A 57,671-nucleotide genomic window follows, 5' to 3' on the forward strand; every position below is an offset into this window, starting at 1 on the left:
CTGTACGATGACAACATGCGTGGCGTGGACTGGAAAAAAATGCGCGACAAATATGCGCCTCTGGTCGAACGCGTGACTGACCGCAATGAGTTGAATGATGTGCTGGCGCAAATGGTCAGCGAAGTCGGCGCACTGCATTCGCAATTCCGTCCCGGCGATATCCGCAAAGCCGCTGCCGAAGGCGCACCGGCAACGCTGGGCGCCGTGTTAGCCCGCAGCAAAGATGGCTATAAGATAGAACATATCTATCGCAGCGAACCGGAGTTACCAACAGAGCGCAGCCCGCTGGCGCAACCCGATGTCAACGTCAAAGAAGGCGATGTCATTCTGAGCGTCAACGGCAAGCTGGTCATGGAAGCGCGTGACATTGCCGATCTGCTGCTGAATCAGGCCGACAAGCAAGTCCTGCTGCAGGTAAAACGTGGAAATCAGGCGCCGCACGATGTCATCGTCACACCAGTCAGCATGACGAAACATGCGAATCTGCGTTACAGCGACTGGGAACAAAGCCGCAGCGCGCGGGTGAACGAGGCATCGAAAGGTAAGATAGGTTACCTGCATCTGCGCGCCATGGGTGCGCAGGACATCAATGCATTTGCACGCGAGTTTTACGCCAATGTCGATCGCGATGGTCTGATCATCGACGTGCGCCGCAATCGCGGCGGCAATATCGACAGCTGGATCATAGAAAAATTATTGCGTAAAACCTGGGCATTCTGGTCGCGTGGCAATAACCGCCCTTACACCAATATGCAACAGACTTTCCGTGGTCATCTGGTGGTGCTGGTCGATGAGCTGACTTATTCTGACGGCGAGACTTTCGCAGCAGGCGTGAAGGCATTGAAACTCGGCCCACTGGTTGGCAAACGCACGGCTGGTGCCGGTGTCTGGCTGTCCGATGGCAACAGCCTGGCGGATAACGGCATGATACGCGCCGCAGAAAATGCCCAGTTCAGCATGGATGGGCAATGGCTGGTTGAAGGCGTCGGCGTCACGCCGGATGTCGAAGTCGACAACATGCCGCATGCAACCTTCAACGGACAAGATCAGCAACTCGAAAAAGCCTTGCAGATACTGACCGACAAACTGCGCGAACAGCCCGTCAGCAAACTGGTGCCGCAAGCGATTCCGCCGCTGAAATAAACCCGCTGCCATTCAAAGCATCAAGCCCGGTCAGGTTAACGACCGGGCTTTTTTTTGAGGTTGCAGAGGTCGCAATATCAGACCAGAAAGTGTTGCGTTAACCGATTGAACCCACCGAAACTTTTTTTAAAATATCGACATCCATGCGCAGTTGACGGTTTTGAGCTTCCAATTCTCGGATACGTATTTGATCCGCTGTGAGTGGTTTGCCTATTCCTGGTTTCCGTTTTTATTAGACCACTACAGTTATAGCCATGATGACTCCTGAATTATTGGTTAAATTAAACGTTACATTAATTTCGACAACCGACCCATTCTTCGGTAATTTTGTTGAACCGTGGTGCAATACCTTGAGCACTCATACGCTCTATTTTGGTATTAATTGTGTGATAAGCCAGCTCAGCTTTATTACTAATTCTTGTCAGAATATTTGCAGGCCTCCCTATATGTTGCGGCGACAAATCAACCTGTTGCCACTGTCCGTTACGCAACCGGAATTCGGCATACGGCAGTTTCGGTTTTCCTATTTTTCTCCATGCGTCACACATGTAAAAAGTAGTCACGACAAACCATTCTTTGGTCCCTGTATCCTGATCAAACAAGATGGGAATCAAGCCAATCTCTGATTGCCAGATTGGCGGATTACCGTCGCGAAGCGGTCTGATGATGACCATGCTGTTAAACTTGGCATCCCATCCTCCTGGCCCGCCAATTTCACCAAGTGCTTCCGTTTTAAACTTACGGTCAACCGCGATAAGCTCTCCGCTCGCCAGTTGTACTTCCTCCGTAAACCGGAGATAGTGATCACTCATAAAGTAGCAGGCTATCACGCTACCTAAGCCGACGATGGTAATCAATGGCAACCATGGCTTTAGTACGTTCATGACTTTCCTTTTCTAGCAAGCGTAGCGTACGTACTCCTTAGGGTGCGTCATACGCGCCACTCTCAACAATCAAACTGCACTCACCTGTTCATTCGCTTCTCAGCCTAAAATCTGGCTACGGCGCACATGATGATTGCGCATCTTATGCGGGGCGGCTTACTGCCAGCCGACGAACATCAACCTTACCTGATTTGGTGCGTATGACGCATCCTACACTGACTGCATTTTTCTTTTAAATTAGCATTTTAAGGGGAGTATGTGGCAAAAAATGCCTTTATCTCCTTAGAAATAAAGGGCTTTAAAATATACTCCCGGGAGTATATTTTGTGCTCCAGCAGCCATTTTTGCGCATTACTGGCATGACAGGCATAAAAAAACGGAACCTGTGTCGCGGCTCCGCCTTTGGGAATACGATGTTGGGAAGCGTCAAATCAGCGCCGGTCGGCCGCATTCCCCACCACTTCTTTGTACGCATGCCAGGTCGCATGGCCGATCACAGGCATGGCTATAATGAAACCCAGGCTCCAGGTCATGAAGCCGAGCACCACAAAGCTGACGATGATCAGCGCCCAGACGATGGTTGCCGGTACATTGATGAACAGCGCAACACAGCTGATGATCATTGAGGTGATGGCATCGCTGTCGCGGTCCAGCATCATGGGAATCGAGACCCAGCTGATCGCGAAAACGATACTCGCAAAGATAAAACCGATGCAGGCATAGACCAGAATAAATTCCAGATTATTCAGTGAAAATAACTGCGTCAGAAAGCCATGCATAGTGGGCATGCCCTTGTTATAGAACAGCGCAAAAATCACCAGCGAAGCGCGCGCCCAGACCATCAGTATCACTGCCAGCACGAGTGCCAGCACGCCAATATTGCTCCAGCGGCCGCGCATGGAAAACACACTGCCGAGCAAACCGGAACGCACGTTTTCTATACGACGGCTGATGTCATACAAACCCAGCGCCAGCAAGGGCCCGATCAGTAAAAAGCCGCAACTGAGTGCGGACACATATTGCGGCGCATGACTGAGCACGAGATTGAGTATCAGCCCCATTGCGGCGAAACAGATACCGTAAAAAATACTGGCGCTGCCGGATTCGCGAAAATCGTCCCAGCCCAGCCGCAGCCAGGTGAAAGGGCGAAACATGCCTATGCGGCGGATAGGTGGAAAGGGTGATGCGGTATCGATGATGGTGGTAATGTCGGGTGGCGCGCTGTCACCACCTCGTCCCTGAGTCTGGTCTGCCATGCTGTCTCCATCGTTTTTGTAGTGGATTGTCCATCTTGATCTGAATCAATACATTCATACTATGACAACAAAACAGCCATTGGCAATGACCGCTGACGCGAAAACGGTAAGGACTTTAGGTGCAGTGCGGCATAAGTACCGCGTCAGCAATGCGGAAGATGCGGCATTGATGGATACTCCCCCATGTATTGATAAAAACAGCCCTGATGTCCTTATAAACAAAGGGCTTTAAAATATACTGGTGGGAGTATATTTGAGACCAAAAATCGATCCAGCAGCATCAGTGACGCGGCAGTTGCTGCAAAAATGCCGACAAATGACGTATCAGCTCAGGTGAAATCGGCAGCGTGGGATCAAAATACGAGGCCATTTGTTTCTTTGCATCGGCCTGCACCATTTTCAAGACATGATTCATGCCGCTGATGATGTGGAGTTCTGCGTCTGGTTTTGCGGCTTTCAATGCTTCTGCCTGGCTGCGATCCACCTGAATATCGGTATCGCCCTGCAAAATCAGCACTGGCATCGTGAGTTTGCGGATTTCCTGTACCGGCGTAAAGCGGAACTGGGAAATCAGGTAGGGCTGCACACTTTCACGATACAAAAACTGCAGTGCAGGCGGCACGCTGGCGGTAGTTTTCCCTGCCTGCAAAGCTTGCAAAATATCTTCATTCGGCTTCACCAGATCGGGTGGTAATTTTCCATACAATTGCTGACGCAACACGTCCGCTAAATTGCTGCCAGCGCCCGCAACCGATACCAGCGCGCTGACTGGCACTTGCTGCGCAGCGAGCATCGCAATCAGCGAACCTTCGCTATGTCCCAACACCACGACATCAGAAAAACGCGTATCGGCTTTCAGCATCTTCAGCCACGCGGCGGCATCGTCAACATAGGTTTCAAAGCGTATCGCCGATTCCGTCGTTGCCACGGCAGCGCTGTCACCCACGCCCCGTTTATCAAAACGCACCGACGCGTAGCCCTGATTGGCCAAGCCTTCTGCCAGCATTTTCAGACTATTGTTATTGCCGGGTAATCCTGCACTGTTGCCATTGCGATTCGTCGGGCCAGAGCCAGCGATGATCAGCACGACCGGCACTTTTTCTTTGCCCTCTGGCTGCAATAAGCTGCCCTGTATTTCGCCATTCGCCGTTGCCAGTGAAATGCCACGTTCTGTGCTGGCGGCCTGCGCTGGCGGCGCGCAGAACACGGCAATCGATACCGTCAGCACGCTACACATCTGCCACATTTTTTTCATAGGGTTTCCTCAGTTTGACGAACACTCATGCAGGTATCAGCACATCAGGCATGCAACAATCGCCCACCGGAAAAAGACCAGTTTTCCCAGCTGGTTTCTTTAAATACCAGCATCACATTTTCCGGATTAAAGCCCTGCGCCTGCAGCTTTTGCATCAGGTCTGCGAGTAAGGCTTTTTTTACTTTGACGCTGCGTCCGGCCGACCACAGAATTTCGATCAGAATGAAATTGTCATCACGATCTGTCGCTGCATCCGGATAGCGCGCATGAAAGCGAAAATCTTCGGCATCGAGTTCCAGCACGCGCTGGAATACATCGTCCTGCGGTACTCCCGTTGCGACCAGCGCCGCATGGATACTATCGAGTACCGTGTCTTTAAATGCAGCAGTTTTAGGACGGCGTACCGTCAATGTCACCAAGGGCATGGAGATTCCTTTCAATCACAGACAGCTTAAATCAGACAAGGGAGCAATGAATGCCATCATGAAAAGACAATAGTACAACATCAGCGAAACCACCCCAGATGAATGGGCCGGTATTCACCCGCTGAAAGCAGCAATTGTGGATACTCCCCCCTATTTTATAAAAAACACCTCTGATGTCCTTATAAACAAAGGGGCTTTAAACATACCAGGGGGAGTATATTGAAGGCAAAAAAATGGCATGGGCAGAATCAGTGACAGGACAGTTGCTGTAAAAATGCCAGCAAGTGCAGTATCAGCCCGTGTGAAACCGGCAACGTCGGATCGGAATACGATGCCATTTGTTTTTCGTTTCGCAAGAAACTGTCTGTCTTTTTCAGGATGGGCATAAGATTGAATCCTGCTATTCTGTCTGCGCGATCTTGCCTTTCATACTCAAATATTTTCTCAGGAATGTGCTTGACTTAGAGCGCGCTCCAACTTCTAGACTGCCTGCCATGACCACTCCCATGACGATACAACAAGCCGCTGCTGCCACTGGGCTCAGCGTGCATACCCTGCGCTATTACGAACGGATCGGTTTGCTCGATCCGGTCGCGCGGCGCAGTAATGCACATCGCCAGTTCCGTGAAGAAGATATCCGGTGGATAGACTTTTTGCTGAAACTACGGCGCACTGGCTTGCCGGTACGCGACATGCTGCGCTATGCAGAATGGCGCAGGGAAGGCAATACGCCAGAGAGTGTGTCTGCACGCAAGGCCTTGCTGGAACAGCATACCCAAAGCGTGGAACAGACGATCGCAGCCTTGCAGGACAACCTGACGGTACTGCAACTGAAAATTGCCATGTATAGCGATATGCAGGCGAACTTCGGGGCTGAGATCGATTTACCATCCATTCACCCCAAGGACAGCCTTCATGACCACCAGCCATCCGCACCACAAACAGACTCAGGCACCAGTCGCCACAGAAACCGCATCGCTTAAAACCCGCCAGCTCGGCAGTAATGGCCCGCTGGTTTCTGCCATGGGGCTGGGTTGTATGGGAATGAGCGATTTCTATGCCAACCGCGACGATGCCGAATCCATCGCCACCATTCATCGTGCACTGGAAATCGGCATCACCTTGCTCGACACTGCCGATATGTACGGCCCTTACACCAATGAAGAACTGATAGGAAAAGCGATACAAGGAAAGCGCCAGCAATGCTTTATCGCGACCAAATTCGGTATCGTGCGCGATCCATCCAATCCGCATCTGCGCGGCGTCAATGGTACGCCGGCGTATATCCGTAACGCAGTCGAAGGCAGCCTGCGTCGTCTCGGCACGGATACCATCGACCTGTATTACCAGCACCGGATTGATCCGCATACACCGATAGAAGAAACGGTAGGCGCACTGGCCGATCTGGTCAAGGCAGGCAAGATTCGTTATATCGGATTATCGGAACCATCCGTTGCCACCATAGAGCGCGCTCACCGAGTTCATCCGATCACCGCAATACAAAGCGAATATTCCTTGTGGACGCGCGATCCGGAACAGGGTGTACTCGCTGCATGTCGCCGCCTTGGTATTGGCTTTGTGCCGTATAGCCCGCTGGGACGCGGCTTTCTGACAGGTGCGCTGATCAGTCCGGACCAATTTTCTGAAGATGATTACCGGCGTTCGAGCCCACGTTTTCAAGGAGAAAATTTTAATAAAAACCTGCAACTCGTAAAGAAAGTGGAACAACTTGCCACACACTATGGCTGCACCGCCTCGCAGCTCGCGCTCGCCTGGGTATTAGCACAAGACCCACATATCATTCCAATTCCCGGAACCAAACGGCGGTCTTATCTGGAACAAAACTGGGAGGCGCTGAACGTTTCACTGTCTGCCGCCGATGTGCAGGCTCTGAATCAGATTTTTCCGCCGGAAGCCGTCGCCGGAGAACGCTATCCGGCAGCAACGATGAAAATGCTGAACGGCTGACCTTGTTGACCTGTTGACCTGTTGACCCGTACCAGATGCAGGCAATCTCTGCATTGCCAGCAAATGTTAAGCGGCAGCGAGCAGCCATAAAAAAAACCGCGCCCTGAAGCGCGGCTTTTTTCATACAGTACCGTTCCCTTGACAACGGGGGATGCTCTTATTTCTTGCGTTGCGGCGGCAAATCCGTGCAAACGCCCTTAAACACTTCCGCTGCCATACCGATAGATTCGCCCAGTGTCGGATGTGGATGGATGGTTTTGCCGATATCCACCGCATCTGCGCCCATTTCAATTGCCAGCGCGATCTCACCTATCATGTCACCGGCATGCGTACCGACGATACCGCCGCCGACGATGCGTTTGGTGTCTGCATCAAACAGCAATTTGGTGAAACCTTCGTCGCGGCCATTCGCCACAGCACGACCAGAAGCCATCCACGGGAACAAGCCTTTTTCGACTTTGATGCCTTTGGCTTTGGCGTCGTCTTCAGTCACACCGACCCATGCGACTTCAGGATCAGTGTAAGCCACCGATGGAATTACCTGTGCATCGAAGTAAGCTTTTTCACCAGCAGCAGCTTCGGCAGCCACATGTGCTTCATGCACCGCTTTATGCGCCAGCATAGGCTGACCGACCAGGTCACCGATCGCAAAAATATGCGGTACATTGGTGCGCATCTGTTTATCGACGTTGATGAAACCACGATCAGTCACTGCAACACCCGCTTTGTCTGCCGCGATTTTCTTGCCGTTAGGACTGCGGCCAACCGCAACTAACACCAGATCGTAAATTTGCGGTGCAGGTGCGGCTTCGCCTTCGATAGCGGATGCAAACGTAACCTTGATGCCTTCCGGCAGTGCTTCAACGCCGACCGTTTTAGTTTTCAGCATGATGTTGTCGAAGCGTTTTTCATTGTGCTTCTGCCAGACTTTGACCATGTCGCGGTCTGCGCCCTGCATCAGGCCATCCATCATTTCAACCACATCGATGCGCGCACCGAGTGTCGAATACACAGTCGCCATTTCCAGACCGATAATGCCACCACCGATCACCAGCATACGTTTTGGTACCTGACGTAATTCCAGTGCGCCGGTGCTGTCAACGATGCGTGGGTCCGCTTTTTCTTTTTCTTGGACAAATGGCAGATTCACGACGGAAGAACCGGCAGCGATAATCGCCTGCTTGAACTGCACAACTTTTTTAGTACCATCTGCCGCAGTGACTTCAATGTGATAAGGGCTGAGGAATTGACCCACGCCCTGCACGATATTGACCTTACGCGCTTTCGCCATGCCAGCTAAGCCCGTCGTCATTTTTTTAATGACGCTTTCTTTGTAGCCGCGCAGCTTATCGATATCGATCGCCGGTTTCGCAAATGTCACGCCCAGCGCTTCCATGTGCGAAGTTTCATCGATCACCGCAGCGACGTGCAACAGCGCTTTTGAAGGAATACAACCAACATTCAGACACACGCCGCCGAGTGTCGAGTATTTTTCGACCAACACCGTATTCATGCCGAGATCGGCAGAGCGGAAGGCAGCGGAATAACCGCCAGGACCGGCGCCGAGTACCATCATGTCGCACTCGATATCGACCTGACCTGTGTAACCAGATGCCACAGGTGCAGGAGCAGCAAGCGCAGTTGCAGCGATTGCTGCCGGTGCAACGGCAGCGACCGCAGCAGATGCTGCAGATGTTGCACCCACAGCTTCCACCAGCAACAACAAAGAACCTTCGGCCACTTTATCGCCGACCTTGACTTTGACTTCTTTGACCACACCAGCGTGGCTGGAAGGAATCTCCATACTCGCTTTGTCTGATTCCACCGTAATCAGCGACTGATCGACCTTGATCGTATCGCCCACTTTGACCATGACTTCGATGACTTCAACTTCTTTGAAATCGCCGATGTCCGGCACTTTCACTTCGACGATGCCTGTCACCGTTGTGGCAACCGCTGGTGCAGTAACCGGGGCTGCGGCTGGTGCTGAAACCGGCGCAGCAACTGCCGGAGCAGCAGCCGCTGCAGGCGCTGCTGCCGATGTCGCACCTTCCGCCTCAATCACCAGCAAAATACTACCTTCGGCAATTTTGTCGCCCAGCTTGACTTTCAGCTCTTTGATCACGCCAGCGTGGCTGGCAGGAATTTCCATACTGGCTTTATCGGATTCAACGGTCACTAAAGACTGATCCACCTTGATCGTATCGCCGACTTTGACCAGCACTTCTATCACTTCAACTTCTTTGAAGTCACCGATATCCGGAACTTTCACTTCGATAGCACTCATAGCCTGGTCTCCGCTCACAGCAAGGTTTTACGCAGATCAGCCAACACGTCGGCCAGATAAGCAGTGAATTTTGCGGCCATCGCACCATCGATCACGCGGTGATCATAAGACAGCGACAGCGGCAGCATCAGACGTGGCTGGAATGCTTTACCGTCCCACACCGGTTTGATGCTGGATTTCGACAAGCCCAGAATCGCCACTTCAGGTGCATTGATGATAGGCGTGAACGCTGTACCGCCAATGCCGCCGAGCGAAGAAATCGTGAACGTTGCGCCTTGCATATCAGCCGGTTTCAGTTTGCCTTCGCGTGCCTGGGCAGACAATTCACCCATTTCCAGCGCGATCTGCGACAGGGTTTTCTGATCTGCATTTTTCACCACAGGCACCACCAGACCATTCGGTGTATCAGCGGCAAAACCGATGTTGTAATACTGTTTCAGAATCAGGTTTTCACCGGTGGCGTCGAGTGAAGAATTAAAGGCCGGGAATTTTTTCAGCGCAGCCACACTTGCTTTAATAACGAACGCCAGCATCGTCAGCTTGACGCCGGATTTTGCCATCGCTTCGTTCGACGATTTACGGAAATCTTCGAGGCCAGTGATGTCGGCTTCATCAAATTGCGTGACATGCGGAATCATGACCCAGTTGCGGTGCAGATTCGGGCCGGACAATTTTTTGATACGTGATAAAGGTGAAATTGTCGTAGCACCAAATTTGCTGAAATCCAGTGACGGCCAAGGCAATACATCGAGACCAACGCCGCTGCCATTTTTCGCTGGCGCGGAAACCGCAGCAACAGCGGTGCTGCCAGCCATGATGCCTTTGACGAAGTTCTGCACATCTTCCTGCGTGATGCGGCCTTTCTGACCAGACCCGGCAACGCGGCTCAGATCGACACCGAGTTCACGCGCAAATTTGCGTATCGATGGTGAGGCATGTGCTTTACCGGCAGCCGCTGTCGCCACTGGTGCGGCAGCTGTTACCGCAGGTGCCGCTGCAACCACCGGCGCGGATGCCGGTACTGGTGCTGCGGCCGCTGGCGCGGCGGGCGTCGCAGGCGCAGCAACTGGTTGAGCTGGTGCTGCTGCGGGCACATCGCCACTGGCTTCGACGATCACCAGTAAGGAGCCTTCGGCGACTTTGTCACCGACTTTGACTTTGATTTCTTTGACCACACCTGCATGGCTGGATGGGATTTCCATGCTGGCTTTGTCTGATTCGACAGTGATCAACGATTGATCGACTTTGATGGTATCGCCGACTTTGACCATCAGCTCAATGACTTCCACTTCCTTGAAATCACCGATATCCGGTACTTTGACTTCAATTGCGCTCATAAATTAGCTCCGTTTGCGTTTTTTCGTAGGGTGCGCCTGGCGCACCCTGCCTCATGCTGTTACACAGTCACCGGATTTGGTTTGTCTGCGTTGATGCCGTATTTCGCGATTGCCTGAGCCACCACGGAAGCAGACAAAGCACCTTCGTCAGCCAGCGATTTCAGCGCAGCAATCACCACGAAGTAACGATTCACCTCGAAGAATTCACGCAGTTTGGCACGTGAATCGGAGCGACCGAAACCATCCGTTCCCAGAACCTTGTAGCTGCGGTCTTTCGGAATGAAAGCACGTACCTGTTCAGCAAACGTACGCATATAGTCCGTTGATACAACGATAGGACCTGTCGTGTCTTTCAGGCATTGAGTGATGTATGGCAAACGGGCATCTTCAGTCGGATGCAACATGTTCCAGCGTTCCGCATCCTGACCATCACGTGCCAGCAAAGTGAACGAAGGTGCAGACCAAACGTCGGCAGCGATGCCCCAGTCGGATTGCAACAATTCAGCAGCAGCAATCACTTCACGCAGGATCGTGCCGGAACCCAGCAACTGCACGCGATGTTTGGTTGTTTCTGCCGATTTTTGCAACTGGTACAGACCTTTAATAATGCCCTCTTCCTGACCGGCTTTCAGGCCCGGATGGCTGTAGTTCTCATTCATCAGCGTGATGTAGTAGAACACGTCTTCCTGATTCGTCACCATACGACGCAAGCCGTCATGCATGATGACCGCAACTTCATGTGCGAAGGTCGGATCGTAAGGCACGCAGTTCGGAATCGTCGATGCCAGCACATGGCTGTGACCATCTTCATGCTGCAAACCTTCGCCGTTCAATGTCGTGCGACCGGCAGTACCGCCGAGCAGGAAGCCGCGCGCACGCATATCGCCCGCTGCCCACGCCAGATCGCCGATACGCTGCAGACCAAACATCGAGTAATACGTGTAGAACGGAATCATCACGCGGTTATTGGTCGAGTACGAAGTCGCTGCAGCAATCCAGGAGCTCATACCACCAGCTTCATTGATGCCTTCCTGCAAAATCTGACCGGCTTTATCTTCGCGGTAGTACATCACCTGATCTTTATCGACTGGTTCATACAACTGACCAACCTGACTGAAAATACCGATCTGACGGAACAAGCCTTCCATACCGAAAGTGCGTGATTCATCGACCATGATAGGCACGACGCGTGGGCCTAAACTCGCATCCCGCAATAAGGTCGTCAGAACGCGGACGTACGCAGCAGTGGTGGAAATTTCACGGCCTTCTGCGGTCGGCTCCAGCATTGCCTGGAATGCTGATAATGCTGGCACAACCAGCGCTTCGTCTGCTTTCTGACGGCGTTGTGGCAGATAGCCGCCCAGCGCTTTACGACGTGCATGCAGGTATTGCATTTCCGGCGTATCGTCGGCTGGTTTGTAGAAAGGTATGGCTGGCAGATCCGCATCGGCAATCGGCAACTGGAAGCGGTCGCGCATGGCTTTGATCGCTTCATCATCAAGCTTCTTGGTGTTGTGCGCGGTATTACGTGCCTCGCCGGATTTACCGAAACCAAAGCCTTTGATACTCTTCGCCAGAATCACCGTTGGCTTGTCTTTGCTTTCCTGCGCCACTTTATAGGCGGCGTAAATTTTGTGCGGATCATGACCACCGCGGGTCAGACGCCAGATATCGTCATCCGACATTTTGCTGACCATTTCCAGCAATTTCGGATGTTTACCAAAGAAGTGGGCACGCACGTATGCGCCATCTCTGGCTTTGTAGTTTTGATATTCACCGTCGACGGTTTCCATCATCACTTTTTGCAGGATGCCTTCTTTGTCTTTCGCCAGCAATTCATCCCAGCCACTGCCCCAGATTACTTTGACGACATTCCAGCCTGCGCCACGGAAATCGGATTCCAGTTCCTGAATGATCTTACCGTTGCCACGTACAGGGCCGTCCAGACGTTGCAAGTTACAGTTGACCACAATCACCAGATTGTTTAACTGCTCGCGGCCAGCCATACCGATCGCGCCCATGGATTCCGGTTCATCCATCTCACCGTCGCCACAGAATGCCCATACTTTCCGTTTTTCTGTATCCGCAATCCCACGCGCATGCAGATACTTGAGGAAACGCGCCTGATAAATCGCCATCAATGGCCCCAAGCCCATAGATACAGTTGGGAACTGCCAGAAATCTGGCATCAATTTCGGGTGCGGATACGAGGACAAACCTTTACCATCGACTTCACGACGGAAATGCTGCAACTGTTCTTCGGTCAGGCGACCTTCCAGAAATGCGCGGGCATAAATACCTGGTGCGGAATGTCCCTGGATGTACAACAAGTCACCGCCGTGGTCTTCGGTCGGGGCGTGCCAGAAATGGTTGAAACCTATGCCCAGCATGTTCGCCAGCGACGCAAAGCTGGATAAATGACCGCCCAGATCGCCGTCCAGACGATTGGCTTTCACCACCATCGCCATCGCGTTCCAGCGCATCATCGAGCGCAGTTTTTCTTCGATTTCCAGATTGCCCGGGCAATGTTCGCCCTGATCAGCCGGTATCGTATTCACGTAAGCGGTATTGCTGGAGAACGGGATATGCGCGCCACGGCGGCGCGCCAGATCAACCATGCGCTCCATCAGGTAATGAGCACGCTCAGGGCCTTCATTCTCAATCACGGATTCGAGCGCATCAAGCCACTCATTCGTTTCCATGACATCTGGATCATTGACGGCTTGCGCCAGAACTTGGTCTATCTGGGGTGACATAAGAGGCCTCCTGTTGGTGCGCTTTCGAGGTGAGCGCGCGTTAGCGTATCGACGAATATAAACTGAAATTTTATTTATGCAGGCATTCTAGCAGGGGTTTTTTAATTTTCCAAATAGCGATATTCAATTTTATAATGTGAAATTTTGTTTGCGGCGCAACATATTTTGTCGTCTGCTTTTTAAGGAAAGTTATTGCATAGAATCGTCAGCTCGTACACCCGGAAACGATCCGGCACACCGGATTCTCATCAGCTATCTGATCAAGGTAGTGCACAAAAATAGGAAATGAAACTTTTACAAGCATACATGGCGAAAACAAGCGCAGAAAGACAAGCTGCACGATGCGGCTTGTCTATACCTGTTTTTGAATTTATATCAGCGAGAAAGACGGCTGACAGAAGCCCGCGTCTGAGATGTCATGAGCGAACGCGATGACAGAAACACTTGCGCGGCGCGGTGGCAAAAAAACCGCGCAACTTGACGCCCTGCTATTTTTTTAAGGTTTTAGCTTTTTTGGCCTTTAAAAAAACCGGGCCCCATATCGGATGACCAATCTCATTCGGCATCAGATCAAAGTTGGGATCAAGCTTTAAGGCTCGCTCAAATTGCTGGCGACACAGTTGTGTTCTGGATGTGACGCAATAGCTGAACGCCATTGTTTTCAACGCATCGAGTTGTATTGCCTTGTTATGACCATTCCAGATCTCGGTCGCGCCACTGAGTTTTTTGATCGCGCCGTTGTAATTACCGTCGTTATATAAGGCGCTTCCCTCGTTGTAAGCCTGTACGTCAGGGCTGATCACCGGCGCCGGTGCTGCGGCTTCAGGTGCAGGAGTAGCTGCAGCAGCAGGTTTTGCCTCTTTCGACTTGACTGCCGTTTTTGGCGCCGGGGCGTTCTTAGGCGCGGTTTCGCATCCGGGCAAAAAAGTGCATGCGAGTAGCAGGCTGCAGACAGGGAAAAGGCGGAATTTATTCTTCATTTTACTCAAACTTATTTAGCAACGAACTCATGCTCAATGACGCTGGCATTATTTTTACCCGCGTCAACTTCAATCAGATAGTCGGGAAAGCCCGGATTAGTAATCCTGATTTTATGCTTACCCTTGGTCAGACTTAAATTTTTCAGCGGTGGGCTGGCACCGCTTTGCACACCGTCTACAAACACGGTGCCCCACGGTTTGACGGCAAGTTTAACATTGACTTTACTGATCGCAGGTTCCGCCAGAGCACTCTGCGCCTTCGCTTGTTCCGCCGCTTGCGTTAATTCATTCAGACGTGCTTGCGCCGCGGCGGCATGTTTGCCGTTCGGATACTGCTGCAAAAATACGCTGATCGCTTGCGGCTCTGAATGTTCGCTGCTACTTAATTTTTCCCATGCCTGCGCTTCCTGATCTGGGCCAGAGACCACATCTGAGGCAAGCGGAATCGATGCGGTGGCAGCAACAGATGACGCAACGGCCTGCTGTTGTACAACCGGCACGTTTGACGGCACTGGTTTCGCTGGCTCATTACGAGTGGTGAAATAAACACCTGCTGCCAGCAGCACCAACATAGCGCCGATAACGATCAGCCCTGCCCGGGTGGTAGATATCTGGCGGAGTGTGTGCAGTTTTTCACGCAACATTCCGGGACTCATACCGGCGTTGGCCGACTTACCAAGACGCGTGGTCGTGGTAAGTTTTTGCGATGAGGGATTGCTGGAGTCCGCGCGCCCGCTTTCACTCCCCTTGCGCTGAGAGGAGGATTTACGCGATTTACGGGAGGACGCAAGCGCGCTGATACCAAGCAAGCGCCTGAATTCATCCATCGTTTGCGGTCTGTCCTGTGGCTGTATTGCCAGCGCCTGATCGACTGCACTCAAAAATTTAGTACTGAATCCTGGATGAGGATCTTGCTGCAAAGGCACCAGCGTATCCTTTACCACACGTGCCACGGACATGACGGGCGGGGACTTGATAATCATGTAGTACATGACAGCGGCCAGCGCATAAATATCGGTCCACGGCCCCTGACGCAGATCATCGTCATCGGCATACTGCTCGACCGGCGCATAACCGGGTTTCAGAATAACGGTTAATCCTTGCGTCATGTCGCCAATGATCTGACGTGCTGAACCAAAATCCAGCAACACCGCATCACCGTTTTTTTGCACGATAATGTTATCCGGCGACACATCTCTGTGCAGTATCCTGGCATGGTATAAAGTATCCAACGCATCCAGAATCTGCCGGAAAATAAATTTGAGCCATGCTTCCGTCACGAGTTCGGGACGGGTAGCCGCAATCTCCTTGAGTGTCACGCCATCGTAGTGACGCATCACCATATAAGCCGTCTTATTTTCTTCCCAGAAGCGATAAACCTTCACCAGCGACGGATGATCGAACTGCGCCAGCAAACGTGCTTCATTGATAAAGCTCTTGAGACCGGCATCAAACGTTGGCTTATGCCGGCCAGTGTGAACGACCACGCTGCCATCCTCTGCCCTGCCGGCAAGTGCACTCGGCATATATTCCTTGATCGCGACGGTACGCTGCAAGGAATGATCAAAGGCCAGATACACGATGCCAAACCCGCCCTGACCGAGTACACCGGTAATTTCAAAATCATTCAGGCGAGTTCCTGTCGCGAGGCAATTGCCGGTTCCTGCCGGGTGCTCATCTGCGACATCGTTATCGAGTAATTTAGTTGTATTCAAGGCTTACTCAGAGGCTAAAAATTAGAAGCTAAAATCAAAGGGTAAAAATGGCAGATCATGTTTTATCACAAAGCACTGGTATCACGAACACAAATGGCAAATGCTGAAAAATTATCCCGACTGACATCGGTATTGGCGATATTTTTTTCGGCCATCGTATTCATCTGCTTCAACCATGCTTCGCTATTCCGGCTTGCCAGCCAGCTCTGCTCTATCTGGTCTTCATGCACCCATTCCCAGAAGCCATCCGTACAGATGAGGAAGGCATCGCCTTCTTGCAAAGCCACGGCATCCAATGTTACTTCCGGAACAATATCACCCTCGGCACCAACCGCGGCAAATAATATGTTGCGATGAGGATGTTGCCGCAGCGCTGCATAATCAGCATAACCTGCATCGACCATTCTTTGCGCCAGACTGTGATCTTTCGAGACCGACAGTATTTTCCCCTGACGCAGCAAATAAATTCGCGTATCCCCCAGATGTGCCCACAAGGCGCAGCGATTCACGATATCAATCAGCAGCGTTGCCATGGTCGAACTCATATTTTTTTGCACAGCGCTGGACGCTTTCTCTTGCCCAACCTGCTGTATCGCCGATTCTATATAAGAGCGCAAGGCATGGGCGCTGAACGACGCGTCTTTCCGGAACTTGGCTATGATACTCGCAGTCACCAGATTGGCGGCGGTTTCACCGCCCAGATGCCCGCCGGTTCCATCGGCCAGCACGAAACAGGCAAGGTCGTCCTCAAACGCGCTGTCAAGTACATCCTGATTCGATTGCCGGTCACCGATCGCGTTAATGTATGCAGTATCCAGATGCATGGGCATCATCACGCAATCATTCAGAGCGCAGGGGATTCGTGTCTGGCACGTTCCACTTCGCGTTCATAGGCAGCTAAAAATTCTTTGCCGAACAAGGTCTGAAATTCGTCTTTCGATTCCAGCGAAAGATCTTCAAACATTTCGACAAAATGATCCCACATGTCCGCTTTGCGGCGTGCCGGATTCATCTTATCCATCAAGGTCGGCACAGGCAGCAAGCGCGCAAATCCAGACGGTTCAAATTTTTTCTGCAGCGCATCCATCGCGGCCTTCATCCCGGCGACGACGCCCAACTGATGCGCGCGCAAATCCTGAAATGCATCTTCCATCGCTTCTGCCGGCGTCATAAATCCCGGCATCTTTTTGCGCAGCATCTGCGTCAGAACGGTCTGACTATCCGGGAAAAATTTTAAAGGATTATTTTTTCGTAATACCACCATAGTGACGTCCGCATTCACTTCACGTTTCACCAATGCCCGTTGCGAAATCAAACCCATCGTTCCTTCCACCGACGTCGCCACTAATTTGCCTAATGTTTCCATCAGTTCCGTTGTCAGCCCGGAGGAAATGTGCAGAGAAGTCAGACCCGCGCCCTGCAAAAAGGCATTTAGTAATTCATTGGAATCCGCGGCCGCCTTCGCTGATTCGGTCAGTTTTGCCGCATCTGCTACCTCGACCGCCTCAGCTACCACACCGTCCGCTGCTGGCGGCGTCGTGGTAGCCGGTGGCAGACGATGCGCCTCATCCTGTTGCACGTTTTCAGCAACAGCATCAGTGTCCGCACGCATGAGAAATCGTGGAGGTTGCGGCGTCTCTTTCCGGTCGCCTTGCGATGCCGCCGTTTTTACGAACGAAGCATTCTCTGTCGCGGCGGGTTCGGTAATCACATCTGCCCCGCCGACTGCAGTTAACGTGGTGTCGCTTTGCGCCTCACAGGAAAGAACTTCGAGCACATATAAACCGATCTGAATCTGGTCGCCGATATGAATAGCATAGTCACGCTCAGGATCAATTTCTTTACCGTTAACACTGACTGGATTCGCGAGGCTGACATTCATCAGATAATGGTGGGCGCCATCGCTCCAGACTTTGGCCTGAGTGCGGGAAACAAAATGTTTGGGATCAGGTAAAACCAGAAAATTGTCGTCGCTGCGTCCTATCGTCTGCGGTGTTTCACTAAAACTGGCCGCAACGGGGGAGATAGGAGTTTCATTGTTATATGAAACAACGGCAATTTTTATCATTTGTCATACTCCGGAATCAAAGCGGATGGGACCACGGGAAAAGGAAAGCACCGGACGAGAGTCAGGCTGGTTTTAAACCAACCTGAGATTATGGCGCATTTATGGCGCATTATTTGCATCAAGCTTAGACAACGGCGTTAAATTTTTACCACGGCTGAACACAACAATCAGCCTGCTGATAAAAATAATGATTATCAGAAGTACCATGCAGGTGACTAACCGGGCTTGGATAGAAAATCAAGGTCACCTCAACTCACTGAGCAAACCAAGCACTGACGCTCTTTTGACCTAACAAAAACAGCAACATCTGAGTCTAAATGCCATGAAGTAACGGCTTTACAACGATAAAGTAAGCAACACTATAAAAATTACACACAGTTACAAAAAAGCAATATGATCAGTGCTATAGTTATTCGCCGTTTTTGCGCAAAATATCGTTTTTTTAAAGCGAGGGTTCTATGAGTGATGCTGGGTCGGGTCAGCCGTTATTATCAGAAGTGACGGGATCTTTTCATTATCAGGAATTGATTGAGTCCAGGCTTGGGCAACCCATTGCGACTGATGTATTTAACGCTGATGCTGAACGGTTATCCTCATCACCGGGAGCCAGGCTGGCCGCAGCCCGCAATGCTTCTGGCTGGACTGTTGATCAGGTGGCGACACAACTGAAAATAACACGTCATCAGATACTGGCGATTGAGGCAGATGATTATAACGCCCTGCCAGCACCGGCAATCGTCCGCGGTTTTGTCCGCGCGTACGCCAAACTGCTGAAGCTGGACTCTGCTCCACTGCTCGAGTTAATGCCGGATGTGCATGGTAAGAAAAAGATGCCGACTGCGAAAGGAAGCAAAGCACGAGCTTCCACCGAGAGTGCTAAGCGTTCCTCTACAAATGCAGGGATGGCGCCCCCCACCACCGCACTCTTTATCTATGCCTTGTGCGTAGTAGGGCTGGTGCTGGCAGTTGTTATGTATAAATAGCCTTGCTGTATAGACTTGTTATATAGCCTTATTATCACTCAGTGACGGGCATCATCGCTTTGTCCGCTAAAGTCGATATTTCAGATACTCCCCCATAAATTATCAAAATTCACCCTAATCTCTTTGAAATCATTGGGGCTGTAAATATACTCCCCCGGAGTATATTTACAGTTAAAAACGACACAATCTGAGTTTCCGCGCTGAATATCGTTAAAACGCTGATACACAGCACAAGTCAGAACGCTGCCTCCATGCGGCATTTCAGCTATCCGGCACCCAACTTCTCGCGCAGGCATACTTTTGTATTCAGCCCCACTCTGCATAGTTATCCGGTGAGCCACCGCATAATTTATAATCGCGGCTTGATCTTCTTTTGCAAAGCCCATCATGACTGCCCAAATTATCAGCGGAACCGAACTCTCCCAACAAATCCGTGCCGATGTCACACAACGAGCTGCGGCCCTGACAGCGCAAGGAAAACAACCTGGTCTGGCAGTCATCCTGGTCGGTGAAAATCCGGCCTCGCAGGTGTATGTCCGCAACAAGGTGAAAGCATGCGAAGACTGCGGCTTTTATTCTGTGCTGGAAAAATATGCGGCCGACCTCAGCGAAGCTGATTTACTCGCTCATATCGAAAGACTGAATCAGGATCCGAAAATTAACGGTATTCTGGTGCAACTGCCTTTGCCTGCACACATCAACGCGAATAAAGTCATCGAGGCCATCGCCGCGGAAAAAGACGTCGATGGCTTCCATATCAGCAATGCCGGTTTGCTGATGACGGGTCAGCCGCTGTTCCGCCCATGCACACCGTATGGCGTGATGAAAATGCTGGAATCAATTAATTACCCGGTGCGTGGTGCGAATGCGGTCGTGGTCGGTGCGTCGAATATCGTCGGCAAGCCGCAGGCAATGTTGCTCTTGCAAGCGGGCGCCACCGTCACCATCTGCAACTCCAAGACCCGCGATCTGGCAGCACATACACGCAACGCCGACATTCTTGTTGTCGCCACTGGCAAACGCAATATCGTGACCGCAGACATGGTCAAACCAGGTGCCGTTGTGATTGACGTTGGTATGAATCGTGACGATGAAGGCAAACTCTGTGGTGATGTGGACTATGCGCCGACCAAAGAAGTCGCGGGTTATATCACACCGGTTCCGGGTGGCGTAGGTCCTATGACCATCACCATGTTACTGGTCAACACGATTGAAGCTGCCGAAAGAAACTAAGATGACCACCAGTTCTCCATTGCTCGACTTTACCGACCTGCCGCGTTTTGCCGATATCCGCGCGGAACACATCACCCCTGCCATTACCAGTCTGCTGGCGGAAAACCGGGCCGTAGTTGAACAACTGTCCGCCAGTCAGGACGAAGTGACGTGGGAAAATTTTGTTGAGCCATTGGAGAACGCCACCGAAAAACTGGGACGCGCCTGGGGCATCGTCAGTCATTTGAATGGTGTTGCCGATACACCTGAATTGCGGGCGGCCTACAATGAAAATCAACCGGCGATCACAGAATTCTGGACCGAGCTGGGACAAAATCTGGCGCTGTTCGGCAAATACAAAGCCTTGCGCGCGCAAACCGGATTTGATGCCTTGCCGGTGGCACGTAAAACCATCATACAAAACGCAATCCGTGATTTCCGTCTCGGCGGCGCCGAGTTGCCAGAAGAACTGAAACAACGCTACGCTGAGATTCAGGAAAAACACGCGATGCTGACCACGCGTTTTTCTGAAAATGTGCTTGATGCTACCAATGATTACGCCTTACTGATCAGCGACATCAACGAACTCAAGGGTGTGCCGGAAGATGTGATTCAAGCAGCCAAAGCAACGGCTGAAAAGAACGGTAAAACCGGTTATCAATTCACGCTGCATTTCCCGTCCTATTTCCCGTTATTGCAATACGCCGACAACCGTCAGATTCGCGAAACGATTTATCGTACGAATGCCACTAAGGCTTCTGAATTAGGCGCGAAACCGGAGTGGGATAACACTGCAATCATCGAGCAGCTGCTGCAGCTGCGCAAAGAAGAAGCGCAACTGCTCGGCTACCGGAATTTTGCAGAGGTTTCGCTGGTCAGCAAGATGGCCGAGTCACCAGCGCTGGTCAGCAGCTTCCTCGAAGACCTCGCCCAGCGTGCCCGTCCTTATGCCGAAAAAGACTTGCAGGAATTACGCAGCTTCGCCGCCGAACAATTAGGTATCAGCACACTGGAAGCCTGGGACGTCACTTATGCGTCCGAAAAATTGCGTGAACAGCGCTATGCATTTTCTGAGCAGGAAGTGAAACTGTATTTCCCTGAGCCACAAGTCATCAGCGGTTTATTCCGCGTAATTCAAACCTTATTCGGTGTCAGCATCCGTATCGATAAAGCGGATACCTGGCACCCGGACGTACAGTTTTATCGCATAGAAAAAGACGGACACCTGATCGGTCAGTTTTATCTCGACTTGTATGCACGTCAGGGCAAGCGTGGCGGCGCCTGGATGGACGATGCCCGTGGTCGCCGCAAAACTGCTGGCGGCATACAAACGCCGGTTGCCTATCTGGTATGCAATTTCACCGAACCTGCAACGGTTGATGGCGTACGCAAACCGGCCTACTTTACCCACGATGAAGTGATCACCCTGTTCCATGAATTCGGTCATGGTCTGCATCATCTGCTGACACAAGTTGATGATTTATCGGTCTCCGGCATTTCCGGTGTGGAGTGGGACGCGGTCGAATTACCATCGCAGTTCATGGAAAATTTCTGCTGGGAATGGGATGTGCTGCAACACATGACGGCTCATGCAGAGACCGGCGAACCTTTACCGCGCAGCCTGTACGACAAAATGATCGCGGCGAAAAATTTTCAGTCCGGCCTGCAAACTTTACGTCAGGTCGAGTTCGCGCTGTTCGATATGCGTCTGCACGACCAGTTCGATCCACACGGTACACAGTCGGTACAGGATATTCTGAATCAGGTCAGGGAACAGATTTCTGTGTTTACCGCACCGGAATTCAACCGCTTCCAGCATGCATTCAGCCATATCTTTGCGGGTGGTTATGCGGCCGGTTATTACAGTTATAAATGGGCCGAGGTATTATCTGCTGATGCCTATGCTGCGTTCGAAGAACACGGTAAAACCGAGGGCAGCAATCTGTCACGCACAGCGGGACAAAAGTTTCAGAAAGAAGTACTGGAAGTCGGTGGTTCCCGCCCTGCTCTTGATTCATTCAAAGCCTTCCGTGGCAGAGAGCCTGCCATCGATGCATTATTACGCCATAGCGGCATGTCAGCCTGAAGGAGTACAACGTGAAACGAACCACAACCGCGATCCAATTTCTGCTGTTGCCCTTGATATTGCTGGCCGCGCAAGCGCAGGCACAGCTCTACAAATCGGTGGGGCCGGATGGGAAAATCACGTATTCCGACACACCGCCACAGGCGAATCAGAAATTGCTGGAAAAAAAAGAATTGTCCGGCTCGGTGAGCACTGCGAATTTTCCTTATGAACTCGGGCAGGCTGTCTCAAAAAATCCGGTGACCATTTACACAGCAGCCAATTGCGCCCCCTGTAACGAAGGCAAAAATCTGCTGAAATCCGCCGGTGTTCCTTTTTCAGAAAAAACCGTCAAAACATCCGAAGACATTGAAAAACTGAAACAAATCAGTGGCGACACCCAGTTGCCTGTGATGCAAATCGGCAGCAAGAAATTACGTGGTTACAATGCTGACGACTGGAAAGCAGCGGTAACGTCCGCCGCTTATCCTGCCAGCAACATGCTGCCGCCAGATTATCGTTATCCGGCAGCAGAAAGTGCAGCCCCCGCTGCAGCCGCAACTACAGCCGGAGAAAAGCCCGCGCCGCAGAAAAAGCCCGCCAACGTCCCGGCCAAAAAACCTGCCTCAGAGAATGACTTCCGCTTCTGATATGACGCGTATCGATTTTCACAGTAATGTCGCTGACAAGCTTCATTACGCCTGCCGACTGATACGCAAGGCCCGCGCAGCCAACAGCAAAGTCGTGGTCTATCATCACGATCTGGCTGTTCTGCGCCACCTGGATGAAGCACTGTGGACCATCAGCGAAGCCGATTTTTTGCCGCATGTGATGGCCGACGATGCACTGGCATCAATGACGCCGATTATTCTCAGCAATACGCGTCTGGATCAAAGCCCGCATTTTGAATTGCTGGTCAATCTGAGTGCCACGGTACCAGATCATTTCTCCCTGTTTAGCCGCATGATAGAAATCGTCTCAGGCGAGCAGCAAGACACGCTGGCAGCGCGCGAACGCTATCGCTACTATCAACAACAAGGCCACACTCTCAGCCATAACGTCGCTAAATAATATGAATACCTCGATTGATGCCAGCATCCCCGTTCTCACTGAAATTATTCTCCCGGTTGCTGAAACTGTGAATGAGGCTCATGCCGGGGCTGGAACGGTCACAACTGCAACAACATCCTCATCGCCATTACCAAGCCCGCTGCCCGCCACCGCAGCCGCTGTTGCCCAGGCGGATGCCGACACAACAAATGTCAGCGTTCCGGAAGAGCAATGGCAAACACTGGAGCAAAGTTTAAAAGAAGACGTACTGAAGCACGTTCTGGCGCGCGTCGATTTTGTTCTCGAGCATAGAGTCAGGGACAATCTTGCCGATGTATTGCAGACAGCGGTTGAGGGCTTGGCAAAAGAGATTCGCGCCGGTTTGAAAAACTCACTGGAAGAACTGGTCACCAGAGCAGTCACTCAGGAAATCAACAAGGTAAAGAATTCAAAATAGTTTTTTATCTCAATGCTGCAACACCTCGTTAAGTTCTTTCTGGCGAGTTTTCTGTGGTCAGACGACAGCATTCGGCGTGCCACCTTAGCTATCCTGCCAGCAACAAATCCTATGCCAACGCATTCGGATGAAGCGCACAGTCGATCACAATGACGTGGTGCGTCGCACAAAATTAACCTCTCGCTGATGTAAAAAACCACCAGAATTAAAAAAATATTGTCGCTATCCAATAAAATTTCAAAGCATTTTTCAATCGTATTTTCTTGAGGCCGCACCAACTTTGTGCGCCTCGCCCTAAGTTATCCCTCCCCGTGCCTTGACCCGTCTGCATTTATTCCCGGTCAGAAAACATTCCCACTCTGACATCGGCACTATCGCAGCAAACCCCATCAACATGGGAAGGCTACGACATTAGATTTTGATGCACTGCAAAGAAGAGTTCACGAGATGGGCAGCGGTTGCTTATCAAGGCTTCAACATTAATAATCAGCGCTGACTTTCTATGAGTTAAAAGCTGGCAATCCCGGTTAAAAAAATGCCCGATTTTGGCGCATGGAAAAATCATTCGGATAAAAAAAAATCATGCTAAAGAGCTTTCCGAAATTTTTTTTCTGTTGTACCTTTTGTATATTCAGTTTCCTGAATAGGTTGGCATTACAGTTTTGTAGCCCTACTTTTTAATCCTCAAGGGAGTATGTTCATGTCGTTAAAAACTAAAATGATTCCACTGGCTGGCGCGATCGCTTTCGCATTTGCTGGTTCTGCGGCAGCTCAGGAAGTCGTTATTAAAATTGGTCACGTCGGCCCTGTTTCCGGCGCTATTGCCCACTTAGGTAAAGACAACGAAAACGGCGCCAAAATGGCGATCGAAGAGTTGAATGCAAAAGGCGTGATGATAGGCGGCAAAAAAGCAAAATTCGAATTGCTGGCTGAAGATGACGGCGGCGATCCTAAACAAGGCACGACTGTTGCACAAAAACTGGTTGATGCAAAAGTCAACGGCGTTATCGGCCATCTGAATTCAGGAACAACAATCCCAGCATCCAAAATCTACAACGATGCAGGTATTCCACAAATTTCCCCATCTGCAACAGCAGTTCCATACACTAACCAAGGCTTCAAAGGTGCATTCCGCGTTGTGGCTAACGATGGTCAGTTAGGTGGTACTTTGGGTCGTTATGCTGTACAGATCAGCAAAGCGAAAAAAATTGCAGTGATTGACGATAAAACAGCCTACGGTGAAGGCGTAGCAAAAGAATTCGTCAAAGGTGCTAAAGGTAAAGGCGCAGAAATCCTCGTTCAGGAACATACAACGGATAAATCGAATGATTTCGCCGCCATTCTGACTACGATCAAAGCGAAAAAACCTGATCTGATTTTCTTCGGTGGTATGGATGCGGTTGCCGGTCCTATGCTGCGTCAGATGAAAGCATTGGGCGTGAATGCGAAATTCATGGGCGGCGACGGTATCTGTACAGCCGATCTGGTTAAACTCGCTGGTGATGCTATCGGCGAAGGCCAGGTAGTTTGTGCTGAGGCTGGTGGTGTTCTCGACGCGCAAAAAGTAGCGAACGACAACTGGAAAGCAGCATACAAGAAAAAATTCGGCGTCGATGTTCAGATCTATGCACCGTATGTTTACGATGCTGTCATGACGATGGTCGAAGCCATGAAACAGGCTAACTCAGCAGAACCGGCAAAATACCTGCCAGTGCTGAAGAAAATCAAATACAAAGGCGTTACAGGCGATATCGCATTTGATGATAAAGGCGATATCAAAGACGGCACACTGACTTTGTACACATACAAAGGCGGCAAACGTGATCTGTTGGCTGTGACGAAATAATCAGCGTCAATTCAGACAAAAAAAGCCCGGTTCAAATGAACCGGGCTTTTTTTATTCATGCTGATCTGCATTTTTCAGCAGTCTGTCTTGCTTATTTCAATGCAAGAATCCACTTAACCAAAGTTTTAGCTTCTGCTTCTGTCACTTGTGGATTCGCTGGCATAGGGATCGCGCCCCAAGTACCGCTACCACCTTTGATGACTTTCTGTATCAGCTTGGCTTCTGCAGTTTTATCGCCCGCATATTTTTTTGCTACTTCTTTGTAGCCAGGACCGACGACTTTATTATCAACAGCGTGGCATGCCAGACAATTTTTCGCTTTTGCCAGATCGGCATTCGCCAGCACCGAGCCAGATGCCAATACTGCCAGAGCAGCACCTACGATTAAGGAATATTTCATTGTTCTCTCCAGGTTAAAAATGCCGTTTCATTTTAACGCTTTTCAGCGATTTGAACACGACTGAAAACATGCCGGTTGACCTGCCGCCTAATACGTTCTAATCTCCTGACAAAAGGAAACTAATTATGCTACTGATCATCCCGCTGTTATTGTTGCTGGTCTTAAAACTTGCCGAAGTGTCGGTATTTGCTACCATGTCGTGGTGGTGGATAATTGGCGGCGCCATATTTGCCTTTTTCTGGTTTGAATTTTTCGAACGCATGCTGGGTCTGGATAAACGCAAAGATGATGTGCACTTCGAAAAAATGAAGGCAGAACGCCTGAAACGGACGTTTGATAAAAAAGTTGGCCGTCGTTAATCCCACCCGACCTGAACAATACACAAAGCCGACATTTGGTCGGCTTTTTTTACGGACAAGAAAGCCGGTCATCTTCACGCATGAGCAATTCTGATCTGCGCCATCTGGAATTACGCCAGCTTCGCTATTTCATCGCGGTTGCGGAAGAAATGCATTTTGGCAAAGCCGCACTACGTCTGAATATGACGCAACCGCCGCTATCGCAGGCGATTCAATCTCTCGAAAACTTGCTGGGCACGCCGCTGTTTATCCGCACCACCCGCCATACCGCACTGACGCCCGCCGGGATGGCTTTGCTACCAGAAGCCAGACGGCTGCTGGAGCAGGCCAATAGTCTGCGCCAGTTGGCGCAACAAGCCGCCGCAGGTGCGCGCGGTCATTTATCACTCGCTTTTGTCTCTGTCGCCGATTACAGCATACTGCCGCCGACGTTGCGGGCGTTCCGGCACAGTCATCCCGACGTCAGCATAGAGTTGCGTGAAGCCACGACCGACATCCAACTTGATGCGCTGGAAAAAAGTGAAATTGACGCGGGCTTCATGATCCCGCCTTTGCCGGAAAAACTGCAGCAGTTGTTGTGCTACCAGAAAATTCTGACCGAACCACTGATGCTGGCAGCGCCTGAGCACTTACTACCGCGTCACCGCTCGCTCAAAATGGAAGACTGTCCGGATCTGCCACTCATCTTATTCCCCCGCAAAATCGCACCTTCATTGCACGATGCGATACTCGGTCATTTCCACGCGGTGGGGAAAACGCCAGTCATAGGCCAGGAGGCAATACAGATGCAAACCATCGTCGGACTGGTGTCGGCTGGCATGGGTATCGCACTTGTGCCACAATCCGTTTCGAACTTGCAGCGCCCCGGCGTGGTCTATCATCCGATTGAAGATGCCGCACCTGCAGTCGAGATCGGTATCGTCTGGCGTAAAGATAATCCGTCAGCGGTACTCGCCTCCTTTTTACAGCTTTTACACACAACCACATGCTGATTCATCCTAATCCTGATCCCGTCGCTTTTGCCATTGGCCCTCTTTCCGTGCATTGGTATGGCCTGATGTATATGGTCGCCTTTGCCCAGTTTATTATGCTGGGCCGTTATCGCCTCAGATTGCCGCACGTCGCGGCCAAAGGCTGGACCCGCGAACATATCGACGACATGCTTTTTTACGGCGTACTCGGCGTCATCCTCGGTGGACGTATCGGCGAAGTGCTTTTTTACGGCCTGCCCTACTACCTCGACAATCCATTAGAAGTTTTCAAAGTCTGGAAAGGCGGCATGTCTTTTCATGGCGGTTTTCTTGGCGTGCTGATTGCGATGTCCTTGTGGGCACGCAAAGCAAAAATGCATCTGGCAGATGTTTATGATTTCATCGCACCGCTCGTGCCGCTTGGTTATGCGGCTGGCCGCATCGGCAACTTCATCAATCACGAATTGCCGGGGCGCGTTGCCTCTGCCGATTTACCCTGGGCGATGATCTGGCCCGGTGTCGATCATCCTGTCCATCCCTCGCCGCTGTATCAGGCGCTCGTCGACGGTGTTTTACTGTTCATTATTTTGTGGATCTTCGCCAGTAAAGCACGACCACGGCTGGCGGTCGGGTCTTTGTTTGTGATCCTGTACGGTTGCGCCCGCTTTTGCACAGAATACTTCCGCACACCGGATTACGAAGTCAGTTTTGCCGGACTCACGATCTCTGCCGGACAGATGCTTTCGCTGCCGATGATCGTGGTCGGCGCGCTGCTGCTGTTCTGGTCTTACCGCCAGAAAAAATCCTCGTAATTGCTGTATTTTTGGGGAGTATATGTAAAAAACACCTTGATCCCCTCGTAAATAAAGGAGGTTTAAATATACTCCCCCCATTATATTTCATGCTTTTATCGCCTTAAATCGCCTCCTGAAGATCGTATCAACAATGCGTATTCAGACTAAAACCGGCGTCACCGACTGCATTATCCGGATAAAAAAAGCGGCTGATTATTTCGTATCCTGACGAACTAATCCGCCGCTTTTTTGTCTCAATCAACCTGACTGTTTTCTTCACCTGGCATTCGTTTTCAATGCCGGTGACTGAATGACATTTCATGAATGCTATTTCAATCGATTTTAAAAATTAAAGGGACCATCACATGCAACGCACCCTGCTCTCGCTTGCCGTCCTGGCAGCCATTTCTGCCGGCAGCACCGGCGCCGCTTTTGCCCAGACGACACCAGCCCACACAACCGCAGCAGCATCGACAACGATAGCGACTGCCGCCCGCATTTCAGGCATCGACCTGCAATGGATAGATACCAGCGTGCGGCCACAAGATGATTTCTTTAAATTCATGTCAGGCAAATGGCTGGCGAATGCAGAAATTCCGGCAGACCGCGCCCGCTTTGGTTCTTTCGATCAGTTGCGCGACTTATCCGAACAACGTTCGTATGACATCATCAAAGCATTAGCCGCAGACAGCAAATTGAAAGCGGGCAGCAACGAGAAAAAAATCGCCGATCTCTACAATAGCTTCATGGACGAAGCACAGGCTGAGAAACTTGATATTGCGCCGCTCAAAGCGACATTCAACCGCATTGACCGTTTCACCAAAAAAGAAGATTTGCCAGCACTGATTTCTAATCTCGCCAAACTCGGTGTTTCGCTGCCGGTGCAATCCGGTATCGGCCAGGATGCGCGCGATTCCAGCAAATACGCGGTGTATGTCAGCCAGGGTGGACTGGGTCTGCCAGACCGTGATTACTACCTGAAAGACGATGATGCCAAGCTCAAAGGTTTCCGCGACGCTTACGTTAAACACGTAGAAAAAATGCTGGAAATGAGCGGTCAGAAAGATGCCGAAAAAGCGGCTGCCAGCATCCTTGCACTGGAAACAGAAATCGCGAAAATCCAATGGACCAAAGTCGAAAACCGTAACCCGGTAAAGACCTACAACAAAATTGAAAAAGCAAAATTGGCAGAGCTACTGCCAGGCTTCGACTGGACCGCCTATTTCGCTGGCACCGGTGTCGGCAACCGCGTGGATTACGTGATTGTCCGTCAACCGGGCTTCCTCAATGGCATGGCCAAAATCATCCATGAAACGCCAGTCTCTGTGTGGCAAGCCTATTACAAATGGAAAGTGCTGGATGCGTATGCCAGCCTGTTATCGAAACGCTTTGTGGATGAAGATTTCAACTTCTCCAGCGTGACCTTACGCGGTATTCCGGCGAATCAGCCGCGTTGGAAACGTGGTGTCGCACGCGTGGAAGAAAGCATGTCTGAAGCACTGGGGAAACTGTATGTCGCCAAATATTTCCCGCCTGAGAATAAAGCGCGCATGGAAGAGCTGGTGAAAAATCTGACGCTCGCCTACAAACAAAGCATAGAAACGCTGGACTGGATGAGCCCTGAAACTAAAAAAGAGGCACTCACCAAGCTCGCGAAGTTCACCCCGAAGATCGGCTATCCGGATGTGTGGCGTGATTACAGCAAACTGGTCATCAAAAAAGATGATCTGGTCGGTAACGTGATGCGTGGCCGTGAACATGAATACTTACGCCAATTATCCAAATTAGGTCAGCCTGTCAGCCGTAAAGAATGGGGCATGAGTCCGCAGACTGTAAATGCGTATTACAACTCCCGTCAAAATGAAATCGTCTTCCCGGCCGCGATTCTGCAGCCGCCATTCTTCAATCCTGCAGCAGATGACGCCGTAAATTACGGTGGTATCGGCGCGGTGATCGGCCATGAAATCAGCCACGGCTTTGATGATTCCGGCAGCCAGTCTGATGGTGATGGCAATCTGCGTGACTGGTGGACCAAAGAAGACAAAGCGAATTTCGGCAAACTGACTGCAGCGATGATCGCGCAATACAACGCCTACAGCCCGCTGCCAGGTTATAACGTCAACGGTGCCCTGACACTGGGTGAAAACATTGCCGATAATTCTGGTTTATCGATCGCGTATAAAGCGTATCAGATCTCACTCGGCGGCAAACCCGCGCCAGTGATTGACGGTTACACCGGCGATCAGCGTCTGTTCATGGGTTGGACACAAGTCTGGCGTGGTAAGGCACGAGATGCCGAAGCGATTCGTTTGATTAACACCGATCCACACTCGCCAGCGGCGGTACGCGGCAATGCGCCACTGACCAACCTGCCAGCGTTCTACTCTGCGTTTGGTGTCAAAGAAGGCGACAAAATGTACACCGCACCAGAGAAACGCATCACGATCTGGTAACGGCGTCAGCAATGAACAGCATCAGCGATGTGCATGTTCATTCACAAATGCAGCAACAACTGATCTGAACAATCAGAACAATCTGAATAACCAGACTAAGCTCTCTTTCTTTAAAATGAAAGAGAGCTTTTTTTAAATTCAGCCTTGACACAGATCTGCGTAAGGCGATACATTAAACCCATGCGTACATCCACTCATATCACTGCTGCGAAAACAACCGCCGGACACAGACCCGCTCTGCTGCTCGCGTTTTCCAGCTGGATGCTACTAACTCTGCTATCACTGGCATCTCTGCTACTACCTAAATAAGCAAAGCAATTCTGCTAAAAATGTAGTCTCAATCAGGTTTCACCTCCGTTTTTATTTTCAGTTTTTTCGACTTCATTGAAGTCCTCCTTCAGGAATCCGCATGTACATCAGCGCCCGATTCATCAGCCATTTTCTGCGTCGCACCGACGCCGGGCTGATGCTGTCCGTCGCTGTGCCAGCACTGCTATCCGTACTACGACTACCGATCGGTTAACTGGCCTCGCGTACTGTTTGCTGGCCGTCAGTTAGCCTCTGAGCGCCAGCCTCATTCCGTTCAACGGACACAATTTCCGTACTACGCTTATCAGGCACATCCGCTTCTGGAACGCAGAACACAGCCACCCGATTCAGCGCAATTATCGTTGCAGCTGGAGCTGCTGTCTCACCGACAATCACAAGTTATCCGTGCGACAGGCCGTGGCATTCATGAGAGATTACATCGTGCCTTTCAGACGCAAGGCATAGAACTGTAGATATTCAGCCACAGCGAAGAAAAAAATACGTCAGAATCCGGATCGGTATCAATGTTCGTGTTGATACCACTGCAGATCGGCTACAAGTATTCTGATCATTACGTTAAACTGTCTGTCAACACTGAGCGTACCAGTTTTACTGATCGCGCTGTTTGGCAACGCAGCATCAAATCGTGCCGGGATAGGTACAGCTAAATTTATCCATGATCGCCAGAAGGAATTATATGGAACAGTATTGTGCAAAAGTGGTTTGGAATCGTGGTGAGCAGAATTTTAGTGACAATAAATATAGCCGCGGTCACGAGTGGAAATTTGACGGCGGTCTGACTGTACCGGCGTCTTCCGCACCATCCTCCGTTCCTTTGCCGTTATCGGTGGCAGAAAACATTGATCCGGAAGAAGCACTGGTCGCCGCGCTGTCGAGCTGTCATATGCTGTTTTTTCTCGCCTTCGCAAGCAAGCAAGGTTTTATCGTTGACAGTTATGAAGATAATGCTGCGGGCATCATGGAGAAAAATGAGAAAAGGCGAATGTCCATCACCCGCATAGACCTGCGCCCGCATACTGTATTTTCCGGGGCAGCCATTCCGACTGCGGAACAAATTCTGGCGCTGCATCACTTGTCCCACGAGCACTGTTATATCGCGAACTCTATCCGTGCAGAAGTCGTCATTACCCCAGTGTGAGCAAATAAAATGTACACACCCGCGGCGTTTTCCGAGCAAAAAATTGAAGTGCTACATGCACTGATCGATGCACATCCTCTGGCTAGCATAGTAACCTCGACAGAAGATGGCATGACCGCGGATCACATTCCCATGATCATCACAGCGCCAAGTGCTGACGCGCCGTTCGGTACGTTGCGCGGACACGTCGCGCGACAAAATCCGTTATGGCAATACCCATCAGAGATGCTGTGTATTTTTCAGGGGCCGAGCGCTTACATTACCCCGAGCTGGTACGAAGAAAAAAAACAGAATGGCGCCGTCGTTCCAACATACAACTATGCCGTGGTGCACGCATACGGAAAGTTACGTATCGTCGATAATCAACAGGAATTTCTCGCACTGCTCAATAGTCTGACCACACATTTTGAGGAACAACGCACGATGCCGTGGCACATCAGCGATGCCCCGTCAGACTATATTCATCATCTGATGGAGAGCATCGTCGGCATCGAAATTCCTATCACCCGCATCACGGGAAAATGGAAAGCAAGTCAAAATAAAATAACGCAAAACCGTATCAATATTGCGATGGGTTTGCGTGAAGAAAATAATCAGGATGGCATTGCGATGGCAGACCTGATGGAGCAAGCCTTATTTGCTCCGAAAGAAAATAATACGTAAGGAATACTGCGGCTTTCAGCCGTGCTACATATAGCTGTCAATACCTGCGTCTCGTTGCAGCGTTTTGTAGTACAAGTTGATACGTGAAAGGCTGCGTGCCTGAACCGAATAGTTTTTTCAATTTTTGCACTGAAAGTTTCTGCGTCAAACAAAAAAGTCATTCCGCCCTGGTAAACAACTTCAGAAAGCATGCCATGCCGACGAAAAAGAACGTGTATTTCTATATCTACATTTCTTATTTTTTTACCGGACTTATTCTGATTTTTGCGCTGATTATGGGCGCGGTACAATTTCCGCACATGAGCAGGATCATTCTTGCGCAGGCGAACAATGCTTATGAGCTGATCGGTAAAGAAATTACTACCGATATCCGGGAAATTTATGAACCGGTAAAAAATCAGACGGAAATTCTGGCGCAGATTCATCCCTTACCCGGTAGCAGCCTGAATGAGCGACTGCGACATGTCGCCTATCTGGCGAAAGCAATAGAAAAACTGCCGTCGGCAACGTCCGCCTATGTCGGTTATGCCAATGGCGATTTTTTTCTATTGCGTCAGTTTGCAAAATCGAATGGCGGCAAAGAAGTATTTAACGCCCCGCCCGATACTATCTGGATAGCACAAAGCAGCAGCCATGATCATGGCCAACTGGTCGAATACCTCGTGTATCTGGACGACAAACTCAAAGAAATAAAACGGCTGGAAATTCCTTTAAGAAATTTCGATCCACGCCAACGTAACTGGTATCTGTCGGCGATGGAAAATCCAACCAGGGCTAACGTATCGGAGCCCTATTATTTCTTTACTACCGGACAAATCGGTATCACCTACTCACAAAAAATTGTGAATGAAGAAGCGGTGGTTGGCATCGATATTGAAATGCCGACGATACAAGACATCATCAGGAATCACAACATCACGCCCTCGACGACAATTGCACTGACGGATCAGCAAGGGCAGTTACTCGCATGGAAAAACGGGCGGTATGACAGCTATAAGCCGCAGATCAGTATACGTAAAGATGGCAGCAAAGGCATGCCGCTGCTCGCAGATCAGGATGCACCAGTGCTGAATCAAATCAGAAAAACTGAGGGATCGGCATCAGTAGAACAGACTCACACTAAAAGTGCCGCGATTGATGTGCACGGTGAGACCTGGTCAACATATCAGACAAAACTGCATATTCCTGGTGGGCAGGATCTGAACATACTGATCGCCAGTCCACATGCGGAACTGCTGGCAGACATCCTGAGCATGCGCAAACAAAACATCGTGATATTCGCGCTACTGCTGCTCGGAGAAATCGGCGTGACAATTTATTTTTCACGTCTGGCGTCAAAACCGTTGAATCAATTGTCAGATGAAGCGAAAAAAATTGCGCACTTCGACTTTCACAGCAAAATAGAAATTGAATCACGTATCAGAGAAATTGCTGATCTTGCTGATTCTATGAAAGGAATGAAAGCCACCATACAATCGTTTCTCGACATCGCCAGCAGCCTTGCGTCAGAAAGTAATTATGATCGTCTGCTGGCCAGAGTTTTAAAAGAAATGTCTGAAATAACGGGCGCCAAATCGGGCGTACTGTATCTGCATGAACCGCAAAAAAATGCGCTCAACGTTGTGCAGATTTATGCCGACCATCAGGTGGTTGAAACAGATGCGCAAAGCATCGCCATGAGTGATCACAGTCATCCGGTTGTCGCGGCCTGCCATTCCGGTTCGCAAATTATGCAACTACAGGCTGGCGATCTTAAAATTTTTTTCAGTGCATTACCAGAGTCGTCGCATGTAATGACACTGATTTCTATTCCGCTAAAAGACCGCAACAATACGCTTTCAGGTGCGATTGCACTGGTGATTGACGCAGCCGGAATTGATGAAGCCCATCTGGCGATGGCGGAAGCTGTATCTGGCGCGGCGGCAGTCGCAATAGAAAATCAACGTCTGATTCAGGAACAAAAAGCCTTACTGGCATCGTTCATACAACTGATCGCCAGTGCGATTGATGCGAAAAGCCCCTACACCGGCGGCCATTGCCAGCGCGTTCCTGTGCTGACAAAATTACTCGCACAAGCAGCCTGCAGAGAAACCAGTGGGCCGTATGCGAGCTTTAATCTGAATGACGACGAGTGGGAAGAATTGCATGTGGCCTCGTGGTTGCATGACTGCGGTAAAGTCACAACGCCGGAATACATCGTCGATAAGGCCACAAAACTGGAAACGCTGTATGACCGTATTCATGAAATACGCATGCGCTTTGAAGTAATGAAACGCGATGCCGAGATCGCTTACTGGCAAGCCATTGCCAATGGCGGGAATACGTCTGAACTGAAAGAAAAACTTGAGGCGGAAATCAAGCAACTGGATGACGACTTTGCCTTTATCGCCGAGTGCAATGAAGGTGGAGAATTCATGGCACCAGATAAGATCGCCCTTATAAAAGGGATCGCTGAACGCACATGGCTCAGAACATTATCGGACCGCATCGGTATTTCACACGATGAAAAAGAACGCAAAAACCGCACACCAGAACCGGCACTGCCAGCAAGAGAATATCTGCTCAGCGACAAACCTGAACACATTTTTACCCGCTCAGCACGCGATCACATTCCTGCAGATAATCCATGGGGCTTCAAGATAAAGGTGCCAGAGAATTTATATAACCGCGGCGAGCTGTATAACCTGTGCGTAACCCGTGGCACTTTGTCAGAAGAGGAACGCTATAAAATCAATGAACACATGACGCAAACCATCATGATGCTGGGGAAATTGCCGTTTCCGCGCTATCTGGCGAAGGTACCTGAAATCGCTGGCGGTCATCATGAAAAAATGGATGGCACCGGCTATCCGAAACGTCTGACCGGCGCAGAGATGAGTATCCCTGCGCGCATGATGGCCATCGCCGATATTTTTGAAGCCCTGACAGCGGCTGACCGACCGTACAAGAATGGGAAGAAATTATCTGAGGCCATCAAAATTATGAGCTTCATGAAAAAAGACCAGCATATTGATGGTGACTTATTCACGCTATTCCTGAAATCAGGTATCTATCTGGAATACGCGAAAATGTTTATGAAGACTGAACAAATTGATGAGGTGGATATACAAGCGTATATCTGACGCTAACAATCTGCATTGCAGATTAACAAAGTAAAGAGGTAAGAAGATGTTCTGTACCTCTTCGGATCGAGTTAAAGGCGCTGCGCTGTCGCCAGCATTGCGTGCAATAACACGTTGCACCCGGCAGCCAGATGCTCCGGCTTCGCGTCTTCGATTTCGTTATGGCTGATACCGTCTTTGCAGGGAACAAAGATCATGCCCGAAGGTGCCAGTCTGGCGGTGTAGATGGCGTCATGACCCGCACCGGAAACGACATCCATCGCGCTGTAACCCAACGCGGCAGTGGCATTGCGGACCGCTTCCACACAATCAGGATGAAACGGACACGGCGGATAATAAGAGACTCTTTCGACACTAATCTGAAGTCCGCTGTTGTTGCTGGTCTGCTCAACAAACGCCAGAATTTCCTGATGCATAGTGTCGAGTAATTCTGAAGACACGTTACGCAGATCAATACTGAATTTGACTTCACCGGGAATCACGTTACGGCTGTTCGGAAATACCTGCACCATGCCAACGGTGCCGCGACCATATGGTGGATAACGATTACCGATGTTCACCACTTCCTGCATGATGCCAGTGGCGACTTGCAATGCATCTTTACGTAAGCCCATCGGTGTCGGGCCTGCGTGCGCCTCCATTCCGGTAACCACACAATCGTACCAGGAAAGACCCAGTACTCCCGGCACAACACCGATCACTTTGTCCGCATCTTCGAGCACCGGGCCTTGTTCTATATGCGTTTCAAAATATACGCCAATAGGGTGCTGTCCTGGTATTTCTGCGCCTTTATATCCTATGCGTTCGAGTTCTTCGCCGACGGTTTTACCTTCAGTGTCTTTCGCTGCATACGCGGTTTCCAGCGTAAATGCACCACAGAAAACACCTGAGCCCATCATCACCGGCACAAAACGCGAGCCTTCTTCATTGGTCCAGAACGCGACTTCGATCGGTGCTTCTGTTTCGATATGATGATCGTTCAGCGTACGCACAACCTCCAGCGCGGCCAGCACACCATAGTTACCATCAAACTTGCCGCCGGTAGGTTGGGTATCGATATGACTGCCGGACATTACCGGTGGCAGCGCAGAATTTCGCCCGGCTCGACGCATGAAGACATTGCCGATCTGATCGACGGTAACGCTCATGCCAGCCTGCTTACCCCAGGAGACAACCAGATCACGGCCTTGCTTATCAAGGTCAGTCAGCGCCAAACGTTTCACACCACCTTTCGCAGTTGCGCCTATCTGTGCGAGTTCCATCAGGGATGACCATAAGCGATCACCATTAATTCTTAAATCTGCTGCAGACATGTTGTACTCCTGTCAGATTGCATTGTGCATTTTGCTGAGTGCGCCGAACATCGCTGAAAACGGTGGGCGCTGAATGTATTTGCCATGACCGGCGACGGCACGCAAATCACCTTCTTTAAAGACCAGTTGCCCGCCACTGATCGTATGGGTAGGAATGCCCTTCACTGTGCGGCCCTCAAAGACGTTGAAATCGCCTTTCGAAAATTGTGTTTTGACCGATAATGTCTTGCTGCCTTCCGCATCCCACAATACGATGTCAGCATCCGCACCGGCAGCAATCACACCTTTACGTGGATAGATATTAAAAATCTGAGCGCAATTAGCTGACGTGACTTTCACAAATTCGGAAGGCGTCAGACGACCGGTATTCACGCCGGCATCCCATAACACCATCATGCGTTCTTCTATGCCGCCACAACCGTTCGGAATTTTGGTGAAATTATCTTTCCCCATCGCTTTTTGTTCAGCGCAAAATGTGCAGTGATCAGTTGCTGTGGTGTGCAGATTCCCACCTTGTAACCCCTGCCACAAAGCCTGCTGGTGACTGCTGCTGCGGAAAGGCGGGCTCATGACATGCCCGGCTGCCTGCGCAAATTCAGGGTGCTGATAGACGCTGTCGTTAATCGTCAGATGTCCGGCCAGTACTTCACCAAAGACACGCTGACCACTCGCACGGGCACGTGTAATCGCACCCAGCGATTCGGCACACGACACATGTACAACATACAGCGGCGTATTGAGTACATTCGCAATCGCGATGGCGCGCTGGGCGGCTTCCCCCTCTACCATCGGCGGGCGGGATAAGGGATGAGCGTCTGGCCCGGCTTTACCTTCTTGCAGCAAACGTTGCTGTAACAGATAAACCAATTCACCATTTTCCGCATGCACGGTCGGCATCGCCCCTAGTTCCAGTGCGCGACTAAAGCTTTTCACGAGGATTTCGTCATCGGCCATGATGGCGTTTTTATACGCCATGAAATGCTTGAAGCTGTTGACACCATGTTCGCGTACCAGCGTTCCCATATCGGCATGTACGCTATCGTCCCACCAGGTTACCGCGACATGAAACGAGTAATCGGCAGCCGATTTTTCTGCCCAACCACGCCAGAGATGAAATGCCTCCATCAGGCTTTGCTGCGGATCGGGAATAACGAAGTCAATGATGCTGGTCGTACCGCCAGCCAAGCCTGCCGCGGTGCCACTAAAGAAATCATCCTGCGTGACGGTTCCCATGAATGGCAACTGCATGTGCGTATGCGGATCAATTCCACCTGGCATGACATACAAGCCAGCGGCATCAATGATTTCAGCACCGGCAGGGGCTTCCAGTTGCTCGCCTACCGCCAGAATTTTTCCGCCATCACACAACACATCCGCCTGAAATTCACGGTCTGCATTCACTACCGTACCACCACGAATCAGAATACTCATCACCCCTCCGTTCCGAATACTGCAATGAAAGAGGTCAACGCAGGTTCACCTCATTTGAATTCAGCTTCACAGACACGTACGCCTGTCACTTGATACCATCAAACGGCAGCGCGCTTATTTCGCATCAACACAAAATACACGATACCGGAAATCGCCAGGCCGACAAACCAGGCATAGGTATAAATCGTTTTCAGCATCGCGGAAACCTCTGGAAAAGAAGCTGGAAATGCGGCGTTCAGGAAGCCCGGAATGTTGGGTATAACACCAATCGCAAATGCCATCACTGCCGCCATATTCCAGCCCTTACGGTAGCTGTATTGACCATGCTCCTCATACAAAGCGGGTACATTAATCTGCGTCTGGCGAATGAAGTAATAGTCGATAATCAGAATACCGGCAATAGGCCCAAGCAGAGCTGAGTAGCCGATCAGCCATGTGAAGATATAGCCTTGTGTGGTTTCCAGAATTTTCCACGGCATCATTACCAGCGCAATACCGGCGGTAATGTAGCCACCGGTTTTATACGAAATCAATTGGGGATTTAATGCCGAGAAATCGTAAGCGGGGCCGACAAGATTCGCGGCAAGATTGACCGAGACGGTATCGATCAGCAAAATCACCAGCGCAATCAGCACGGCAGCACCTGTCATGCGGCTCGCCACATCCACCGGGTCCCACAAAGCCTTGCCATATAAAACGACAGTCGCTGAAGTGACGATCACCGCCATTAAAGCCAATAAGCCCATAGGTGCAGGCAAACCCACAGTCTGACCAAGTATCTGATCTTTTTGTGATTTGGCAAAACGTGTGAAATCAGGAATATTCAGTGCGAGTGTTGCCCAAAAACCGATCATCGCAGTCAGCGACGGCCAGAATGTCGTCCAGAATTGTCCTGCTTTTTTTCCGCCTTCAACAAACTGTGAAGGCTGATCCAGCAAAGCGCCAAAACTGCCTGCCTTGTTGTACACCCATGCCAGTAACACGAAACAGATAAGTATCTTTAATGGCGCCGTATATGTCTCAAGCTGACGTATCGATTCCATGCCATGAAAAATGTACCAGAACTGTATGCCCCAAAAAATCAGAAAACAAACCAGTTGTGCAGCATTGATCCCTAAGCCTGCGATGTTGTCGCCGCCAAGCGGATGACCGAGCAAGACGCCGCCCAGTGTGTAAATCATTTGTCCGCCAAACCATGTTTGTATGCCATACCAGCCACAGGCAACAATCGCTCGCATCAGTGCGGGCAAACGTGCACCGCGCACGCCAAACGAGGTACGCGCCAGCACCGCATAAGGGATACCATATTTTGCACCGGCGTGACCAATCAAAAGCATAGGAACCAGCACAATCGCATTCGCCAGAAATACTGTCCAGACCGCCTGATAGCCTGACATGCCGCCCTCAATCAGACTGGCAGACAAGGTGTAAGCGGGAATGCACATCACCATGCCGACCCATAACGCGGCGAAGTGATACCAACGCCAGGTGCGCTGCGCTTCTGAGGTCGGTGCTAAATCCTCATTCCAAAGTTGATTACTTTCCGATTGCATATCGTTTTTCTCCAAGGTCAATATCTGAGGATTTGCACAAACTCATCCGTACATAGCAGCACGACGGATACAGACAACAATGCCAATGTTGAGCGGAATGATATGCCGCCAAACTATCTTAAAATCATGGCAGATGTTTGACTTACTTAGCAAACTTCATTCCACAAAACACACATATCAGCTGTCTGACTTTTTCCCTCAGCCAGTGCCGTATCCATTCCTGTCAAATCCGGTACGACACGAATTCAGGTCATAACGGAACAAAGCGGGATTTATACGCTCACCTAAGACTGATGACAAGCAAAGCATGAAACAGATCCGACACGGACCTTGCCTGAGCAACGGACATAGCGACTTCCTTGCGCAAGCTGTTGGCTACTCGGTTCACTATTTATTGAGCGCCCGGGGATTACGCGGGTCTTGTGTCCAGTTCATATAAGGCTTGCCCGTCGCCTGCGGCACCATCGTGATGCATTGTTCGACAGGGCAAGTGATCTGACACAGATTGCAGCCCACGCATTCTTCTGCTTTCACTTCGTAACGACGCGTGCCTTCTGCGCTGATCAGCTGTGCAATCGATTGATGCGAGGTATCTTCGCAGGCAATATAACAGCGACCGCATTGTATGCATTTATCCTGATCAATTTCCGCGATGACCTGATAATTCATATCCAGATATTTCCAGTCGGTGGTATTCGCCACCGCTTTTCCTGCGAAATCACTGATACGCTGATAGCCTTTTTCATCCATCCAGCGCGACAAACCATCCTGCATTTCTTTAACGATGCGAAAGCCATGCAGCATCGCTGCGGTACAAACCTGAACCGACCCGGCACCCAATGCCAGAAACTCAGCGGCATCGCGCCAGTTACTGACACCACCGATGCCGGAAATCGGCAAACCTTTGGTCGCCGGATCACGCGCAATTTCGGCGACCATATTGAGCGCAATCGGCTTAACCGCACTGCCACAATAACCGCCATGCGTACTCTGTGTACCAACAATCGGCCGGGCAATCATCTGATCGAGATCGATCGAGGTAATAGAATTAATCGTATTAATTAAAGATACCGCATCAGCGCCACCTGCAAACGCAGCGCGTGCCGGAATACGTACATCGGTAATATTAGGGGTCAGCTTCACAATCACGGGTAATGAGGAATATTTTTTGCACCAGCGTGTAATCATTTCTACGTATTCGGGCACCTGCCCCACCGCCGCGCCCATACCGCGTTCCGGCATCCCATGTGGGCATCCGAAGTTCAGTTCTATACCATCGGCACCAGTTGCTTCCACTAAAGGCAGCACACGTTTCCAGCTTTCCTCTTCGCACGGAAACATTAACGATACGATCATCGCGCGATCCGGCCAGTCTTTTTTTACTTGCGTGATTTCCTGCAAATTCAATTCCAGACTACGGTCAGTAATCAGCTCTATATTATTGAAGCCGATCACTTCGCGATTTTTGCCAAAGTGCGCAGAATAGCGTGAAGAGACGTTCACTGGTGGCGGATCTTCACCCAGCGTTTTCCAGACGACACCACCCCAGCCCGCTTCAAACGCACGCACTACGTTATAGGCTTTATCGGTCGGTGGTGCCGATGCAAGCCAGAATGGATTCGGTGCTTGAATACCAGCAAAATTTACAGAGAGATCAGCCATATCACACCTTCGCTTTCAAATCGTCATTGATCGCCAGCGCAGCCAGCTTGCCATGTTGTACCGCCTGTACGGTCAGATCTTGTCCGGCAGTGATGCAATCGCCACCGGCATACACCTTCGCCAGACTGGTTCTGTATTTTTCATCGACCCGGATCTTGCCTCCCTCAAGCTGTAAATGCTGTGCCGCAGTATCCTGCAGAATGGCCAGATCCAGGCTCTGCCCTATCGCTTTAAATATCGCCTGGGCCGGAAGTTCTATTGTTTCACCCGTTGTTTTCAGTTTCCCATCAACGACAACGGTCTTTTCAAATCGCATTCCAGCGACGTTTCCAGCGGTATCCAACAACACTTCCTGTGGCTGCGCCCAGGTCAGGATACGAACCTGATTTTCCTTCGCAATCGATTGCTCGTGCGCAGTCGCAGACATATCTTCTGCACCGCGGCGATACACCAGCGTCACGTCTTCTGCACCAAGACGGGCAATCTGAACTGCCATATCAATCGCCGTGTTACCCGCGCCAATCACGACACACTGACGCGGAACCGGCAAGCGACTCAGATCATCGGTCTGACGCAATTCTGCGATGTAATCGACTGCCGCGACGATACCAGGTGCATCTTCATCAGCAAGACCAAGCCGACGGCTCGCACCTAAACCTACAGCCAGAAACACGGCATCGTAGTCACGCTGTAAATCAGACAGATTTACATTTTTTCCTAATACCTGACCATGCCGCACACTAATCCCACCAATCTGCAACAGAAAATCGACTTCGCGCTGGGCTGTCTCGCCAACTAATTTGTATTTGGCAATGCCGTATTCGTTCAATCCGCCAGAGCGTGGCTGAGCTTCAAATATCACGACGTCATGCCCTGCTCGCGCCAGTTGATGGGCACAAGAAAGACCGGCAGGGCCTGCGCCGACAATCGCGATTTTTTTTCCAGTCGCGGCGGCACGCGTAAATGGATGCGCCGGAAAATGCATGTGATCCAAGGCATAGCGCTGCAGCAAACCTATTCTGACTGGTGCCCCTTCAGCATCATGATTACGCACGCATGCGTGCTCACATAAAATCTCTGTCGGGCAAACACGTGCACAACTGGCACCGAGAATGTTCTGATCCAAAATACTTTTTGCCGCACCATTGATATTGCCGGTCGCAATGTTCTGAATAAAACCGGGAACGTCTATTTCAGTAGGACAGATGCGTGTGCAAGGTGCATCATAACAATACAAACAGCGTTCGCTTTCTATCGCAGCTTGACGACTGCTTAAACCTGGTTGCAGATCGGTGAATTTTTCCTGCAGTTGTTCATTGCTACAAGTCGCTGATGCAACATGCTTGAGTGCTTCCAACATAGGTGGCTCCAATTCAGCAATATCGTTGGTGATTGTTTATTTCTGATGACAACAACTTCGTCTGTTTTTGTTAGCAATTTTCGTGACAGGGGCACAGCAATAACAGTAACGGCGACACCGGTGATGCTCAGCTAAAGTAAGCAAACATCAAATTGGTGTCGCCGTCATCGGCAGCACAAAACTCTTTTTCGTTAAGAAGCGTCGCAACAGATCGCTGACAGTGACGAAGTGACGTCAGCGTCCGGCGCAATAGTTCAAACCGTTTTCTTCAGGATATCGGCGAGTTTTCCAAACAAATCATCGATATGTTTTTTCTCCAGTACTAAAGGAGGTGATAAAGCAATGATGTCGCCAGTCGTGCGTATCAACACACCTTCGGCAAAGGCCTGTTTGTACACCGCCATCGCACGCGCACCGACTTTTCCAGGAATCGATGCCAGCTCGATCGCACCGATCAGGCCAACGTTACGCAAGTCGATCACATGCGGCAAACCTTTCAGTGAATGCAGTGCATCTTCCCAATACGTAGTCATGCTTTGCGCGTGCTCCAGCACTTTTTCTTCTTTGAATACTTTGAGTGAAGCCAGCCCTGCGGCACATGCCAGTGGGTGACCTGAATAGGTATAACCATGGAAAAACTCGATGCCAGCGGGACTGTCCAGCAGCGTTTCATAAATCATAGCTTTACTGAAGACAGCCCCCATTGGTACAACACCATTGGTCAGCCCTTTGGCGGTCGTCATCAGATCAGGTGTGACATCAAAAAAATCGCTGGCAAACGGTGTTGCCATACGTCCGAAGCCGGTAATCACCTCATCGAAAATCAGCAGAATACCGTGCTTATCGCATAATTCGCGCAAGCGTTTCAGGTAGCCTTTGGGCGGCAGAATCACACCAGCGGAGCCCGACAATGGTTCCACAATGACTGCAGCTATCGTCGATACGTCATGTAACGCAACGATGCGATCGAGCTCCTCGGCGAGATGGGTGCCATATTCAGGAATGCCACGGCTATATGCATTTTTTTCGAGGTTATAGGTATGCGGCAGATAATCGACGCCACCCAGCAAATTCGCAAATTGTTTGCGATTCGCCGGCAAGCCACCGAGCGACATGCCACCAAAGCCTACACCATGGTAGCCACGCTCACGGCTGATGAAGCGGGTGCGTTGCGCCTCGCCACGCGCACGGTGATATGCCAGCACCATCTTCATCGCCGTATCAACAGATTCGGAACCAGAATTGGTATAAAACACCTGACCAAACTTATTCCCACTGTAATCAATTAACTGTTCAGCGAGTTCAAATGCGGCTGGATGCCCCATCTGAAATGCCGGTGCATAATCCAGCGTCGCAATTGCTTCCTGCACCGCTTTGACGATCGTCGGATGAGAATGCCCCAGCGGCACACACCACAGGCCAGCAGTACCATCGAGAATCTCGCGACCATCCTGATCGCGGTAATACATCCCGGCAGCCGAAGCAACGACACGCGGTGCTTCCTTGTAATCACGATTGGCCGTAAACGGCATCCAGTACGCATTGAGTTGTTGTTTGCTAAGCATGTGGCTCTCCTGAAATAATTTACCGATTGGTAAAAGTATGATGAAATCCTAACCAAGCATATGCACAGAAGACATATACAGCCAGTGGAATTTCATCCAACCGTATTGGCTTTCTGAACTGCACAGTTTTGATCAAAACGATCCGGATTGAGAATCTGATCGCCGGTAGTAATCACCAGTAGTGATGGCCGGTAATAAAAGCAAATGACATACCAATAGTTGTCATGGTCGCAGTTCCGGGCAGGATCGCGGCTTGAGCGTTGCAGCATCGGGGGGGATACAAATGGAGTTGACCAAAGAAATGCAACAGACACCTGAACCATGGATCTGGCCGCAGCTGACGCTGGAACGCGGGCGTCAGGCAAGTCTGGTGGAGCAGATCGTCCGCGAAGTAAGCCAACTGATCCGGCAAAATCGCTTAGCGCTCGGCAGCAAGATGCCATCGGTACGTCAGTTTGCTAAATGCAATGCCGTCAGCACCTTCACTGTCGTCGAATCCTACGAGCGACTGATCACACTCGGCATGCTGAGTTCGCGCCGAGGCTCAGGCTATTTTGTGAGCAAACCTGCCAGTGCCCCATCGCCCCTGCTACAAGCGACCACACCTGCCATGCTGGATGCGTTAAGCCCCGATTTGTATTCCGGTGTTTCATCTGCTTTACCGGTAGGCTCAGGCTGGTTACCACCGGAATGGTATGGTGACGACGTCCTGCTCGACGCACTCAGACAAGCGATGCGCATCCCAACCCAACGTCTGCGCGGCTATGGTCATCCGGCCGGCCTTCCCAGTCTGCGTCAGCATCTGGCTCAGCAGTTGTCACAAGAATTGTTTCAGCTTGATGCGGAACAGATCCTGCTGACCAACGGTGCGACACATGCGTTTGACCTGATATTACGAACGCTGTGTAAGCCCGGCGACACCGTGCTGGTGGAAAATCCAGGTTACAGCAATTTACTGTCACTGATACGCCATCATGGTTGCATTCCGGTCGGGATACAAAGGGATGCACATGGACTGGACCTTGATGCACTGATGGAAAAAGCCATACTGCATCAGCCAAAAATCATGTTTGTGAACACGGTACTGCAAAACCCGCTCGGCACCAGCCTTTCGCAGGCGCAGGCGCATCGCCTGCTTGCACTGGCAGAGCAATTCGATTTCTGGCTGGTTGAAGATGATATCTACCGCGAACTTTGCACACGCCCCGAACCGTCTTTAGCTGCGATGGATGGGCTCAGGCGTGTGATACGGGTAGGTAGTTTTTCCAAAGTGCTGTCGCCTACACTACGCGTTGGTTCACTGTGTGCGTCGCACTCGCTGATCGATGAGTTACTGCGCATCAAAATGCTGACAGGATTGACGACATCGGAAATCAATGAACGTGCGGTGTTGCACGCGATCAGCTCCCGACTCTACCGACGCATGCTGGAAAAACTTAAACGACAACTCGACACCGCGCGTACTGAGGCAATCAGACTGCTACAGGATGCAGGCCTTACCCTGCTGACTGAACCACGTGGCGGCATGTTTATCAGCGCCGGATTGCCTGGCTCGACAAGTACAGCCCACGAGATAACGACACTGGCGCTGCACGCGGGCATATTACTGGCTCCAGCAGATTTTTTCAGTCTTCAGGCAAGCACTTATCCGTGGTTCCGTTTCAATATTGCGTATTGCAACTCAGCGCAATTGCTCACATTTTTACGCGGCATCAGCGATGAGTCCGTGCATGGATAAACGTGTGGAAAAAATCTCCAGCGCGCGTGATGCCATTGAGATTCGCATCTTACAAAGCGCGACACAGGTATTTGCAGAATCCGGATTTCATGGCAGCTCATTGGCCGTGATCGCGGAACGTGCAGGTATCTCTAAACAAAATTTATTGTATTACTTCGCCAATAAACAAGTGTTGTACCAGAAAGTACTGGATCAGATTCTGGATCAATGGCTGGAACGCATGGATTTTCTCGCCAGTTCAGATGAAGAACCTGAGCAATTATTGCGGCAATACATACACGCGAAATTACGTTTTTCAAAAGAGCAACCGCAGGCCTCACGTGTCTATGCGATGGAAGTCATCAGCGGTGCGGCTGTGTACTCTCAGCAGATGCGTGAAAAAATTTTGCCTCTGTTTAAAAAGGATATTGCGACGTTTGAAAAATGGATCGCAGCGGGCAAAATCAAGGCCATCAACGCGACCCATTTATTATTTTCCATCTGGGCGATGACACAGTCGTATGCGGACTTTGCAACGCAAATGAATCTGGTTCTTGCGCAGGATTCGTTATCAGAACAGGATTTCGATGACGCAGAGGAATTCATCGTCAGCATGGTTTTACACAGGCTGCACGCTTCCTGAGCGCTCGCCACACAGGGAAAACATGAAAGTCATGCGAAGAAAATAGATTTTTCAATAATAAAAAATGGTGTTTTTTGTTAAACATTATTAGTTGTACCAGTGAAACATGTTACCCAGCCTGCTTTCATGATATGAATGTCAGTTACTCTGAATTGATGCCTGTACCGAATTTCACCTATGTTGCCACCGGAATATCCTGAAAATGAAGCGCTGCGTCTCAGTACGCTCAGGGAATGCCGTCTGCTCGACAGCCAGCCCGAGGAGAGGTTTGATCGCCTGACACGCCTTGCGCGCCAGCTTTTTCACACCGATATCGCTCTGATTTCCTTGATTGACGAGGAACGACAATGGTTTAAATCCAGGCAAGGACTGGAAGCGCAGGAAACACATCGCGACATTTCATTTTGCGGTCACGCCATTTTGTCGAGTGACGTCTACGTTGTGGAAGATGCCAGCAAAGATATACGGTTCAGCGATAACCCTCTGGTTCTGGACGCACCCCACATTCGTTTTTATGCCGGCGCACCTTTGCATACAAAAAATGGACAGCGTATCGGCACACTCTGCATTATCGATAGTAAAGCCAGGATTCTGACCAAACAAGAATTGGCATCGCTGCGCGATCTGGCCGACTGTGTCGAACATGAAATTGCTAACGAGCAGGCGCACCGTCAGCACGATGCCTTACTGACGCTGGCACGCATCACTTCGCTTACCTTCGATGATCCGCAAACCTTATTGCGGGAAACGCTCGCGCTGGGTTGTGAATATCTGAAGCTGAGCACCGGCATCATATCCAAAAACGAAGGCGATCATATTTACGTCAGCGTACTGCAATCATCGCTGGAAGCTTTACACGAAGGGCAGCTGTTTCCCAAAAATCAGACCTATTCTGATTTGCTGAAAGTCGATGAAGGCGTTGTCTGCATTGAGCATATAGCTCAGAGCGAATTCAGCAATCATCCGAGTTACCAACGCTTCAGGCAAGAGACCTATATCGGTATTCCTCTTTTTCTGGAAGGTCATCGGTATGGAACGCTGGGGTTTTCAGATGGACATCCCCGCGCCACTGCCTATAGCGAAGTCGAAATTGAATTCATCAACGTCCTGGGCGACTGGGTCAACAGCACGCTGAAACGACTGGCGCTGGATCATGCGCTGGAACTGCAGCAAAAATTGAACGACGCCGTCGCCCGGGCTCAATCACAATTTATCAAAGGCCGGGATAAGCGCGAAGGTATCAGGACATTGCTGAACGACATAGTTCTGCTTACTGGCAGCCGATACGGTCAGGTCTGCAAGGTGCAGCAAAGTAAAACAGGCGGCTATATCCTGAAAAATTATGTCAGCGCAGAGCTTGCTGACAACACTGATCGCGCGACTTCCGACGCTGAGCAAAATGATTTTCCAAAAGAGGTGGTAGCACATTATCTGGATGCGCAGTTTGCTCAGGTTCTTAGCACTGGGCAAGCTGTATCCGGCAATGCCATCAGCGGTGCGCTTCATCGATTCTTGTGTATTCCGGTTTATTACAATGGCGATATTGTCGCCACTATAGGGCTAATCAACAGCAGCGATGCTTACGATCAGCAAACAATAGATTTTCTGCAACCCGCGCTGATTACGATAGGCCAGTTGATCGACGCCGCCAGAGTGCAGCGCCAGCATGAAGAAGGTGAACGACGTCTGGCAAATATTATCGAGGGCACCAACATTGGCACCTGGGAATGCGATATCGCCAGCGGAGAAACCGTCTACAACGAACGGTGGGCTGAAATGCTCGGTTACACGCTGGCAGAGCTGGAGCCCACGACTGTTCAGACCTGGCTGGATTTATGTCACCCTGAAGACTTGAAACGATCAAGCGAAATGCTGGATCAACATTTCAAGGGCGAGTTACCCTACTTCGATCTGATCAGCCGTATGCGTCATAAGGACGGGCACTGGGTATGGATCCGAGACCGGGGGTGCGTGGTCAGTTGGAGCGAAGATGGCAAACCACTCGTTATGTCGGGTAGCCATCAGGATGTCACACAGGAGCGACTGGCGGAGGAAAAACTGGCGCATGCTTATGCGCTCATGGAACAGTCGAACACGGCAGCACGCATAGGCACATGGGAATTCGACATTCAGAGTCGTAAAGTTTTCTGGAGCCAGGTAACCAGACAAATCCACGAAGTCAGCGACGATTATGAGTCTGATGCCGACCATGCTTTGTTATTTTACAAGCCGGGGAAAAACCGTGACCGGATCTTGCAGCTGATGCGTGAAGCGATTGCAGACGGGAAAAAATTTGACGAAGAATTTGAAATCATTACGGCGAAACATAAGCAATGCTGGGTTCGTGCAATCGGCTTGCCATACTATCAGGATGATCAGATCGTTCGCATCTACGGGATTTTTCAAGACATCAGCGACAGCAAGGCAAATGCCGAAGCCTTGCGTGATCAGGCCGCACACACCGAAGCCATTCTCGACAATGTGCTTGATGGCATCGTCACAATCGATCACACCGGTAAGGTTGATGCGTATAACGCCGCCGCGGCAAAAATATTTGGTTATAACAAAGACGAAGTGATCGGACAGAATTTCAATATGCTGCTACCAGTCTGGGATGGTGGCAGCCGAAATCAGAAGATCCGGCAAAATGCATTTGAAGAGGGTATTGGCGTCACGCAGGAAGTCGAGGCCAGACGTAAAGATGGCAGCATTTTCCCACTGGATTTATCCGTCTCAACCGTGCGACGCCGCGGACACCCTTTGTATATCGGGCTGGTGCGCGATATTACCGAACGCAAGCGGCTGGAGAGAATTAAAAACGAATTTATTTCTACCGTCAGTCATGAATTGAGAACGCCGCTCACCTCGATTTCGGGTGCGCTCGGTCTGGTGCTCGGCGGTGCTACCGGTGCATTACCAAAAAATCTGGCCCCGTTACTGACCATTGCCAGCAAAAATAGCCAGCGCCTGACTTTCCTGATTAATGATTTACTGGACATGGAAAAACTCAGCGCCGGGCAGATGCATTTCAATATACAACATTACCCTCTGAATTATCTGCTCACGCAAGCACTGGAAAGCAATCTGACGTTCGGTACGCAAAGAAAAATTCATCTGCAATTACAGGCACCAGTTCCGGATGCCACTGTTGCCGTCGATAGTCAGCGGCTGATGCAGATATTGTCCAACCTGCTATCGAATGCGATCAAATATTCACCTGAGAATGAAACGGTAGAAATCAGTGCAGCCATCAGGAAAAATACCGTGCGCATTTCCGTACGCGATCATGGTGAAGGTATTCCAGCCGATTTTCATTCACGTATTTTCCAGAAATTTGCCCAGGCTGATTCATCCAACACCAGGGAAAAAGGTGGTACTGGCCTTGGTCTGGCGATTTCCAGAGAGCTGGTTGAACACATGGGTGGCCACATCGGTTTTGATTCCGGCTTACACAAAGGGGCACATTTCTATATCGATCTGCCCATCGCTGCACCCCGCCCACCGACACCTGTATCAAAGTAAAAAGACGCTGGGGCAGCTATAATCTCGTTAGTGCGAAAATTCCAAAAGTAAATGTCCTCGCCGGATTTTTACTCCCGCAGTGGTTGATGCAGATGCGTGTTTTGCTAAAACGCGGCTTTTTATACTTCAAAAAATTTCAAAAATAACTTCATGATAGTGCTAGGTGTTGAATCTTCCTGTGACGAAACAGGGCTGGCTTTGTATGACACGCAACGTGGTTTGCTTGCGCATGCCTTACATTCGCAAATCGCCATGCACAGAGAATATGGTGGTGTCGTACCCGAACTGGCTTCGCGCGATCACGTTCGCCGCACTCTGCCTTTATTAAATGAAGTCATGCAGAAAGCAGCGATACAGAAACACGATATCGATGCGATTGCCTACACTCAGGGACCCGGGCTCGCTGGCGCCTTATTGGTCGGTGCCTCTTTTGCCTGCGGCCTTGGCATGGCACTGAATAAACCGGTACTCGGCGTGCATCACCTCGAAGGTCATTTGTTGTCGCCACTACTGGCCAGCCAGCCGCCGGAGTTTCCATTTATCGCATTATTAGTCTCTGGCGGCCACACGCAATTAATGCGGGTCGATGGTATCGGTGCATATCAGTTACTCGGTGAAACCCTCGATGATGCTGCGGGCGAAGCATTCGACAAATCCGCAAAACTACTCGGGCTACCTTATCCGGGCGGCCCAGAAATTTCCCGGCTGGCAGAATTCGGCAATCCTGGCGTGTTTACCTTTCCGCGCCCTATGCTGCATTCCAAAGACTTGAATTTCAGTTTTTCTGGTCTGAAAACAGCGGTACTGACTGTCGTTAAAAATCAGACCGCCAATATCTGCGAACAAAGCAAGGCTGATATCGCGCGCGGCTTCGTCGATGCGCTGGTTGATGTGCTGGTTGCCAAGTGCGTCACCGCGATGAAAGAAAGCGGTCTCAAACGACTGGTGATTGCGGGTGGTGTCGGCGCTAACCGGCAGTTACGTGCTGCGTTAAATGCAGCCGCTGCCAAGCGTCGCTTTCAGGTGTATTACCCGGAACTGGAATTCTGCACCGATAACGGTGCCATGATTGCGTTTGCGGGGGCGATGCGACTCAAAAAAAATCCCGCGGCAGCGACGCGGGATTATGGTTTCAATGTACGGCCACGCTGGCCTTTGCATGAATTAAGTGCTGCCTGATACTGTGTCAGTTCACGCCTGAAACGCAGATTCACTCTTCTGCGCAAAATTGCCGCTATTTCTATCGGCTTTTTTGTCGCAGAGAGTGACGTCCTGCTGACATCAAGTAAGCGCGCAGCACTCAATGCGCGGCGCACCGGAATGCTTACTTTTTCTTGCTGCCGATTTTGCTTTCTTTGCCCTTCATCAGATTCACAATGTTCTGACTATGACGGTACACCAGCAAACCACTCATGATAAATACGGCCAGTAATTTTACATCCGGGCCAAATAACATACCGTAATAGAGTGGCGCAAAAATCGCCGCAATCAGTGCCGCCAGTGAAGAATAACGAAATGCAAAGGCAATTACCAGCCAGGTCACCAGCGTCGCAACGCCGAGCCAGGCATTAATACCGATCAATACGCCAGCCGCAGTGGCAACGCCTTTGCCACCAACAAACTTGAAGAATACCGGCCACAGATGTCCGAGGAAAACCGCAATCGCCACCAGCGCGATACTGCCGTCATCCAGTTGAAACTGATCCGCATAATGCGTCGCCAGCCAGACTGCAAACCAGCCTTTGACAGCATCCCCCAGCAGCGTTAATACTGCGGCCGCCTTATTACCACTGCGCAGAACATTCGTTGCGCCGGGATTTTTAGAACCATACGTACGCGGATCGGACAAACCAAATAATTTGCTCACCACCACGGCAAACGAGACAGAACCAATCAGGTAAGCCAGCACACCGGCCAGAATAGTATTCATGTGTTTCCTAAAGAAGCTGTGGGGGCAAAAATATACTCCCCCCAGTATTTTTAAAAGCGCTTTATTGACGCAGACAATAAGGCCATTTTATAACATACTCCCTCAGAATTACTCTTCCAGGGCACATTCAACAGCACGCGCCTGCAATAAACTCTGCAACAGCGCAGGGGAAATTCCGACCAGATAACCGCGACGGCCACCGTTGATATAAATTGTCGGTAAATCCAGAATCGCCCGTTCAACATAAATCGGCATCACTTTTTTAGTACCGAACGGCGAGGTTCCGCCGACCATATAACCTGAATGCTTCTGCGCAATTTCCGGCTTGCAGGGCTCGATTGATTTACACCCGATCTGGCGCGCCAGATTTTTGGTTGATACCTTGCGATCACCGTGCATCAACACGATTAATGGTTTCGCCGCCTCGTCCTGCATGACCAAGGTTTTAATCACATGATGCTCATCCACCCCGAGTTCACGCGCAGAAACCGCAGTACCGCCATGTTCCTCGTAGGCATAAGGATGCTCAGAAAATTCCGCCTTGTTTTTACGCAAAAACTGCGTCGCAGGCGTTTCAGATACGTGTTCTTTCTTAGCCAAAATTTAACCTCGTATTGCTATTAATGTTGGTAGCAGATTATAGCGATTAGACGCATACGCACGAATTTATCACCGATTAGTCAAATTGACTTTGAAGTCTTTTCACTTAAAAAAATAATTCACACGAGCAGACAATCTGAGACACCAATCCAAACAAATGTCAAAAATTACATATTTGCACAAAATTAGTGCGAATATTAAGAACATTAAAGTACCCATATTTACTTCAACGATACATTCACCTCGATAAAGATTATCTCTGTGACGAAATACAGTACGAGAACACAAAAAGAAAATTAATTATCACAAAAATAATACTCAATAAAATTATCTATTAAAAGATTATTTTGAATTTCGACTAACTAACACATTTACACGATGAATACCTGTTGCTCCCCAAGCAAATAAAAGCTCATGGAATTTCAATTAAAAAAATGAAAAAATGAAAATAAATTTACATTTTTGTAGCCAACATGCAACGTTTAGTCATAATAATGTAACAAACACTTTCATATATGCCTGTTTTATTTACATAATATTCCAGCGACTGATTTATTAGCTTTCATTTCATTCCGAAATCTGATTAGCACAAAAAACATATCCAATTGTGGCTTATGGTCACTGGGTCAGGTTCTGTTTATTCCACACTAAGTCTTTAGCTGCTCAGTTTTGTAAGCATCAGCGTTGCGTTCGTTAACCGTTTTGGGATCATTATGATTTTTAAAGAAAAGATAGGCGTACAGTCAGTACGCTTGGCAATCGGAGTTTTAGCTGGCACGGTCTTATTATCCGGCGTGGCTCAGGCTCAAGAAGATAAAAGTGTTCAGAAAATCGAAATCACTGGCTCGAATATTAAACGTGCTGATAAAGAAGGCACGTCACCTATTCAAACTATTACTGCCAAAGAAATCAAAGAAAGTGGCGCAACCACAGTTCTCGATTTGTTGAAACAAGTCCCATCGATGGGTACTGGTGGTTATAACGATACTCCTGATCAAAACAGCTTTTCCCGCGGTGTAGCAACTGCGTCCTTGCGTGGTCTTAGCTCTACTTCCACACTGATTCTGTTGAATGGCCGTCGTATGGCACCATCTGCCTACGCCAATCCAAATAACGGTCAGTCTGCGTTATATGATCTGAACAGTATTCCACTGTCGGCTCTGGAACGCGTCGAAATTTTCAAAGACGGCGCATCTGCTGTGTATGGATCAGACGCGATTGCAGGCGTTATCAACTTCATTACCAAACGCGATTACAAAGGCGGCGAAGTCAGCGTATCCGCAGGCGCGAATGATGATCGCGAATTTGGTCGCCAAAATGTGAACGGCACCATTGGTTTTGGCGATTTCGCAAGCCAAGGCTATAACGTTTTAGTATCATTGGATGTGACGAAGAAACAAGCTACCAGCGAACGCAATGGTTCCAACGATATCCAGGCTGAACAATATGCAGCCATGAACTATCGTCTGAATCCATATTCCAGTTTTGCTTCTAATCAAGGTTTTTTCTATAAAGAAAAATCACCTAACACTAAGTCATTCAACGTGACTGGCCCAACCGTTATCAATCAAACTAATTGCGACGCGTCCCGTAAAATAACTGGTTCTGCAGCAAATGGCATCACACCAACCAGTGTATTGTTTGGCCGTACTTTCTGTAACTACGATTTAGATCAATTTAATGATGTACAGGGTAAATCCGACGACATCAACTTCATGGCAGTCGGCAACCTGAAAATTAATGAAAACCTGTCTGCATTCAGTGAAGTTGCTTTCACTGATTCAAAACGGGTTTATCGTTCGGCGGCCAGAACCATTGACGGCAGATCGCCAACAACTAACTTTGTCGTTGGTGGCCTTGGAGACCCATTCCAAGCTATTCTGCCAGTCGGACATCCAGACAATCCAAACCCAGATGCGCGCTCAGCGGTCGTTTATCGCTTCGAGAACCTGAAAACAGGTACTGATCTGGAAAACCAAAATGCTCGTCTGCTGGCTGGTTTACGTGGCAGCCTTGGTAGCTGGGATTGGGAATCAGCTCTTTTGTGGAATCGTTCAAAACGCATTGAAACACAGTATGGTTTCCTGTATCTGCCGACTTTGCGTAAGTTGATTACAGAAAACCGCTCACTGGCTTCTTTAGCAGCGGATCCTACGATCACTAAAGACCTGACAAATAACGGAACTTCGCAAATCGCTCAATGGGATGGTAAAGCCAGCACTGAATTTGGTAGCTTGCCAGGTGGAGCAATCGGTTTCGCGGTCGGAGCAGAACTCCGCCAGGAAAAACTGTCTATCAGTCCTGATGCAGCAAATGCTCGCGGTGACATTCTGGGTCTGGCGACAACTGCAATTGAAGCAAAACGTAATGTTTCTTCGGCTTTCTTTGAAGTCCGTACTCCATTCATGAAAAACTTCGAGATGGATTTTGCAGGTCGTGTGGATAAATATCCTAACCTGAAGGCCAACTTCGTTCCTAAAGTCGGCGCAAAATGGACTGCAACTGATAGCCTTGCTTTCCGTGGTAGCTACTCAGAGGGTTTCCGTGCTCCGGCATTATCACAAGTTGCGCCAGGCGGTGCACAGTACTTTATGAGTAATGTTGTTGATCCTGTTCGCTGCCCGAGTGGTACTACACCGGTTGCCGGTGCAGATCAAACCGATTGCGCTAAGAGTATGTCAGGGGTCGGCGGCGCAAATCCTGATCTGAAGCCAGAAACATCCAAGAGTCTGGCGCTGGGCTTGATTTTCTCGCCAACAAAAGACTTTGACATGACCGTGGATGCTTATAAACTGCGCCAAGAGGGTGTTGTTGCTCTTGCTGATGCCACTTTTTTACTCTCACATCCAGCTAATTTCCCGGCAGATTACATCACTCGTGATACGAATCCATTGAATCAGTTGAAAGATGCGAATGGCAATCCTATCCCAGGTACTGGCCCACTTCTGGCAGTAAAAACGCCATGGACCAACCAAGGTAGCACTGAAGTCAGCGGTATTGACGTTGATATGAAATTACGCACAAATCTGGGCGAATACGGAAAACTGACTACTGGTCTGCAAACGACCTATCTGATCTCTTACCGTCGTGCAGAACAACCTGGTCAGGTAGAGCGTAATGCTGTTGGTACAGCTGGCGATCTGAACGATTTCGCGACCTCAGTTGGACCTATTCCTCGTCTGCGTGCGACATTGAGTGGTCGTTGGGAAAAAGGCCCTCATAGTGTTAATGGAGCGATCCGCTTTGTTGATAGCATCACGCAATATCGTCGCTACAACAATGATGTGACCTATGCAAATGGTGGAGTTTGTCATTGGGGTTCTGGTCAGACAGCAGGTACGCCACAGCTGGGAGGCATTCCTAAGTACCTCGACTACTATCCAGATTGTACAGTTCCAAGCTGGACAACAGTTGACCTTGGCTATACTTACACCGGTTTCAAAGATCTGACACTGGGTATCAACATCAGTAATATTTTGGATACAAAAGCACCATACTATCCAACTACTACTGCTGCCTCCATCGCTCAGGGTTACAACTCGACACTGCATAACAATACCGGCCGTTATTTCCGCGTTTCTGCGAAATACACTTTCCGTTAATTTTATGTAGTTAGCTGGACAATAAACGCCTCGTTTATCGAGGCGTTTATTTTTTCGATAGTCGGAATCAATTTTCTTTGAGGAAGTTATGCAAACATTGCTTCGTAAATTTTGTAGAGCATTCGCTGTTGGTGTATTGCTTAGCACTGCTGCAATACCATTTACTGCACATGCACAAAACAATCCGATACCTGTAGAAAACTTTTTCAAAAGCTCGCAGATCTCCGACGTTATGTTTTCGCCTGATGGAAAAAACATAGCAATGCTGGCAGCCGGAGCAAATGATCGTTTAGTTCTGGCAATCATGGAAGTCGATAAATTAAAACCAAAGATTGTGGCCGGTTACGAAAAAACTGATGTAGTTTTTTTTCAATGGGTGAATAACCAGCGACTGGTTTTCGGCGTCGGTGATCGCGCCCTTGGCGACGGTGACCGTTATACTGGTAGTGGCTTATTTGCCATCAATAAAGATGGTAATGAATTGCGGGAATTGATTGCAACCGGTGACACAGGAGGGAAATTCAGAGTACTCAATGGTTACCATGCTTTTCTTGATGTCACTCACGTTCCTGACTCCAATGACGTATACATCACTCGCAGCACTGGAACACGTAAGACACCGTCTTACACACTGATGAAACTGAATACGCTCAACGGCTACAACGAAGTGATCCAGACACCAACGAATTCCGAAAGTTTCATGATTGATAAATCGGGTGAAGTAAGGGTTGCTGCAACATCAGAAGACAACCTTTCTGCTGTGTATTATAAAGACCCAAAAACACAGCAATGGCGAAAACTGATTGAGTACGATAACGTTAAAGGAAACGGATTTTCCCCGGCATTTATCGCCCCT

Annotated in this window: 44 protein-coding genes (2 of these 44 cut by a window edge); 23 read left to right on the forward strand and 21 right to left on the reverse strand. The window is 50.0% G+C overall.

The window, feature by feature from the left end:
- A protein-coding gene (locus KDM87_RS16765; protein ID WP_212680277.1) for a S41 family peptidase crosses the window boundary here: on the forward strand, positions 1 to 1,143 show its final stretch. 2,268 nt of this gene lie to the left of the window's left edge; the window shows 1,143 of its 3,411 coding nt (coding positions 2,269-3,411); the start codon falls outside the window, past its left edge; it ends in the stop codon at positions 1,141 to 1,143.
- Between the two features lie 293 nt (positions 1,144 to 1,436).
- Here KDM87_RS16765 and KDM87_RS16770 read toward each other — a convergent pair whose 3' ends face one another.
- From KDM87_RS16770 to KDM87_RS16785, 4 genes are all read right to left on the reverse strand, one after another.
- Positions 1,437 to 2,027, reverse strand: a complete 591-nt coding sequence (locus tag KDM87_RS16770; RefSeq protein WP_212680278.1) for a hypothetical protein — start codon at positions 2,025 to 2,027, stop codon at positions 1,437 to 1,439.
- 431 nt (positions 2,028 to 2,458) lie between these two features.
- The gene (locus tag KDM87_RS16775) at positions 2,459 to 3,283 is read right to left on the reverse strand and encodes a DUF2189 domain-containing protein (protein ID WP_212680279.1); all 825 of its coding nucleotides are present in this window, start codon (positions 3,281 to 3,283) and stop codon (positions 2,459 to 2,461) included.
- A gap of 280 nt (positions 3,284 to 3,563) precedes the next feature.
- A complete protein-coding gene (locus tag KDM87_RS16780) occupies positions 3,564 to 4,538 on the reverse strand; it encodes an alpha/beta hydrolase (protein WP_230407844.1) in 975 nt (324 codons plus the stop codon).
- A gap of 44 nt (positions 4,539 to 4,582) precedes the next feature.
- Entirely contained in the window at positions 4,583 to 4,963 is a 381-nt protein-coding gene (locus KDM87_RS16785) for a tautomerase family protein (RefSeq protein WP_212680280.1), read from the reverse strand.
- Between the two features lie 494 nt (positions 4,964 to 5,457).
- Between KDM87_RS16785 and KDM87_RS16790 the strand changes: the two genes are divergently transcribed.
- Positions 5,458 to 5,946, forward strand: coding sequence for a MerR family transcriptional regulator (locus tag KDM87_RS16790; RefSeq protein WP_212680281.1), 489 nt, complete (start codon positions 5,458 to 5,460; stop codon positions 5,944 to 5,946).
- Positions 5,879 to 6,931, forward strand: coding sequence for an aldo/keto reductase (locus KDM87_RS16795; protein WP_212680282.1), 1,053 nt, complete (start codon positions 5,879 to 5,881; stop codon positions 6,929 to 6,931). The genes KDM87_RS16790 and KDM87_RS16795 overlap by 68 nt, the downstream gene beginning before the upstream one ends.
- A 157-nt stretch (positions 6,932 to 7,088) precedes the next feature.
- Here the strand turns inward: KDM87_RS16795 and lpdA are convergent, their stop codons facing one another.
- From lpdA to tagH, 7 genes are all read right to left on the reverse strand, one after another.
- Positions 7,089 to 9,218 carry a dihydrolipoyl dehydrogenase gene (gene lpdA / locus KDM87_RS16800; protein WP_212680283.1) on the reverse strand — a complete coding sequence of 710 codons (2,130 nt, stop codon included), beginning with the start codon at positions 9,216 to 9,218 and terminating at the stop codon, positions 7,089 to 7,091.
- A gap of 14 nt (positions 9,219 to 9,232) precedes the next feature.
- Positions 9,233 to 10,555: a dihydrolipoyllysine-residue acetyltransferase gene (aceF, locus tag KDM87_RS16805; RefSeq protein ID WP_212680284.1), complete on the reverse strand. Its 1,323-nt coding sequence runs from the start codon at positions 10,553 to 10,555 to the stop codon at positions 9,233 to 9,235.
- Positions 10,556 to 10,614: 59 nt separating this feature from the next.
- Positions 10,615 to 13,311: a pyruvate dehydrogenase (acetyl-transferring), homodimeric type gene (gene aceE / locus KDM87_RS16810; RefSeq protein WP_212680285.1), complete on the reverse strand. Its 2,697-nt coding sequence runs from the start codon at positions 13,309 to 13,311 to the stop codon at positions 10,615 to 10,617.
- Positions 13,312 to 13,799: 488 nt separating this feature from the next.
- Positions 13,800 to 14,291, reverse strand: a complete 492-nt coding sequence (locus KDM87_RS16815; RefSeq protein ID WP_212680286.1) for a TssQ family T6SS-associated lipoprotein — start codon at positions 14,289 to 14,291, stop codon at positions 13,800 to 13,802.
- Between the two features lie 11 nt (positions 14,292 to 14,302).
- The gene (locus KDM87_RS16820) at positions 14,303 to 16,006 is read right to left on the reverse strand and encodes a serine/threonine protein kinase (RefSeq protein ID WP_212680287.1); all 1,704 of its coding nucleotides are present in this window, start codon (positions 16,004 to 16,006) and stop codon (positions 14,303 to 14,305) included.
- 65 nt (positions 16,007 to 16,071) lie between these two features.
- On the reverse strand, positions 16,072 to 16,839 hold the full coding sequence (locus KDM87_RS16825) for a PP2C family protein-serine/threonine phosphatase (RefSeq protein WP_212680288.1): 768 nt from the start codon (positions 16,837 to 16,839) through the stop codon (positions 16,072 to 16,074).
- A gap of 11 nt (positions 16,840 to 16,850) precedes the next feature.
- Complete coding sequence (gene tagH / locus KDM87_RS16830) at positions 16,851 to 18,074, reverse strand: type VI secretion system-associated FHA domain protein TagH (RefSeq protein ID WP_212680289.1); 1,224 nt, start codon at positions 18,072 to 18,074, stop codon at positions 16,851 to 16,853.
- Between the two features lie 458 nt (positions 18,075 to 18,532).
- Between tagH and KDM87_RS16835 the strand changes: the two genes are divergently transcribed.
- Positions 18,533 to 19,057: a helix-turn-helix domain-containing protein gene (locus KDM87_RS16835; RefSeq protein WP_212680290.1), complete on the forward strand. Its 525-nt coding sequence runs from the start codon at positions 18,533 to 18,535 to the stop codon at positions 19,055 to 19,057.
- An 80-nt stretch (positions 19,058 to 19,137) separates the two neighbouring features.
- On the opposite strand, the gene KDM87_RS16840 is transcribed toward KDM87_RS16835, so the two are convergent.
- The gene (locus tag KDM87_RS16840; protein WP_212680291.1) at positions 19,138 to 19,446 is read right to left on the reverse strand and encodes a hypothetical protein; all 309 of its coding nucleotides are present in this window, start codon (positions 19,444 to 19,446) and stop codon (positions 19,138 to 19,140) included.
- Between KDM87_RS16840 and folD the strand changes: the two genes are divergently transcribed.
- The 6 genes from folD (at position 19,445) to KDM87_RS16870 (ending at position 25,687) form a co-directional block, all read left to right on the forward strand.
- Complete coding sequence (gene folD / locus KDM87_RS16845) at positions 19,445 to 20,290, forward strand: bifunctional methylenetetrahydrofolate dehydrogenase/methenyltetrahydrofolate cyclohydrolase FolD (protein ID WP_212680292.1); 846 nt, start codon at positions 19,445 to 19,447, stop codon at positions 20,288 to 20,290. The two genes, KDM87_RS16840 and folD, sit on opposite strands and share 2 nt — an antisense overlap.
- 1 nt (position 20,291) lies before the next feature.
- Positions 20,292 to 22,355, forward strand: a complete 2,064-nt coding sequence (locus KDM87_RS16850; protein WP_212680293.1) for a M3 family metallopeptidase — start codon at positions 20,292 to 20,294, stop codon at positions 22,353 to 22,355.
- A gap of 11 nt (positions 22,356 to 22,366) precedes the next feature.
- Positions 22,367 to 22,984 (forward strand): glutaredoxin family protein, encoded by a 618-nt coding sequence (locus KDM87_RS16855; RefSeq protein ID WP_212680294.1) that lies wholly within the window; start codon positions 22,367 to 22,369, stop codon positions 22,982 to 22,984.
- 1 nt (position 22,985) lies between these two features.
- A complete protein-coding gene (locus KDM87_RS16860) occupies positions 22,986 to 23,405 on the forward strand; it encodes a DNA polymerase III subunit chi (protein WP_212680338.1) in 420 nt (139 codons plus the stop codon).
- Between the two features lies 1 nt (position 23,406).
- A complete protein-coding gene (locus KDM87_RS16865; RefSeq protein WP_212680295.1) occupies positions 23,407 to 23,841 on the forward strand; it encodes a hypothetical protein in 435 nt (144 codons plus the stop codon).
- A 700-nt stretch (positions 23,842 to 24,541) separates the two neighbouring features.
- Positions 24,542 to 25,687, forward strand: coding sequence for a branched-chain amino acid ABC transporter substrate-binding protein (locus KDM87_RS16870; RefSeq protein WP_186885960.1), 1,146 nt, complete (start codon positions 24,542 to 24,544; stop codon positions 25,685 to 25,687).
- 91 nt (positions 25,688 to 25,778) lie between these two features.
- On the opposite strand, the gene KDM87_RS16875 is transcribed toward KDM87_RS16870, so the two are convergent.
- Positions 25,779 to 26,087: a c-type cytochrome gene (locus KDM87_RS16875; protein ID WP_212680296.1), complete on the reverse strand. Its 309-nt coding sequence runs from the start codon at positions 26,085 to 26,087 to the stop codon at positions 25,779 to 25,781.
- Between the two features lie 125 nt (positions 26,088 to 26,212).
- On the opposite strand from KDM87_RS16875, the gene KDM87_RS16880 reads away from it, so the two are divergent.
- The 7 genes from KDM87_RS16880 to KDM87_RS16910 all read left to right on the forward strand — a co-directional run bounded on the left by KDM87_RS16880 (position 26,213) and on the right by KDM87_RS16910 (position 35,917).
- A complete protein-coding gene (locus tag KDM87_RS16880; RefSeq protein WP_212680297.1) occupies positions 26,213 to 26,446 on the forward strand; it encodes a TIGR04438 family Trp-rich protein in 234 nt (77 codons plus the stop codon).
- Between the two features lie 80 nt (positions 26,447 to 26,526).
- Positions 26,527 to 27,438, forward strand: coding sequence for a LysR family transcriptional regulator (locus KDM87_RS16885; protein ID WP_212680298.1), 912 nt, complete (start codon positions 26,527 to 26,529; stop codon positions 27,436 to 27,438).
- The gene (gene lgt, locus KDM87_RS16890; RefSeq protein ID WP_212680299.1) at positions 27,432 to 28,229 is read left to right on the forward strand and encodes a prolipoprotein diacylglyceryl transferase; all 798 of its coding nucleotides are present in this window, start codon (positions 27,432 to 27,434) and stop codon (positions 28,227 to 28,229) included. Before KDM87_RS16885 ends, lgt begins: the two co-directional genes overlap by 7 nt.
- 347 nt (positions 28,230 to 28,576) lie before the next feature.
- Complete coding sequence (locus tag KDM87_RS16895; protein ID WP_212680300.1) at positions 28,577 to 30,664, forward strand: M13 family metallopeptidase; 2,088 nt, start codon at positions 28,577 to 28,579, stop codon at positions 30,662 to 30,664.
- 1,006 nt (positions 30,665 to 31,670) lie between these two features.
- Positions 31,671 to 32,132: an OsmC family protein gene (locus KDM87_RS16900; RefSeq protein WP_212680301.1), complete on the forward strand. Its 462-nt coding sequence runs from the start codon at positions 31,671 to 31,673 to the stop codon at positions 32,130 to 32,132.
- Positions 32,133 to 32,141: 9 nt separating this feature from the next.
- Positions 32,142 to 32,795 (forward strand): FMN-binding negative transcriptional regulator, encoded by a 654-nt coding sequence (locus tag KDM87_RS16905; RefSeq protein WP_212680302.1) that lies wholly within the window; start codon positions 32,142 to 32,144, stop codon positions 32,793 to 32,795.
- Between the two features lie 194 nt (positions 32,796 to 32,989).
- Complete coding sequence (locus KDM87_RS16910; protein ID WP_212680303.1) at positions 32,990 to 35,917, forward strand: HD domain-containing phosphohydrolase; 2,928 nt, start codon at positions 32,990 to 32,992, stop codon at positions 35,915 to 35,917.
- Between the two features lie 71 nt (positions 35,918 to 35,988).
- Here KDM87_RS16910 and KDM87_RS16915 read toward each other — a convergent pair whose 3' ends face one another.
- The 6 genes from KDM87_RS16915 to aptA form a co-directional block, all read right to left on the reverse strand.
- Positions 35,989 to 37,230 (reverse strand): Zn-dependent hydrolase, encoded by a 1,242-nt coding sequence (locus tag KDM87_RS16915; RefSeq protein WP_212680304.1) that lies wholly within the window; start codon positions 37,228 to 37,230, stop codon positions 35,989 to 35,991.
- Positions 37,231 to 37,242: 12 nt separating this feature from the next.
- Positions 37,243 to 38,661 carry a dihydropyrimidinase gene (hydA, locus tag KDM87_RS16920; RefSeq protein WP_212680305.1) on the reverse strand — a complete coding sequence of 473 codons (1,419 nt, stop codon included), beginning with the start codon at positions 38,659 to 38,661 and terminating at the stop codon, positions 37,243 to 37,245.
- A gap of 98 nt (positions 38,662 to 38,759) precedes the next feature.
- Complete coding sequence (locus tag KDM87_RS16925) at positions 38,760 to 40,214, reverse strand: NCS1 family nucleobase:cation symporter-1 (protein WP_212680306.1); 1,455 nt, start codon at positions 40,212 to 40,214, stop codon at positions 38,760 to 38,762.
- A 387-nt stretch (positions 40,215 to 40,601) separates the two neighbouring features.
- Positions 40,602 to 41,876 carry an NAD-dependent dihydropyrimidine dehydrogenase subunit PreA gene (gene preA / locus KDM87_RS16930; protein WP_212680307.1) on the reverse strand — a complete coding sequence of 425 codons (1,275 nt, stop codon included), beginning with the start codon at positions 41,874 to 41,876 and terminating at the stop codon, positions 40,602 to 40,604.
- A gap of 1 nt (position 41,877) precedes the next feature.
- Entirely contained in the window at positions 41,878 to 43,236 is a 1,359-nt protein-coding gene (locus tag KDM87_RS16935; protein WP_212680308.1) for an NAD(P)-dependent oxidoreductase, read from the reverse strand.
- A gap of 254 nt (positions 43,237 to 43,490) precedes the next feature.
- A complete protein-coding gene (gene aptA / locus KDM87_RS16940; RefSeq protein WP_230407845.1) occupies positions 43,491 to 44,801 on the reverse strand; it encodes an omega-aminotransferase AptA in 1,311 nt (436 codons plus the stop codon).
- Positions 44,802 to 45,054: 253 nt separating this feature from the next.
- On the opposite strand from aptA, the gene KDM87_RS16945 reads away from it, so the two are divergent.
- The 4 genes from KDM87_RS16945 (at position 45,055) to tsaD (ending at position 51,862) form a co-directional block, all read left to right on the forward strand.
- Positions 45,055 to 46,539, forward strand: a complete 1,485-nt coding sequence (locus tag KDM87_RS16945) for an aminotransferase-like domain-containing protein (RefSeq protein WP_329604948.1) — start codon at positions 45,055 to 45,057, stop codon at positions 46,537 to 46,539.
- Positions 46,532 to 47,161, forward strand: coding sequence for a TetR/AcrR family transcriptional regulator (locus KDM87_RS16950; RefSeq protein WP_230407846.1), 630 nt, complete (start codon positions 46,532 to 46,534; stop codon positions 47,159 to 47,161). Before KDM87_RS16945 ends, KDM87_RS16950 begins: the two co-directional genes overlap by 8 nt.
- Positions 47,162 to 47,338: 177 nt before the next feature.
- On the forward strand, positions 47,339 to 50,683 hold the full coding sequence (locus tag KDM87_RS16955) for a PAS domain S-box protein (RefSeq protein WP_212680310.1): 3,345 nt from the start codon (positions 47,339 to 47,341) through the stop codon (positions 50,681 to 50,683).
- Between the two features lie 150 nt (positions 50,684 to 50,833).
- Complete coding sequence (gene tsaD, locus KDM87_RS16960; RefSeq protein ID WP_212680311.1) at positions 50,834 to 51,862, forward strand: tRNA (adenosine(37)-N6)-threonylcarbamoyltransferase complex transferase subunit TsaD; 1,029 nt, start codon at positions 50,834 to 50,836, stop codon at positions 51,860 to 51,862.
- A gap of 145 nt (positions 51,863 to 52,007) precedes the next feature.
- Here tsaD and plsY read toward each other — a convergent pair whose 3' ends face one another.
- Positions 52,008 to 52,613 (reverse strand): glycerol-3-phosphate 1-O-acyltransferase PlsY, encoded by a 606-nt coding sequence (gene plsY, locus KDM87_RS16965; protein ID WP_212680312.1) that lies wholly within the window; start codon positions 52,611 to 52,613, stop codon positions 52,008 to 52,010.
- Positions 52,614 to 52,721: 108 nt separating this feature from the next.
- Positions 52,722 to 53,216, reverse strand: a complete 495-nt coding sequence (ybaK, locus tag KDM87_RS16970) for a Cys-tRNA(Pro) deacylase (protein WP_212680341.1) — start codon at positions 53,214 to 53,216, stop codon at positions 52,722 to 52,724.
- A 710-nt stretch (positions 53,217 to 53,926) separates the two neighbouring features.
- On the opposite strand from ybaK, the gene KDM87_RS16975 reads away from it, so the two are divergent.
- Positions 53,927 to 56,815 carry a TonB-dependent receptor domain-containing protein gene (locus KDM87_RS16975; RefSeq protein WP_212680313.1) on the forward strand — a complete coding sequence of 963 codons (2,889 nt, stop codon included), beginning with the start codon at positions 53,927 to 53,929 and terminating at the stop codon, positions 56,813 to 56,815.
- 262 nt (positions 56,816 to 57,077) lie between these two features.
- Positions 57,078 to 57,671: the 5' end (the start) of an alpha/beta hydrolase family protein gene (locus KDM87_RS16980; RefSeq protein ID WP_212680314.1), read on the forward strand. Its footprint extends 1,212 nt past the window's final position; 594 of the gene's 1,806 nt are visible here — the first part of the coding sequence; it begins with the start codon at positions 57,078 to 57,080; its stop codon lies beyond the right edge, outside the window.

It is taken from the genome of Cognatundibacterium rivi (assembly GCF_018139565.1).
Lineage (GTDB): Bacteria > Pseudomonadota > Gammaproteobacteria > Burkholderiales > Burkholderiaceae_D > Undibacterium > Undibacterium rivi.

What these genes read in the sequence shown, in the direction of transcription:
- KDM87_RS16895 (WP_212680300.1), top strand. Translation starts at nt 28,577, where the DNA reads ATGCAACGCACCCTGCTCTCGCTTGCCGTCCTGGCAGCCATTTCTGCC.
- KDM87_RS16790 (WP_212680281.1), top strand. Translation starts at nt 5,458, where the DNA reads ATGACCACTCCCATGACGATACAACAAGCCGCTGCTGCCACTGGGCTC.
- KDM87_RS16770 (WP_212680278.1), bottom strand. Translation starts at nt 2,027, where the DNA reads ATGAACGTACTAAAGCCATGGTTGCCATTGATTACCATCGTCGGCTTA.
- aptA (WP_230407845.1), bottom strand. Translation starts at nt 44,801, where the DNA reads ATGCTTAGCAAACAACAACTCAATGCGTACTGGATGCCGTTTACGGCC.
- preA (WP_212680307.1), bottom strand. Translation starts at nt 41,876, where the DNA reads ATGGCTGATCTCTCTGTAAATTTTGCTGGTATTCAAGCACCGAATCCA.
- KDM87_RS16975 (WP_212680313.1), top strand. Translation starts at nt 53,927, where the DNA reads ATGATTTTTAAAGAAAAGATAGGCGTACAGTCAGTACGCTTGGCAATC.
- KDM87_RS16775 (WP_212680279.1), bottom strand. Translation starts at nt 3,283, where the DNA reads ATGGCAGACCAGACTCAGGGACGAGGTGGTGACAGCGCGCCACCCGAC.
- KDM87_RS16885 (WP_212680298.1), top strand. Translation starts at nt 26,527, where the DNA reads ATGAGCAATTCTGATCTGCGCCATCTGGAATTACGCCAGCTTCGCTAT.
- KDM87_RS16955 (WP_212680310.1), top strand. Translation starts at nt 47,339, where the DNA reads ATGTTGCCACCGGAATATCCTGAAAATGAAGCGCTGCGTCTCAGTACG.
- plsY (WP_212680312.1), bottom strand. Translation starts at nt 52,613, where the DNA reads ATGAATACTATTCTGGCCGGTGTGCTGGCTTACCTGATTGGTTCTGTC.
- KDM87_RS16860 (WP_212680338.1), top strand. Translation starts at nt 22,986, where the DNA reads ATGACGCGTATCGATTTTCACAGTAATGTCGCTGACAAGCTTCATTAC.
- KDM87_RS16900 (WP_212680301.1), top strand. Translation starts at nt 31,671, where the DNA reads ATGGAACAGTATTGTGCAAAAGTGGTTTGGAATCGTGGTGAGCAGAAT.
- aceF (WP_212680284.1), bottom strand. Translation starts at nt 10,555, where the DNA reads ATGAGCGCAATTGAAGTCAAAGTACCGGATATCGGTGATTTCAAGGAA.
- KDM87_RS16935 (WP_212680308.1), bottom strand. Translation starts at nt 43,236, where the DNA reads ATGTTGGAAGCACTCAAGCATGTTGCATCAGCGACTTGTAGCAATGAA.
- KDM87_RS16915 (WP_212680304.1), bottom strand. Translation starts at nt 37,230, where the DNA reads ATGTCTGCAGCAGATTTAAGAATTAATGGTGATCGCTTATGGTCATCC.
- KDM87_RS16815 (WP_212680286.1), bottom strand. Translation starts at nt 14,291, where the DNA reads ATGAAGAATAAATTCCGCCTTTTCCCTGTCTGCAGCCTGCTACTCGCA.
- lpdA (WP_212680283.1), bottom strand. Translation starts at nt 9,218, where the DNA reads ATGAGTGCTATCGAAGTGAAAGTTCCGGATATCGGTGACTTCAAAGAA.
- KDM87_RS16870 (WP_186885960.1), top strand. Translation starts at nt 24,542, where the DNA reads ATGTCGTTAAAAACTAAAATGATTCCACTGGCTGGCGCGATCGCTTTC.
- KDM87_RS16925 (WP_212680306.1), bottom strand. Translation starts at nt 40,214, where the DNA reads ATGCAATCGGAAAGTAATCAACTTTGGAATGAGGATTTAGCACCGACC.
- KDM87_RS16850 (WP_212680293.1), top strand. Translation starts at nt 20,292, where the DNA reads ATGACCACCAGTTCTCCATTGCTCGACTTTACCGACCTGCCGCGTTTT.
- KDM87_RS16780 (WP_230407844.1), bottom strand. Translation starts at nt 4,538, where the DNA reads ATGAAAAAAATGTGGCAGATGTGTAGCGTGCTGACGGTATCGATTGCC.
- KDM87_RS16880 (WP_212680297.1), top strand. Translation starts at nt 26,213, where the DNA reads ATGCTACTGATCATCCCGCTGTTATTGTTGCTGGTCTTAAAACTTGCC.
- KDM87_RS16835 (WP_212680290.1), top strand. Translation starts at nt 18,533, where the DNA reads ATGAGTGATGCTGGGTCGGGTCAGCCGTTATTATCAGAAGTGACGGGA.
- hydA (WP_212680305.1), bottom strand. Translation starts at nt 38,661, where the DNA reads ATGAGTATTCTGATTCGTGGTGGTACGGTAGTGAATGCAGACCGTGAA.
- KDM87_RS16785 (WP_212680280.1), bottom strand. Translation starts at nt 4,963, where the DNA reads ATGCCCTTGGTGACATTGACGGTACGCCGTCCTAAAACTGCTGCATTT.
- KDM87_RS16825 (WP_212680288.1), bottom strand. Translation starts at nt 16,839, where the DNA reads ATGATGCCCATGCATCTGGATACTGCATACATTAACGCGATCGGTGAC.
- tsaD (WP_212680311.1), top strand. Translation starts at nt 50,834, where the DNA reads ATGATAGTGCTAGGTGTTGAATCTTCCTGTGACGAAACAGGGCTGGCT.
- lgt (WP_212680299.1), top strand. Translation starts at nt 27,432, where the DNA reads ATGCTGATTCATCCTAATCCTGATCCCGTCGCTTTTGCCATTGGCCCT.
- KDM87_RS16840 (WP_212680291.1), bottom strand. Translation starts at nt 19,446, where the DNA reads ATGATGGGCTTTGCAAAAGAAGATCAAGCCGCGATTATAAATTATGCG.
- KDM87_RS16910 (WP_212680303.1), top strand. Translation starts at nt 32,990, where the DNA reads ATGCCGACGAAAAAGAACGTGTATTTCTATATCTACATTTCTTATTTT.
- aceE (WP_212680285.1), bottom strand. Translation starts at nt 13,311, where the DNA reads ATGTCACCCCAGATAGACCAAGTTCTGGCGCAAGCCGTCAATGATCCA.
- KDM87_RS16905 (WP_212680302.1), top strand. Translation starts at nt 32,142, where the DNA reads ATGTACACACCCGCGGCGTTTTCCGAGCAAAAAATTGAAGTGCTACAT.
- KDM87_RS16865 (WP_212680295.1), top strand. Translation starts at nt 23,407, where the DNA reads ATGAATACCTCGATTGATGCCAGCATCCCCGTTCTCACTGAAATTATT.
- KDM87_RS16795 (WP_212680282.1), top strand. Translation starts at nt 5,879, where the DNA reads ATGACCACCAGCCATCCGCACCACAAACAGACTCAGGCACCAGTCGCC.
- KDM87_RS16875 (WP_212680296.1), bottom strand. Translation starts at nt 26,087, where the DNA reads ATGAAATATTCCTTAATCGTAGGTGCTGCTCTGGCAGTATTGGCATCT.
- KDM87_RS16950 (WP_230407846.1), top strand. Translation starts at nt 46,532, where the DNA reads ATGGATAAACGTGTGGAAAAAATCTCCAGCGCGCGTGATGCCATTGAG.
- tagH (WP_212680289.1), bottom strand. Translation starts at nt 18,074, where the DNA reads ATGATAAAAATTGCCGTTGTTTCATATAACAATGAAACTCCTATCTCC.
- folD (WP_212680292.1), top strand. Translation starts at nt 19,445, where the DNA reads ATGACTGCCCAAATTATCAGCGGAACCGAACTCTCCCAACAAATCCGT.